The sequence below is a fragment of the Cupriavidus sp. 05L411 genome (assembly GCF_056398045.1).
In genome coordinates, this window is the sequence record NZ_JBFTOQ010000027.1 from 54,461 (window position 1) to 109,618 (window position 55,158).

At 64.4% G+C, this 55,158-nt stretch carries 57 protein-coding genes and 1 tRNA gene (2 of these 58 only partly in view); 44 read left to right on the forward strand and 14 right to left on the reverse strand.

Going from position 1 to position 55,158, the window contains the following annotated elements; genetic code table 11:
* Nucleotides 1–3,309, forward strand: the 3' portion of a protein-coding gene (locus AC1DQR_RS27000) for a glutamate synthase-related protein (protein ID WP_477134071.1). Its footprint begins 1,473 nt before the window's first position; only the last 3,309 of its 4,782 coding nucleotides appear in the window; its start codon lies off the left edge, out of view; its stop codon occupies nucleotides 3,307–3,309.
* Nucleotides 3,310–3,441: 132 nt separating this feature from the next.
* Nucleotides 3,442–4,905: a glutamate synthase subunit beta gene (locus AC1DQR_RS27005; RefSeq protein WP_416049832.1), complete on the forward strand. Its 1,464-nt coding sequence runs from the start codon at nucleotides 3,442–3,444 to the stop codon at nucleotides 4,903–4,905.
* Nucleotides 4,906–4,993: 88 nt separating this feature from the next.
* Here the strand turns inward: AC1DQR_RS27005 and AC1DQR_RS27010 are convergent, their stop codons facing one another.
* Nucleotides 4,994–5,530, reverse strand: a complete 537-nt coding sequence (locus AC1DQR_RS27010; RefSeq protein ID WP_416049831.1) for a GNAT family N-acetyltransferase — start codon at nucleotides 5,528–5,530, stop codon at nucleotides 4,994–4,996.
* Nucleotides 5,531–5,759: 229 nt separating this feature from the next.
* Here AC1DQR_RS27010 and AC1DQR_RS27015 point away from each other — a divergent pair, with 229 nt between their 5' ends.
* The 27 genes from AC1DQR_RS27015 to AC1DQR_RS27145 all read left to right on the forward strand — a co-directional run bounded on the left by AC1DQR_RS27015 (nucleotide 5,760) and on the right by AC1DQR_RS27145 (nucleotide 27,028).
* Entirely contained in the window at nucleotides 5,760–6,863 is a 1,104-nt protein-coding gene (locus tag AC1DQR_RS27015; RefSeq protein WP_416049830.1) for a tripartite tricarboxylate transporter substrate binding protein, read from the forward strand.
* Nucleotides 6,864–7,015: 152 nt separating this feature from the next.
* Complete coding sequence (locus AC1DQR_RS27020) at nucleotides 7,016–7,837, forward strand: ABC transporter ATP-binding protein (protein WP_416049829.1); 822 nt, start codon at nucleotides 7,016–7,018, stop codon at nucleotides 7,835–7,837.
* Nucleotides 7,834–8,610 (forward strand): lipid asymmetry maintenance ABC transporter permease subunit MlaE, encoded by a 777-nt coding sequence (mlaE, locus tag AC1DQR_RS27025; RefSeq protein WP_043350253.1) that lies wholly within the window; start codon nucleotides 7,834–7,836, stop codon nucleotides 8,608–8,610. Before AC1DQR_RS27020 ends, mlaE begins: the two co-directional genes overlap by 4 nt.
* A 49-nt stretch (nucleotides 8,611–8,659) precedes the next feature.
* Nucleotides 8,660–9,187, forward strand: a complete 528-nt coding sequence (mlaD, locus tag AC1DQR_RS27030; RefSeq protein ID WP_043352390.1) for an outer membrane lipid asymmetry maintenance protein MlaD — start codon at nucleotides 8,660–8,662, stop codon at nucleotides 9,185–9,187.
* Nucleotides 9,184–10,014 (forward strand): MlaA family lipoprotein, encoded by an 831-nt coding sequence (locus AC1DQR_RS27035; RefSeq protein ID WP_416049828.1) that lies wholly within the window; start codon nucleotides 9,184–9,186, stop codon nucleotides 10,012–10,014. The genes mlaD and AC1DQR_RS27035 overlap by 4 nt, the downstream gene beginning before the upstream one ends.
* 203 nt (nucleotides 10,015–10,217) lie before the next feature.
* Entirely contained in the window at nucleotides 10,218–10,841 is a 624-nt protein-coding gene (locus tag AC1DQR_RS27040; RefSeq protein WP_150985713.1) for an MlaC/ttg2D family ABC transporter substrate-binding protein, read from the forward strand.
* Between the two features lie 124 nt (nucleotides 10,842–10,965).
* Nucleotides 10,966–11,274, forward strand: a complete 309-nt coding sequence (locus tag AC1DQR_RS27045; protein ID WP_043350242.1) for an STAS domain-containing protein — start codon at nucleotides 10,966–10,968, stop codon at nucleotides 11,272–11,274.
* A 247-nt stretch (nucleotides 11,275–11,521) separates the two neighbouring features.
* Nucleotides 11,522–12,475 (forward strand): ABC transporter ATP-binding protein, encoded by a 954-nt coding sequence (locus AC1DQR_RS27050; RefSeq protein ID WP_416049827.1) that lies wholly within the window; start codon nucleotides 11,522–11,524, stop codon nucleotides 12,473–12,475.
* Nucleotides 12,476–12,531: 56 nt separating this feature from the next.
* A complete protein-coding gene (locus AC1DQR_RS27055) occupies nucleotides 12,532–13,302 on the forward strand; it encodes an ABC transporter permease (RefSeq protein WP_416050396.1) in 771 nt (256 codons plus the stop codon).
* Between the two features lie 81 nt (nucleotides 13,303–13,383).
* The gene (locus AC1DQR_RS27060; RefSeq protein ID WP_043352389.1) at nucleotides 13,384–13,641 is read left to right on the forward strand and encodes a BolA family protein; all 258 of its coding nucleotides are present in this window, start codon (nucleotides 13,384–13,386) and stop codon (nucleotides 13,639–13,641) included.
* A 210-nt stretch (nucleotides 13,642–13,851) separates the two neighbouring features.
* On the forward strand, nucleotides 13,852–15,102 hold the full coding sequence (murA, locus tag AC1DQR_RS27065; RefSeq protein ID WP_416049826.1) for a UDP-N-acetylglucosamine 1-carboxyvinyltransferase: 1,251 nt from the start codon (nucleotides 13,852–13,854) through the stop codon (nucleotides 15,100–15,102).
* A gap of 26 nt (nucleotides 15,103–15,128) precedes the next feature.
* Complete coding sequence (gene hisG, locus AC1DQR_RS27070) at nucleotides 15,129–15,791, forward strand: ATP phosphoribosyltransferase (protein WP_150985708.1); 663 nt, start codon at nucleotides 15,129–15,131, stop codon at nucleotides 15,789–15,791.
* Nucleotides 15,792–15,824: 33 nt separating this feature from the next.
* Complete coding sequence (gene hisD / locus AC1DQR_RS27075) at nucleotides 15,825–17,162, forward strand: histidinol dehydrogenase (protein WP_174424915.1); 1,338 nt, start codon at nucleotides 15,825–15,827, stop codon at nucleotides 17,160–17,162.
* 87 nt (nucleotides 17,163–17,249) lie between these two features.
* Nucleotides 17,250–18,350, forward strand: a complete 1,101-nt coding sequence (hisC, locus tag AC1DQR_RS27080) for a histidinol-phosphate transaminase (protein ID WP_150985706.1) — start codon at nucleotides 17,250–17,252, stop codon at nucleotides 18,348–18,350.
* 4 nt (nucleotides 18,351–18,354) lie between these two features.
* Nucleotides 18,355–18,948: an imidazoleglycerol-phosphate dehydratase HisB gene (gene hisB, locus AC1DQR_RS27085; RefSeq protein ID WP_006159655.1), complete on the forward strand. Its 594-nt coding sequence runs from the start codon at nucleotides 18,355–18,357 to the stop codon at nucleotides 18,946–18,948.
* Nucleotides 18,949–19,070: 122 nt separating this feature from the next.
* Nucleotides 19,071–19,694 carry a YchE family NAAT transporter gene (locus AC1DQR_RS27090; protein WP_416049825.1) on the forward strand — a complete coding sequence of 208 codons (624 nt, stop codon included), beginning with the start codon at nucleotides 19,071–19,073 and terminating at the stop codon, nucleotides 19,692–19,694.
* Nucleotides 19,691–20,344 (forward strand): imidazole glycerol phosphate synthase subunit HisH, encoded by a 654-nt coding sequence (gene hisH, locus AC1DQR_RS27095; protein ID WP_416049824.1) that lies wholly within the window; start codon nucleotides 19,691–19,693, stop codon nucleotides 20,342–20,344. Before AC1DQR_RS27090 ends, hisH begins: the two co-directional genes overlap by 4 nt.
* 89 nt (nucleotides 20,345–20,433) lie before the next feature.
* Nucleotides 20,434–21,180, forward strand: a complete 747-nt coding sequence (gene hisA / locus AC1DQR_RS27100) for a 1-(5-phosphoribosyl)-5-[(5-phosphoribosylamino)methylideneamino]imidazole-4-carboxamide isomerase (protein ID WP_006159658.1) — start codon at nucleotides 20,434–20,436, stop codon at nucleotides 21,178–21,180.
* A gap of 78 nt (nucleotides 21,181–21,258) precedes the next feature.
* A complete protein-coding gene (gene hisF / locus AC1DQR_RS27105; protein WP_174424913.1) occupies nucleotides 21,259–22,029 on the forward strand; it encodes an imidazole glycerol phosphate synthase subunit HisF in 771 nt (256 codons plus the stop codon).
* 15 nt (nucleotides 22,030–22,044) lie between these two features.
* Nucleotides 22,045–22,452 carry a phosphoribosyl-AMP cyclohydrolase gene (gene hisI / locus AC1DQR_RS27110; RefSeq protein ID WP_043350207.1) on the forward strand — a complete coding sequence of 136 codons (408 nt, stop codon included), beginning with the start codon at nucleotides 22,045–22,047 and terminating at the stop codon, nucleotides 22,450–22,452.
* Nucleotides 22,449–22,829, forward strand: coding sequence for a phosphoribosyl-ATP diphosphatase (locus AC1DQR_RS27115; protein ID WP_253931149.1), 381 nt, complete (start codon nucleotides 22,449–22,451; stop codon nucleotides 22,827–22,829). Before hisI ends, AC1DQR_RS27115 begins: the two co-directional genes overlap by 4 nt.
* A 60-nt stretch (nucleotides 22,830–22,889) precedes the next feature.
* Complete coding sequence (locus AC1DQR_RS27120) at nucleotides 22,890–23,264, forward strand: DUF4870 family protein (RefSeq protein WP_174424912.1); 375 nt, start codon at nucleotides 22,890–22,892, stop codon at nucleotides 23,262–23,264.
* A gap of 71 nt (nucleotides 23,265–23,335) precedes the next feature.
* Nucleotides 23,336–23,692: a histidine triad nucleotide-binding protein gene (locus AC1DQR_RS27125; protein WP_174424911.1), complete on the forward strand. Its 357-nt coding sequence runs from the start codon at nucleotides 23,336–23,338 to the stop codon at nucleotides 23,690–23,692.
* A 163-nt stretch (nucleotides 23,693–23,855) separates the two neighbouring features.
* Entirely contained in the window at nucleotides 23,856–24,092 is a 237-nt protein-coding gene (gene tatA / locus AC1DQR_RS27130) for a Sec-independent protein translocase subunit TatA (RefSeq protein ID WP_043350196.1), read from the forward strand.
* 151 nt (nucleotides 24,093–24,243) lie between these two features.
* Nucleotides 24,244–24,753: a Sec-independent protein translocase protein TatB gene (gene tatB, locus AC1DQR_RS27135; RefSeq protein WP_416049823.1), complete on the forward strand. Its 510-nt coding sequence runs from the start codon at nucleotides 24,244–24,246 to the stop codon at nucleotides 24,751–24,753.
* A 130-nt stretch (nucleotides 24,754–24,883) separates the two neighbouring features.
* On the forward strand, nucleotides 24,884–25,690 hold the full coding sequence (gene tatC, locus AC1DQR_RS27140; RefSeq protein ID WP_416049822.1) for a twin-arginine translocase subunit TatC: 807 nt from the start codon (nucleotides 24,884–24,886) through the stop codon (nucleotides 25,688–25,690).
* Nucleotides 25,691–25,936: 246 nt separating this feature from the next.
* Nucleotides 25,937–27,028, forward strand: coding sequence for a porin (locus AC1DQR_RS27145; protein ID WP_416049821.1), 1,092 nt, complete (start codon nucleotides 25,937–25,939; stop codon nucleotides 27,026–27,028).
* A gap of 497 nt (nucleotides 27,029–27,525) precedes the next feature.
* On the opposite strand, the gene AC1DQR_RS27150 is transcribed toward AC1DQR_RS27145, so the two are convergent.
* On the reverse strand, nucleotides 27,526–28,719 hold the full coding sequence (locus AC1DQR_RS27150; protein WP_477134072.1) for a Do family serine endopeptidase: 1,194 nt from the start codon (nucleotides 28,717–28,719) through the stop codon (nucleotides 27,526–27,528).
* A 19-nt stretch (nucleotides 28,720–28,738) separates the two neighbouring features.
* On the opposite strand from AC1DQR_RS27150, the gene AC1DQR_RS27155 reads away from it, so the two are divergent.
* Nucleotides 28,739–29,485 (forward strand): Nif3-like dinuclear metal center hexameric protein, encoded by a 747-nt coding sequence (locus AC1DQR_RS27155; RefSeq protein WP_416049819.1) that lies wholly within the window; start codon nucleotides 28,739–28,741, stop codon nucleotides 29,483–29,485.
* 54 nt (nucleotides 29,486–29,539) lie between these two features.
* Here AC1DQR_RS27155 and mscL read toward each other — a convergent pair whose 3' ends face one another.
* Nucleotides 29,540–29,971, reverse strand: a complete 432-nt coding sequence (gene mscL, locus AC1DQR_RS27160) for a large conductance mechanosensitive channel protein MscL (protein WP_416050395.1) — start codon at nucleotides 29,969–29,971, stop codon at nucleotides 29,540–29,542.
* A 212-nt stretch (nucleotides 29,972–30,183) separates the two neighbouring features.
* Between mscL and petA the strand changes: the two genes are divergently transcribed.
* From petA to AC1DQR_RS27200, 8 genes are all read left to right on the forward strand, one after another.
* Entirely contained in the window at nucleotides 30,184–30,801 is a 618-nt protein-coding gene (gene petA, locus AC1DQR_RS27165; protein ID WP_477134073.1) for a ubiquinol-cytochrome c reductase iron-sulfur subunit, read from the forward strand.
* Between the two features lie 2 nt (nucleotides 30,802–30,803).
* A complete protein-coding gene (locus tag AC1DQR_RS27170) occupies nucleotides 30,804–32,207 on the forward strand; it encodes a cytochrome b (protein WP_150985694.1) in 1,404 nt (467 codons plus the stop codon).
* 37 nt (nucleotides 32,208–32,244) lie between these two features.
* The gene (locus tag AC1DQR_RS27175) at nucleotides 32,245–32,988 is read left to right on the forward strand and encodes a cytochrome c1 (RefSeq protein ID WP_416049818.1); all 744 of its coding nucleotides are present in this window, start codon (nucleotides 32,245–32,247) and stop codon (nucleotides 32,986–32,988) included.
* A gap of 259 nt (nucleotides 32,989–33,247) precedes the next feature.
* Nucleotides 33,248–33,859 carry a glutathione S-transferase N-terminal domain-containing protein gene (locus AC1DQR_RS27180; protein ID WP_006159674.1) on the forward strand — a complete coding sequence of 204 codons (612 nt, stop codon included), beginning with the start codon at nucleotides 33,248–33,250 and terminating at the stop codon, nucleotides 33,857–33,859.
* Nucleotides 33,860–33,922: 63 nt separating this feature from the next.
* A complete protein-coding gene (locus tag AC1DQR_RS27185) occupies nucleotides 33,923–34,420 on the forward strand; it encodes a ClpXP protease specificity-enhancing factor (protein WP_150985693.1) in 498 nt (165 codons plus the stop codon).
* A gap of 61 nt (nucleotides 34,421–34,481) precedes the next feature.
* A tRNA-Thr gene (locus AC1DQR_RS27190) sits at nucleotides 34,482–34,557 on the forward strand.
* A gap of 288 nt (nucleotides 34,558–34,845) precedes the next feature.
* A complete protein-coding gene (locus AC1DQR_RS27195; protein WP_477134081.1) occupies nucleotides 34,846–35,712 on the forward strand; it encodes an endo alpha-1,4 polygalactosaminidase in 867 nt (288 codons plus the stop codon).
* A gap of 306 nt (nucleotides 35,713–36,018) precedes the next feature.
* On the forward strand, nucleotides 36,019–37,299 hold the full coding sequence (locus tag AC1DQR_RS27200; protein ID WP_477134082.1) for a PQQ-dependent sugar dehydrogenase: 1,281 nt from the start codon (nucleotides 36,019–36,021) through the stop codon (nucleotides 37,297–37,299).
* A gap of 35 nt (nucleotides 37,300–37,334) precedes the next feature.
* Here the strand turns inward: AC1DQR_RS27200 and AC1DQR_RS27205 are convergent, their stop codons facing one another.
* The 3 genes from AC1DQR_RS27205 to AC1DQR_RS27215 all read right to left on the reverse strand — a co-directional run bounded on the left by AC1DQR_RS27205 (nucleotide 37,335) and on the right by AC1DQR_RS27215 (nucleotide 40,042).
* The gene (locus AC1DQR_RS27205; protein ID WP_477134074.1) at nucleotides 37,335–37,883 is read right to left on the reverse strand and encodes an ester cyclase; all 549 of its coding nucleotides are present in this window, start codon (nucleotides 37,881–37,883) and stop codon (nucleotides 37,335–37,337) included.
* 44 nt (nucleotides 37,884–37,927) lie between these two features.
* On the reverse strand, nucleotides 37,928–38,932 hold the full coding sequence (locus tag AC1DQR_RS27210) for a polysaccharide deacetylase family protein (protein WP_416049816.1): 1,005 nt from the start codon (nucleotides 38,930–38,932) through the stop codon (nucleotides 37,928–37,930).
* Between the two features lie 150 nt (nucleotides 38,933–39,082).
* The gene (locus tag AC1DQR_RS27215; protein WP_477134075.1) at nucleotides 39,083–40,042 is read right to left on the reverse strand and encodes a LysR family transcriptional regulator; all 960 of its coding nucleotides are present in this window, start codon (nucleotides 40,040–40,042) and stop codon (nucleotides 39,083–39,085) included.
* Nucleotides 40,043–40,140: 98 nt separating this feature from the next.
* Between AC1DQR_RS27215 and AC1DQR_RS27220 the strand changes: the two genes are divergently transcribed.
* Nucleotides 40,141–41,154 (forward strand): tripartite tricarboxylate transporter substrate binding protein, encoded by a 1,014-nt coding sequence (locus tag AC1DQR_RS27220; protein ID WP_416049815.1) that lies wholly within the window; start codon nucleotides 40,141–40,143, stop codon nucleotides 41,152–41,154.
* A gap of 2 nt (nucleotides 41,155–41,156) precedes the next feature.
* Nucleotides 41,157–41,534 (forward strand): hypothetical protein, encoded by a 378-nt coding sequence (locus tag AC1DQR_RS27225; RefSeq protein ID WP_477134076.1) that lies wholly within the window; start codon nucleotides 41,157–41,159, stop codon nucleotides 41,532–41,534.
* A 19-nt stretch (nucleotides 41,535–41,553) separates the two neighbouring features.
* On the opposite strand, the gene AC1DQR_RS27230 is transcribed toward AC1DQR_RS27225, so the two are convergent.
* From AC1DQR_RS27230 to AC1DQR_RS27260, 7 genes are all read right to left on the reverse strand, one after another.
* Nucleotides 41,554–42,048 (reverse strand): M48 metallopeptidase family protein, encoded by a 495-nt coding sequence (locus tag AC1DQR_RS27230; RefSeq protein ID WP_150985760.1) that lies wholly within the window; start codon nucleotides 42,046–42,048, stop codon nucleotides 41,554–41,556.
* A 59-nt stretch (nucleotides 42,049–42,107) separates the two neighbouring features.
* On the reverse strand, nucleotides 42,108–42,332 hold the full coding sequence (locus AC1DQR_RS27235) for a hypothetical protein (protein WP_043350086.1): 225 nt from the start codon (nucleotides 42,330–42,332) through the stop codon (nucleotides 42,108–42,110).
* 119 nt (nucleotides 42,333–42,451) lie between these two features.
* On the reverse strand, nucleotides 42,452–43,339 hold the full coding sequence (locus AC1DQR_RS27240; protein ID WP_477134077.1) for a carbohydrate ABC transporter permease: 888 nt from the start codon (nucleotides 43,337–43,339) through the stop codon (nucleotides 42,452–42,454).
* Nucleotides 43,336–44,235, reverse strand: coding sequence for a carbohydrate ABC transporter permease (locus AC1DQR_RS27245; RefSeq protein ID WP_043350082.1), 900 nt, complete (start codon nucleotides 44,233–44,235; stop codon nucleotides 43,336–43,338). The genes AC1DQR_RS27240 and AC1DQR_RS27245 overlap by 4 nt, the downstream gene beginning before the upstream one ends.
* 77 nt (nucleotides 44,236–44,312) lie before the next feature.
* Entirely contained in the window at nucleotides 44,313–45,635 is a 1,323-nt protein-coding gene (locus AC1DQR_RS27250; protein ID WP_416049812.1) for an ABC transporter substrate-binding protein, read from the reverse strand.
* On the reverse strand, nucleotides 45,632–46,801 hold the full coding sequence (locus AC1DQR_RS27255; RefSeq protein ID WP_416049811.1) for an ABC transporter ATP-binding protein: 1,170 nt from the start codon (nucleotides 46,799–46,801) through the stop codon (nucleotides 45,632–45,634). The genes AC1DQR_RS27250 and AC1DQR_RS27255 overlap by 4 nt, the downstream gene beginning before the upstream one ends.
* Before the next feature lie 98 nt (nucleotides 46,802–46,899).
* Nucleotides 46,900–48,633, reverse strand: a complete 1,734-nt coding sequence (locus AC1DQR_RS27260) for an IlvD/Edd family dehydratase (protein ID WP_416049810.1) — start codon at nucleotides 48,631–48,633, stop codon at nucleotides 46,900–46,902.
* Between the two features lie 324 nt (nucleotides 48,634–48,957).
* Here AC1DQR_RS27260 and AC1DQR_RS27265 point away from each other — a divergent pair, with 324 nt between their 5' ends.
* The 3 genes from AC1DQR_RS27265 (at nucleotide 48,958) to AC1DQR_RS27275 (ending at nucleotide 52,771) form a co-directional block, all read left to right on the forward strand.
* Nucleotides 48,958–49,725 carry a FadR/GntR family transcriptional regulator gene (locus AC1DQR_RS27265; RefSeq protein ID WP_477134078.1) on the forward strand — a complete coding sequence of 256 codons (768 nt, stop codon included), beginning with the start codon at nucleotides 48,958–48,960 and terminating at the stop codon, nucleotides 49,723–49,725.
* Nucleotides 49,726–49,789: 64 nt separating this feature from the next.
* Entirely contained in the window at nucleotides 49,790–51,457 is a 1,668-nt protein-coding gene (ettA, locus tag AC1DQR_RS27270; RefSeq protein ID WP_477134079.1) for an energy-dependent translational throttle protein EttA, read from the forward strand.
* 166 nt (nucleotides 51,458–51,623) lie between these two features.
* A protein-coding gene (locus AC1DQR_RS27275; protein ID WP_416050390.1) for an IS3 family transposase occupies nucleotides 51,624–52,771 on the forward strand; the annotation gives its coding sequence in 2 pieces (ribosomal slippage) (nucleotides 51,624–51,882 and nucleotides 51,882–52,771; 1,149 coding nt in all).
* Between the two features lie 133 nt (nucleotides 52,772–52,904).
* Here the strand turns inward: AC1DQR_RS27275 and AC1DQR_RS27280 are convergent.
* Nucleotides 52,905–54,038, reverse strand: coding sequence for a metallophosphoesterase (locus AC1DQR_RS27280; protein ID WP_416049809.1), 1,134 nt, complete (start codon nucleotides 54,036–54,038; stop codon nucleotides 52,905–52,907).
* A 328-nt stretch (nucleotides 54,039–54,366) separates the two neighbouring features.
* On the opposite strand from AC1DQR_RS27280, the gene AC1DQR_RS27285 reads away from it, so the two are divergent.
* Nucleotides 54,367–55,158, forward strand: partial view of an efflux RND transporter periplasmic adaptor subunit gene (locus tag AC1DQR_RS27285; protein ID WP_416049808.1) — the 5' portion only. It continues 420 nt past the right edge of the window; 792 of the gene's 1,212 nt are visible here — the first part of the coding sequence; the start codon lies at nucleotides 54,367–54,369; its stop codon lies beyond the right edge, outside the window.

A 55,158-nucleotide genomic window follows, 5' to 3' on the forward strand; every position in this document is an offset into this window, starting at 1 on the left:
GCCTTCGGCTACACGCAGGAAGACGTCAAGTTCCTGATGGCGCCGATGGCGCTGGCCGGCGAGGAAGCCACCGGCTCGATGGGCAATGACAGCCCGCTGGCCGTGCTGTCGTCCAAGAACAAGACGCTGTACCACTACTTCAAGCAGCTGTTCGCCCAGGTCACCAACCCGCCGATCGACCCGATCCGCGAGAACATGGTGATGTCGCTGGTGTCCTTCATCGGACCCAAGCCCAACCTGCTCGAGCTGAACAACATCAACCCGCCGATGCGCCTCGAAGTGTCCCAGCCCGTGCTGGACTTCAAGGACATCGCCAAGATCCGCAATATCGAGCACTACACCGGCGGCAAGTTCCGTTCGTATGAACTGAACATCTGCTACCCGCAGGCATGGGGCAAGGAAGGCATCGAAGCCCGCCTGGCCTCGCTGTGCGCGGAAGCCGTGGATGCCGTGCGCTCGGGCTACAACATCCTGATCGTCTCGGACCGCCGCGTCGATGCGGAGCATGTGGCCATCCCCGCGCTGCTGGCAACGTCCGCCATCCACCACCACCTGGTGGACAAGGGCCTGCGTACCTCGGCCGGCCTGGTGGTGGAAACCGGCACGGCGCGCGAGGTGCATCACTTCGCGCTGCTGGCCGGCTACGGCGCCGAAGCCGTGCACCCGTACCTGGCGATGGAAACGCTGGCCGACATGGCACAAGGCCTGTCCGGCGACCTGTCGCCCGAGAAGGCGGTCAAGAACTTCGTCAAGGCGATCGGCAAGGGCCTGCAGAAGGTGATGTCCAAGATGGGCATCTCCACCTACATGTCGTACACCGGTGCGCAGATCTTCGAAGCCATCGGCCTGTCGCGCGAGCTGGTGCAGAAGTACTTCCATGGCACCGCAACGAATGTCGAAGGCATCGGCATCTTCGAGGTGGCCGAGGAAGCGCTGCGCCTGCATCAGGACGCCTTCGGCGACAACCCGGTGCTGGACACCATGCTGGAGACCGGCGGCGAGTACGCCTACCGCGTCCGCGGCGAAGCGCATATGTGGACCCCGGACTCGGTGGCCAAGCTGCAGCACGCCGTGCGCGCCGACGACGGCAAGGGCGCGTACCAGACGTACAAGGAATACGCCAACATCATCAACGACCAGAGCCGCCGTCACATGACGCTGCGCGGCCTGTTCGAGTTCAAGGTCGATCCGACCCGCGCCATTGCGCTGGAAGAAGTAGAACCGGCCAAGGAGATCGTCAAGCGCTTTGCTACCGGCGCCATGTCGCTGGGCTCGATCTCCACCGAAGCCCACGCCACGCTGGCCGTCGCGATGAACCGCATCGGCGGCAAGTCCAACACCGGTGAAGGCGGCGAGGACGCGAACCGCTACCGCAACGAGCTGCGCGGCATCCCCATCAAGCAAGGCGACACGCTGCAGGGCCTGCTGGGCACCGAAGCCGTGGTGCGCGACCAGGAACTGCAGGCTGGCGACTCGCTGCGCTCGAAGATCAAGCAGGTGGCCTCGGGCCGTTTCGGCGTGACCGCCGAATACCTGGCGTCCGCCGACCAGATCCAGATCAAGATGGCACAGGGCGCCAAGCCCGGCGAAGGTGGCCAGCTGCCCGGCCACAAGGTCTCGGACTACATCGGCAAGCTGCGCTACTCGGTGCCGGGAGTGGGCCTGATCTCGCCGCCCCCGCACCATGACATCTACTCGATCGAAGATCTGGCGCAGCTGATCCACGACCTGAAGAACGTCAATCCGGCCTCCGATATCTCGGTCAAGCTCGTGTCCGAAGTGGGCGTGGGCACCGTGGCCGCGGGCGTGGCCAAGGCCAAGGCCGATCACGTGGTGATCGCCGGCCATGACGGCGGCACCGGCGCATCGCCGCTGTCGTCGATCAAGCATGCCGGCACGCCGTGGGAGCTGGGCCTGGCCGAGACGCAGCAGACGCTGATGCTCAATGGCTTGCGCAACCGTATCCGCGTGCAGGCCGACGGCCAGATGAAGACCGGCCGCGACGTCGTCATCGGCGCGCTGCTGGGCGCCGACGAGTTCGGCTTCGCTACCGCACCGCTGGTGGCCGAAGGCTGCATCATGATGCGCAAGTGCCACCTGAACACCTGCCCGGTGGGCGTGGCTACGCAGGATCCGGCGCTGCGCGCGAAATTCCAGGGCAAGCCCGAGCACGTGGTGAACTTCTTCTTCTTCATCGCCGAAGAAGCCCGCGAGATCATGGCGCAACTGGGCATCCGCACGTTCGACGAGCTGATCGGCCGCGCCGACCTGCTCGACACCAAGCCCGGCATCGAGCACTGGAAGGCGCGCGGCCTTGATTTCACCCGCGTGTTCTACCAGGCACCGTTCCCCGCCGAGCTGCCGCGCTTCCATACCGACGTGCAGGACCACGGCCTGTCGCTGGAAGCCGGCAAGGCGCTGGACCACGTGCTGATCGCCAAGGCTCGCCTGGCCATCGACAAGGGGGAGCGCGTGTCGTTCATCCAGCCGGTGAAGAACGTCAACCGTACCGTCGGTGCGATGCTCTCGGGCGTGGTGGCCAAGCAGTATGGCCATGAAGGCCTGCCTGACGACACCATCCACATCCAGTTGCAAGGCACCGCCGGCCAGTCCTTCGGCGCGTTCCTGGCGCACGGCGTCACGCTGGACCTGGTGGGCGACGGCAACGACTACGTGGGTAAGGGCCTGTCCGGCGGCCGCGTGATCGTGCGCGCTCCGCATGAGTTCCGCGGCGACCCGACACGCAACATCATCGTGGGCAACACCGTGCTGTACGGCGCGATTGCCGGTGAAGCCTTCTTCAATGGCGTGRCAGGCGAGCGCTTCGCGGTGCGCAACTCCGGCGCGGCCGCGGTGGTGGAAGGCACGGGCGACCATGGCTGCGAGTACATGACCGGCGGCACCGTGGTGGTGCTGGGCGGCACCGGGCGCAATTTCGCGGCCGGCATGTCGGGCGGCATGGCCTATGTCTATGACGAGGACGGCCTGTTCGACAAGCGCTGCAACACCTCGATGGTGGCACTGGAAACGGTGCTGGCGGCGGCAGACCAGGAGAAGGGCCAGTCGCCCGCTTCCTGGCACAAGATGGGCGGCCAGCGCCAGCTTGACGAAGTCATCCTCAAGGGCTTGATCGAGCAGCATTTCCGCTTCACGGGCTCAGAGCGCGCCAAAGCATTGCTGGCCGACTGGACCACGGCACGCCGCAAGTTCGTCAAGGTCTTCCCGACCGAGTACAAGCGCGCACTGGGCGAGATGTACGCCAAGGAGCAGGAAGCGAAAGACAGCGACCGGGAAGCCATCGCCGCCTGAGCCCCAGGGGCAGGGCAGCGAGCCCGACCAAGCATGAGCGCTGTCGCGGATTCGCGCGGCCTCACAAGATACTGACCTCACAGCGGGGCCGGCGCATGCGCCGGTGCCGCTCAGCATGACCAAGGACGCAACATGGGTAAGGCGACTGGCTTTCTCGAATTTCCGCGCCAGAACGAAGGTTACGAGCCCGTAACCAAGCGCGTGAAGCACTACAAGGAATTCGTATTCGCGCTGTCCGACAGCGAAGCGAAGATCCAGGGCGCGCGCTGCATGGACTGCGGCATCCCGTTCTGCAACAACGGCTGCCCGGTCAACAACATCATCCCCGACTTCAACGACCTGGTGTATCGCCAGGACTGGAAGTCGGCGATCGAGGTGCTGCACCAGACCAACAACTTCCCCGAGTTCACGGGCCGCATTTGTCCGGCACCGTGCGAAGCTGCCTGCACGCTGGGCATCAATGAAGCACCGGTCGGCATCAAGTCGATCGAGCACGCCATCATCGACAAGGCCTGGGACGAGGGCTGGGTTGCCCCGCAGCCGCCCAAGCACAAGACCGGCAAGACCGTKGCCGTGGTTGGYTCCGGCCCYGCCGGCATGGCCGTCGCCCAGCAACTGGCGCGYGCYGGCCATGACGTSACCGTGTTCGAGAAGAACGACCGCATCGGYGGSCTGCTGCGCTAYGGCATYCCCGACTTCAAGCTTGAGAAGTGGCTGATCGACCGCCGCATGGAACAGATGCAGGCCGAAGGCGTGACCTTCCGCGCCGGCGTGATGGTGACCGACGGCGAGCTGCCGGCCGGCATCAAGAACTATGCGCGTGAAACCATCTCGGCCCAGGCCCTGCAAGACCAGTTCGACGCCGTGGTGCTGGCGGGTGGCTCGGAAGTGCCGCGCGACCTGCCGGTCCCGGGGCGCGACCTCGACGGTATCCATTACGCGCTGGAATTCCTGATCCCGCAGAACAAGGAAGTGGCCGGCGACGAGCCCAACGCGCTGCGCGCCGATGGCAAGCACGTGATCGTGATCGGTGGCGGCGATACCGGCTCCGACTGCGTAGGTACGTCGAACCGCCACGGCGCGGAATCGATCATCCAGTTCGAGCTGCTGCCGCAGCCGCCGGAAGAAGAGAACAAGGCGCTGGTGTGGCCGTACTGGCCGATCAAGCTGCGCACCTCGTCCTCGCACGACGAAGGCTGCAATCGCGACTGGTCCGTTGCCACCAAGGAATTCATTGGTGAAAACGGCAAGATCACCGCGCTCAAGGCCTGCCGCGTCGAATGGAAGGACGGCAAGATGCAGGAAGTGCCGGACAGCGAGTTCATCCTTAAGGCGGATCTCGTGCTGCTGGCCATGGGCTTCACCAACCCGGTGGGCTCGCTGCTCTCCGCTTTCGGCGTGGATACCGATGCGCGCAAGAACGCCCGTGCCAGCACCGAAGGCGATCGCGCTTATCACACCAACGTGCCCAAGGTGTTCGCCGCTGGCGACGTGCGCCGCGGCCAGTCGCTGGTGGTGTGGGCGATCCGCGAAGGTCGCCAGGCCGCGCGTTCGGTCGATGCCTTCCTGATGGGGCATTCCGAGCTGCCGCGCTAAAGCGCCGAAGTGCTGATGCCGTGACGCGTTGATCGCGTCGCAAGACCCGCCCCGCGCAAGCCGGGCGGGTTTTTTTACGGCGACGCGCTCAGCCTGGCTGCAGCGTACGGCCCATCAGCACGGCATCGTCGCCGTAAGCCGACAGCTTGGCGGACACGGCAGCGCTGGGAGGCGTCAAATTCTCGTACCCGAGTCTGCGCCACCATGCCGCAGCCGATTGCACTGCGACCAGCCGCGACGAGCGCAATCCGGCATCGAGCGCGGCCGCGCGGGCCGCGGCGTAGAGCGTTGGCGCCAGGCCGCAGCCCTGGCCCGCGGGTGCCACCGCCATATCGTGCACGAACCAGGTCAACGCGCTGGCCGGCTCGCCTGCGCGTTCCCAATGCCGCTCCAGCACCCCGTCGAGTGCTGGCAGGCCGTCCTGGGGCCACATGTGGGTAAACAGATAGGCTGCCAGCTCGCCGTCCCGGCCGGCGGTCACCCAGCAAGTGGCGGGCGACAGCGCCAGGCGGCTGCCGAGGGCTGCGGCGGACTCGAGCAGCATGCCGCGATAGCACTGGGCCTGGATTTCCAGCACGGCGGGCAGGTCGGTGGCCAGCATGGGCCGAGGAGTGTATTCACGCATGACGGGCGATTATAGGCGGCGTCGAAGCACAGGCGCCGTGGACGCCCGGAGATCCGCGCCCAGCCATGCTCACAGGGTTGTCCCGGCTATGGTTAACGTGGTCTGTGCGGTTTTGGGCATTCTTCGTAGAATGACCTGACAATTAAAACAAAGAAAACAAAGACTGCCTCGCTAATCCCTTTTCAGCCGATCAAGACGCCACGGTGATGCCAGTGGCCCGGAGGAATTGATGTCCGAAGTGCGCATTGTTTCGCGGCTTTGGCGAGGTAAGGCGAAGTTGCTTCACCCCGCTGCCATGCCGGCTTGTCCGCAGTTGTTTTCGCACGTCTGGCATCCGCTGTTCCTCGCTGCCCTGCTGCTTGCCGCGAGCGGGCCGGGTCTGGCCCGACCGGCCACCGTGCCGGCTACCCCGGCGGCGGCGTCAGCGCGCCCGATATCGTTTCCCGTCCGACCCATTCGCCTGATTGTGCCTTTTCCGGCCGGTGGCGTGCCGGATGCCGTGGCGCGCCTGCTGGCCGAGCGCCTGGCGGTACGCCTCGGCGTACCTGTCGACGTCGACAACCGGCCCGGTGCGGGCGGCACCACGGCGGGAGATGTGGTGGCCAAGGCCAGTTCCGACGGGCATACCCTGCTGTTCCACCAGGCCACCATGCTGATCCAGCCTGGCCTGGAGCCGGTGCCTTATGACGTAGTGCGCGACTTCACGCCGGTGGCGCGGGTCGCGACCATGCCGCTGTTCCTGGTGATCGATGCGCGTCTGCCGATGCGCACGCCGCAGCAATGGCTCGCCGCGGTCAATGCCAGTCCGGGATCCTACAGCTACGGTTCCGGCCAGGCCGGCAGCCCCTCGCACCTCTATGCCCAATACGCTGTGCATGGTGTGCCGAACGGGGTGCCGCTAGTTACGGCCAAGGGCGAGGCGGCGGTGGTGCAGGAGATGCTGGCTGGGCGCGTCAGCGCTTGCTTCTGCGCGTTTGCTTCCATACAGGCCCAAGTCAAAAGCGGCAATTTGCGCCTGCTCGGTGTGACTGGTGTGGCGCGTTCGCAACTGGCGCCCACGGTGCCCACGCTGCAGGAGTCGGGGGTGGATGGCTACGGCGCGGCGGCCTGGTATGGCGTCATTGCCCCGGCCAATACACCGCATGCCATCGTGGCACGGATCGCCGGCGAGCTGGACGGCGTCATGGGTGAGCGCGAGGTGCGGGATCGCCTGCTGGCTGCCGGCCTGACGCCGTTGCGCGATTCGCCGGAAGCCTTTGCGACGGCGATCCGGTCGGAGTCGATCCAGTGGCAGGTGATCTTGCGGCAAACTGGCGGGCCTACTGAACCTTGAGCTTCGCTTTTTCAGTAGAGATCACCGAAGCCTGCAACGCAAATGTGATGAAACAATGATTTGCATTGAGTGGATGTGGATTGCGCCACACTGCCTCGGGCAGCGCTAGGTAGTAGCCCTTATAATGGCGGACTGCCTAACACGGTGCCAACGTGACCGATTCCGCCTCAAACCTCGTCGAGCTCCAATCTGTCGATTTCGCCTATACGGCGGGCGGCAAGCCAATCCTGTCGGGCCTTAGCATGCGCTTCCCGCGCGGCAAGGTGGTGGCTGTCATGGGCGGCTCCGGCTGCGGCAAGACCACCGTGATGCGCCTGATCGGCGGCCAGGTCAGGCCGCAGAGCGGCCAGGTGCTCTTCAACGGCGCTAATATTCCCGCCCTCGGCCGAAATGACCTGTACGCCGTGCGGCGGCAGATGGGCATGCTGTTCCAGTTTGGCGCGTTGTTCACCGATCTCTCCGTGTTCGACAACGTTGCCTTCCCGTTGCGCGAACATACCGACTTGCCCGAATCGATGATTCGCGACCTGGTGCTGATGAAGCTCAACGCCGTCGGCCTGCGCGGCGCGCGCGAGCTGATGCCGTCGGAGATCTCCGGTGGCATGGCGCGCCGGGTGGCACTGGCCCGCGCAATCGCGCTCGATCCAGCCCTGCTGATGTACGACGAGCCCTTTGCCGGCCTCGATCCGATCTCGCTGGGCCTGACCGCACGCCTGATCCGCAGCCTGAACGATGCGCTGGGGGCCACCACCATCATCGTGTCGCATGACGTCAACGAGACCTTTCTCATCGCCGACTACGTCTATTTCATTGCCAATGGCCGCATTGCTGCCGAAGGCGAGCCCGAGGCCCTGCGTGCCTCGACGGATCCCTTTGTGCACCAGTTCGTCCATGCCGAGCCTGACGGCCCGGTCCCGTTCCACTATCCGGGGCCGTCGCTGGCCGAGGACTTCGTGAGCGGGGTCGGACGATGATGGGATTTTTCACAAGCATCGGCTCCGCGGTGCGGCAGTCGGTCAGCGGCCTGGGTCATGCCACGCGCATGTTTTTCACGGTACTGGCGATGTCTCCGGCGCTGCTGCGCCGCTTCCGGCTGGTGAGCGACCAGATTTTCTTTGTCGGCAACCTGTCGCTGGTGATCATTGCGGTTTCTGGCCTGTTTGTCGGCTTTGTGCTGGGTTTGCAGGGCTATTACACGCTAAATCGCTACGGTTCCGAGCAGGCGCTGGGGCTGCTGGTGGCGCTGTCGCTGGTGCGCGAGCTGGGCCCGGTGGTGACGGCGTTGCTGTTCGCCGGCCGCGCCGGCACGTCACTCACCGCCGAGATCGGCCTGATGAAGGCGGGTGAGCAACTCACCGCCATGGAAATGATGGCGGTCAATCCGCTGCAGCGCGTGATTGCGCCGCGCTTCTGGGCTGGCGTGGTTGCCATGCCGGTGCTGGCGGCGATTTTCAGCGCCGTTGGCATCCTGGGTGGCTATGTGGTCGGGGTGCAGATGATTGGCGTGGACGCGGGCGCGTTCTGGTCGCAGATGCAAAACGGCGTGGATGTTCGCAATGACGTGCTCAATGGCGTCATAAAGAGCTTCATTTTTGGCGTGGCAGTGACGTTTATAGCGTTGTACCAGGGCTATCAGGCCAAGCCGACGCCGGAAGGCGTGTCGCGCGCCACCACGCGCACTGTCGTGATTGCCTCGCTGGCGGTGCTGGCGCTGGATTTCCTGCTGACTGCGCTGATGTTCAGCTGACATGGCCGGTGCGGTCGCCGGAGCCGGAGTACTTGAAGAAGAGACGCAGATGAAAAGAAATACACTCGATTTCTGGGTTGGGTTGTTTGTTGTGGCGGGTTTCGTGGCGCTGCTGTTCCTGGCGCTCAAGGCCGGCAACATGAGCGCCCTGTCGTTCCAGGACACCTACTCGGTGCAGGCGCGCTTCGATAATATCGGCGGCCTGAAGCCGCGCGCCCCGGTGAAGAGCGCCGGCGTGGTGGTGGGCCGTGTGGCGGATATCCGCTTCGACGACAAGACCTACCAGGCGACCGTGACGCTCAACCTGGAAAAGCGCTACCAGTTTCCCAAGGACACCTCGGCCAAGATCCTGACCTCGGGCTTGCTCGGGGAGCAGTACCTGGGCCTTGAGGCGGGCGGCGACACCGCCATGCTGGCGGAAGGCTCGCGCATCACCATGACGCAGTCGGCCGTGGTGCTGGAAAACCTGATCGGGCAGTTCCTGTATAACAAGGCCGCCGATGCGGGGGCCGGCGGCAACAATGCAGGCGGTGCTGCTGCTGGAGCCGCCAGCGGCGCAGCGGGGGTGGTGAAATGACCGGCTGGTGTGCCGCCGCGCGCTGGCGCGTGGGACGAAACTGCTTGCTGGCCGCCTCGGTTGCATGGCTGGCGGCAGGTTGCGCCACTGGCCCGACCGCCAACCCGAAGGATCCTATCGAGCCCTTCAACCGGGAAGTCTTCAAGGTCAACGACGCCGTCGACAGGACCGTGCTGCGCCCGGTTGCCCAGGCGTACGCCGATTACGTTCCGTCGCCGATCCGCACCGCGATCGACAACGCCTTCTCCAACGTCAGCGATGTCTACTCGGCCGTCAACAACCTGCTGCAGGGCAAGCCCACCCGCGCCGCGGAAGACACCATGCGCGTGGCCATCAACAGCGTGCTGGGTATCGGTGGGCTGATCGACATCGCCACGCCGGCGGGCTTGCCGAAGTACAAGGAAGACTTCGGCCAGACCTTGGGCGTATGGGGTGTGCCGGCCGGCCCGTACCTGGTGCTGCCGCTGTTCGGGCCGAGCACGGTGCGCGATACCGCCGGCATGCTGGTTGACCGCCAGATCGATCCGTCGGCGTATATCGATCCCGTGTGGCTGCGCAACTCGCTGTTCGGGGTGCGTGTCGTCAACACCCGGGCTTCGCTGCTTGGTGCCACGGGCCTGATCGAGATGGCGGCACTCGACAAGTACGCCTTCCTGCGCGATGCGTACCTGCAGCGCCGCGAGTACCAGATCTATGACGGTAACCCGCCGGAGAGCGATGATACCGTGCCGGCCAGCCCGCCGCCGGATGCCACGCAGGAAAACCAGGCGCTGCCCACGCCGCCAGTGCAGATGCCGGGCAATATCGGCAATTTCCGCCTGCGCTGAGTGGGATTTGCCGCGGCTCGTGTCGCCGCTGTGAGTGGTGCAACAAAGTATGAAAATGTGGTGTCGGAAGCTCCGGCGCCGCGAACTCCGAGGCCTTGCCCGAACTCCAACTCGGCGCATGACCATTGCCGGCCTTGGTGCCGGGACGCGCTAGGATGCCGTACCTCGGTGTCCCTGCGTTATCGAATTGATAAGGACGAAATATGCTGAAGCGACTGTTGCTGCCTTTTCTTACCGTGGTTGCCTTTTCCGGCGCCGCCCACGCCCAATCGCAGGATGCCAGCACGCCCGACGGGCTGGTCAAGGCCGTGGTCAGCGACGTGATGACTTCGGTCAAGGCGGACAAGGACATGCAGGCCGGGAACATCGGCAAGATCTCGGCGCTGGTGGAGCAGAAGATCCTGCCCAACGCGAATTTCCAGAAGACCACGCAGATTGCCATGGGCCGCAACTGGTCCAAGGCCACGCCCGAGCAGCAAAAGCAGATCACCGACGAGTTCAAGACCCTGCTGATCCGCACCTATTCGGGCGCCATCGCGCAGATTCGCGACCAGAGCGTGCAGTTCCGCCCGTACCGCGGCAGCCCGGACGATACCGACGCCACCATTCGCACCCAGGTCATCAACAAGGGCGAGCCGATCCAGCTCGATTACCGCCTCGAGAAGACCCCGCAAGGCTGGAAGGTCTATGACATCAACGTGCTGGGCGCCTGGCTGACCGAGGCCTACAAGGGCAGTTTCAACACCATCGTGGGCCAGCAGGGCGTGGACGGCGTGATCAAGACGCTGCAGGACCGCAACCGCCAGCTCGCCAACGCCAAGAACTGAGCCTGCGAGCCTGCCCGAGCGGCGGGCTGCGGCCCAGCATGGCTGGCCGAAGTGTTCTACAATGAGCGGTCCCGCACCTGCGGGAGTGCTTTTTTCCAGACCCGCATCCCCGGACCGCTGCCAGATGCTTTCGCTCGACACCTCGCTGACCAACCGCAACGCCGCCGCCGTGCTGCGTGACGGGCTGGCACGCCTGGCCCAGGGCGAAGCCCAGGTGGACTGCAGCAAACTGGCCCAGGTCGACTCCGCCGCCGTCGCTGTGCTGCTGGCCTGGCAGCGCGATGCCGCCAGCCGCGGCCAGTCGCTCGCGTTCGTCGGCGTACCGGCCCAGCTGGCTGAGCTGGCCGCGCTGTACGGCGTCGATTCCCTGCTGCAACTCGGCGCCCAGGCGGGCGCGCGGGGCGCGCAAGTCACCGTTTCCCACCGACATTGAACCGGCATCCGTGGCAAGCCGCTGATCTGCGCTTGCTACCGCGATGCCCGGGCGACGGCTCACGCCACGCCTCGTGCTCAAAGCGGGACTGCTCCCGCATCCCCTATAATTCCGGGTTGTTCGACCGTTCCGGCATATAAGGCTCGGGCAAGACACGGTCGAAGCACCCAGGCGGTCCCCGCCATTTCAAGGAGGCCGGCGCGCGAGCCCACAAGAGCCCGACGCGCCTGCCAAACAGTATCCGGCCATGAAAGCCATCGAACTCAAAGACGTTCGCAAGCGCTACCGCAACCTGCAAGCGCTCAAGGGCGTCAGCTTCACCGTCGAGCGGGGCGAATTCTTCGGCCTGCTCGGCCCCAACGGTGCAGGCAAGACCACGCTGATCTCCATCCTGGCGGGCCTGAACCGTGCCGATTCCGGCAGCGTCAGCGTGCTCGGCCACGACGTGGTGTCCGATTACCGGCTGGCGCGGCGCATGCTGGGCGTGGTGCCGCAGGAACTGGTCTTCGATCCCTTCTTCACGGTGCGCGAGACGTTGCGCCTGCAGTCTGGCTACTTCGGCCTGACCCGCAATGACGACTGGATCGACGAGATCATGGCCAACCTCGATCTCACCAACAAGGCCGACGCCAACATGCGCCAGCTCTCCGGCGGCATGAAGCGCCGCGTGCTGGTGGCCCAGGCGCTGGTGCACCGGCCGCCGGTCATCGTGCTCGACGAGCCCACCGCCGGGGTCGACGTGGAGTTGCGCCAAACGCTGTGGAAGTTCATCTCGCGCCTGAATCGCGAGGGCCACACCATCATCCTGACCACGCACTACCTGGAAGAGGCCGAGGCGCTGTGTGACCGCATCGCCATGCTCAAGTTCGGCGAGGTGGTGGCGCTGGACCGCACCAGCAACCTGCTGAGCCAGTTCGCCGGGCTGCAGCTGGCGCTGACATTTTCCCGTGGTACCTTGCCGGCCGCGCTTGAGCCGCTGCGCATGCCCTCCTCCAACCCGGGCGAACGCGCGGTGCGGCTGCGGCTGTCGGGCTACCCGGCGGTGGAGCCGATCCTGGCCGCCTGCCGCGAGGCCGGCTGCGAGATCGAAGACATGGAAATCAACAAGGCAGACCTGGAGGACGTGTTCGTGCAGATCATGCGGCGCGAAGGCCATATGCCGGGCGCGTTGCCGGATACGGCGGTGGAGGCTGCAGCATGAAGATGCCAACCGAATTCGACGGCACGCAGGACGCCATCAACACCCACCTCGCGCCGATGGCGGTGGGGGGGCTGGTAGGCTTTCGCACGCTGCTCTACAAGGAAGTCCTGCGTTTCTGGAAAGTCAGCTTCCAGACCGTGGCGGCGCCGGTGCTCACCGCGATCCTGTACCTGTTGATCTTCGGCCACGTGCTGGAGAACCGCGTGAAGGTGTACGACCAGATCAGCTATACCGCGTTCCTGGTGCCGGGGCTGGTGATGATGAGCGTGCTGCAGAACGCCTTTGCCAATAGTTCGTCGTCGCTGATCCAGTCCAAAATCACCGGCAACCTGGTGTTCATCATGCTGCCGCCGCTGTCGCACTGGGAAATGTTCGGCGCCTATGTGGTGGCGTCCATCGTGCGCGGCCTGGCCGTGGGCCTGGGCGTGTTGCTGGTGACGGCCTGGTTCGCCAACCTGCATTTCGCCAATATCGCGTGGATCCTGGTGTTTGCCGTGCTGGGCGCGGCGATCCTTGGCACGCTGGGGCTGATCGCCGGGATCTGGGCCGAGAAATTCGACCAGCTTGCGGCCTTCCAGAACTTCCTGATCATGCCGGCCACCTTCTTGTCCGGCGTGTTTTATTCGATCCACTCACTGCCTCCCTTCTGGCAGGCGGTGTCGCACGCCAATCCGTTCTTCTACATGATCGACGGCTTCCGCTATGGCTTCTTTGGCGTCTCCGACGTGGCGCCGGCCTTCAGCCTCGCAGTCGTGGGTACGGCTTTCGTGGTGCTTGCCACGGTCGCGCTGCAGCTGCTCAAGAGCGGCTACAAGCTGCGCCACTGAACGCTACCCACAAGAGCAGAACGCCAAGAGCCCCTGTATCCAGATCCGGAACCGCAAGCGAATCAACGCGAAAAGACCATCATGCTGCCTACACCCCAACAAGTCAGTGACTACATCGCCCAAGGGCTGTCCTGCGAACACCTGGAAGTGGAGGGCGACGGCCAGCACTTCTTTGCCACCATCGTCAGCGCCCAGTTTGACGGCAAGCGCCTGATCCAGCGGCACCAGCAGGTCTATGCCGCGCTGGGCGACCGCATGCGCGCCGAGATCCACGCACTGTCGATGAAGACGCTGACGCCGGCCGAATGGCAGGCGCAGGCGGGCGAGGGAAAGCAGTAAGCTAAGCGCCGGAACAAGGCGGACTCGTACGAATAAGTACGGACCAACAAGCTGGCCGCCTGACAGGCCGGACATGACAATCAGGGGCCGCGTCACTCGCGCGGCGGCCCACGGGTATCAGATGCTGCGGCGGCGCGCCTTGACGCACCACCACGGACCGTAATGAAACATGCCGGACGCCAGCGGGCGGCCGGCCGGAATTGAAAGAACATGGACAAACTCGAGATCCAGGGCAATGGCCCGCTGCGAGGCGAGATCCGCGTATCCGGCGCCAAGAACGCCGCGCTGCCGATCCTGTGCGCGGGACTGCTTAGCGCCGACACCATCTCGCTCGACAACGTTCCCAGGCTGCAGGACGTGGGTACCACGCTCAAGCTGCTGCGCCAGATGGGCATGAAGGCCGAGCAGGACGGCACGCGCGTGACGCTCAACGGCGCCGACGTCAACTCGCCCGAGGCTCCCTACGAGCTGGTCAAGACCATGCGCGCATCGATCCTGGTGCTGGGCCCGCTGGTGGCGCGCTTTGGCGAAGCGCGCGTGTCGTTGCCCGGCGGCTGCGCCATTGGCGCGCGCCCGGTCGACCAGCACATCAAGGGGCTGCAGGCCATGGGCGCCGAGATCAGCATCGAACACGGCTTTATCCATGCCCGCGCCAAGCGCCTGAAGGGCGCGCGCGTGGTGACCGACATGATCACCGTGACCGGCACCGAAAACCTGCTGATGGCCGCCACGCTGGCCGACGGCGAGACCGTGCTCGAGAACGCCGCGCGTGAGCCCGAAGTGACCGACCTGGCCAACCTGCTGGTCAAGATGGGGGCCCGTATCGAGGGTATCGGCACTGACCGCCTGGTGATCCAGGGCGTGGATCGCCTGCATGGCGCCAGCCACGCCGTGATCGCCGACCGCATCGAGGCCGGCACCTTCCTGTGCGCGGCCGCCGCGACGCTGGGCGATGTGGTGCTGCGCGGCGTGTCGCCGCACATCCTGGACACGGTGCTCGACAAGCTGCGCGAAGCCGGCGCCGCCATCGAGGCCGGTGAAGACTGGATCCGCCTGACGATGGCCCAGCGCCCGCAGTCGGTGAGCTTCCGTACCTCCGAATACCCGGCCTTCCCGACCGACATGCAGGCGCAGTTCATGGCGCTGAACAGCGTGGCCGGCGGCGTGGCTCGCATTACCGAAACCATCTTCGAGAACCGCTTCATGCACGTGCAGGAGCTGAGCCGGCTGGGCGCCGACATCGCGGTCGAAGGCAATACCGCGGTGGTCACCGGCGTGCCCCGGCTGTCGGGCGCCAAGGTGATGGCGACCGACCTGCGCGCCTCCGCCAGCCTGGTGATCGCCGGCCTGGTGGCCGAGGGCGAGACCGTGATCGACCGCATCTATCACCTTGACCGTGGCTATGACCGCATGGAAGACAAGCTGTCGGCCGTGGGCGCCAAGATCCGCCGCATCGCCTGAGCGCACGAAAAGATAAAAGGACGCAGATGAGCCCCTCCCCGACCCAGTTGACGCTGGCCCTCTCCAAGGGCCGGATCTTCACCGAAACCATGCCGCTGCTCGAGGCGGCCGGCATCCACGTTACCGAGGATCCGGAAACCTCGCGCAAGCTGATCCTGCCCACCTCCGATCCGGACGTGCGCGTCATCATCGTACGCGCCTCCGATGTGCCGACCTATGTGCAATACGGCGCGGCCGACTTCGGCGTGGCCGGCAAGGACGTGCTGATGGAACACGGCATGGCCGGGCTCTACGCACCGATCGACCTGAATATCGCCAAATGCCGCATGTCGGTTGCGACCTCGGCCGGCTTCGACTACGCCAGCGCGGTGCGCCAGGGCGCGCGGCTGGCCGTGGCCACCAAATATGTGCAGACCGCGCGCGAGCACTTCGCCAAGAAGGGCGTGCACGTGGACCTGATCAAGCTGTATGGCTCGATGGAGCTCGGGCCGCTGGTGGGACTGGCCGACGCCATCGTCGATCTGGTCAGCACCGGAGGGACCTTGCGCGCCAACAACCTGGTCGAAGTGGAAGAGATCGTGCAGATATCGTCGCGCCTGGTGGTCAACCAGGCTGCCCTCAAACTCAAGCGTGAGCGGCTTGCCCCGATTCTCGACGCGTTTGAACGGGCCTCCGCCGCGCTGGCCTGACGCCGCGCGAGAGAGAGCCTGGGGAATGGAGTCATGAACGAAAATTCTATGGAAAACCTCGCAATCCGCCGGCTGGATTCAACCGAGCAGGGCTTTGCCGCCGAGTTGCGCAAGGTACTGGCGTTCGAAGCCGGTGAAGACGACGCCATCGATCGCGCCGTGGCGCAGATCCTTGCCGATGTGAAGGCGCGCGGCGACGCCGCGGTACTGGAGTACACGCAGCGCTTCGATCGTGTGGAAGCCAGCTCCATGGCCGCGCTGGAGATCTCGCCGGCCAAGCTCGAAGCCGCACTCGACGAGCTCGAGCCCAAGCGCCGCGCCGCGCTGGAAACCGCGGCGGCGCGCGTGCGCGCCTACCACGAGAAGCAGAAGATCGAGTGCGGCAGCCACAGCTGGGAATACACCGAGTCCGACGGCACCGTGCTGGGACAGAAGGTGACCCCGCTGGACCGCGTTGGCATCTATGTGCCGGGCGGCAAGGCGGCGTATCCGTCGTCCGTGCTGATGAACGCCATCCCCGCACGCGTGGCCGGCGTCAAGGAAGTCATCATGGTCGTGCCCACGCCGGGCGGCGTGCGCAACGAGCTGGTGCTGGCCGCGGCGCAGATCGCCGGCGTGGACCGCGTGTTTACCATCGGCGGCGCGCAGGCGGTTGGCGCGCTGGCTTACGGCACGGGCTCGCTGCCTCAGGTCGACAAGATCGTCGGCCCGGGCAACGCCTACGTGGCGGCGGCCAAGCGCCGCGTGTTCGGCACCGTTGGCATCGACATGATCGCCGGCCCGTCCGAGATCCTGGTGATCTGCGACGGCACCACCGATCCGGACTGGGTGGCGATGGACCTGTTCTCGCAGGCCGAGCACGACGAGCTCGCGCAGTCCATCCTGCTGTGCCCGGACTCGAACTACCTGGCCCAGGTGGAAGAAAGCATCCACCGCCAGCTTGACTCCATGCCGCGCCGCGACGTCATCCGTGCGTCGCTGTCCGGGCGCGGCGCGCTGATCCGGGTACGCGACATGGACGAGGCCTGCGAGATCGCCAACGCGATCGCGCCGGAGCACCTGGAGATTTCCGCCGAGAACCCGCGCCACTGGGCCGAGAAGATCCGCCACGCCGGTGCCATCTTCCTGGGCCGCTATACCAGCGAGTCGCTGGGCGACTATTGTGCGGGGCCCAACCACGTGCTGCCGACCTCGCGCACCGCGCGTTTCTCGTCGCCGCTGGGCGTGTACGACTTCCAGAAGCGCTCCAGCCTGATCGAAGTGAGCGAGCAGGGCGCCCAGATGCTGGGCCAGATCGCCGCCGAGCTGGCCTATGGCGAGGGCTTGCAGGCCCACGCCCGCAGCGCCGAGTATCGCCTCAGGCGTAACTGAGGCACAGCGGCCGGGTTCCGGTTTATTCGGCGCCCGGCCGGATTGCAGCAATCAGCACCGACAACCACCGACCAAAGAGGTAATCCAATGTCCGTAGTGCAGCCTTCCCTGATCGAACGCATCATCCGTGACGACGTACGCGCCATGGGCGCCTACCATGTGCCGGATTCGCACGGTCTGGTGAAGCTGGACGCGATGGAGAATCCCTACCAGCTGCCCGACGCGCTGCGCGCAAAGCTGGCCGCGCGGCTGGCCGAGGTGGCGCTGAACCGCTATCCGGTGCCGAGCAGCGAAGTGCTGCGCGCGCGCCTGAAGACCGTCATGGACGTGCCCGCCGGCATGGACGTGCTGCTGGGCAACGGCTCGGACGAGATCATCAGCATGTTGTCGCTGGCCGCCGCCAAGCCGGGCGCCAAGGTGCTGGCACCGGTACCGGGCTTCGTCATGTACGCCATGTCCGCCCAGTTTGCCGGGCTGGAATTCGTCGGCGTGCCGCTCAAGGCGGATTTCACGCTCGACCGGGCTGCCATGCTCGCGGCCATGGCCGAGCACCAGCCGGCCATCATTTACCTGGCCTACCCCAACAATCCCACCGGCAACCTGTTCGATGCGGATGACATGGAAGCCATCGTGCGCGCCGCCCAAGGCGAGACCTGCCAGAGCCTGGTGGTGGTCGACGAGGCCTACCAGCCATTCGCCCAGGACACCTGGATGCCGCGCCTGGCCGAGTTCGGCAACCTGCTGGTGATGCGCACCGTGTCCAAGCTGGGGCTGGCCGGCATCCGGCTGGGTTACCTGGCCGGTGCGCCGGCCTGGCTCTCGCAGATCGACAAGGTGCGCCCGCCGTACAACGTCAATGTGCTGACCGAGGCCACCGCGCTGTTCGTGCTGGAGCATGTCGACGTGCTGGACCAGCAGGCTGCGCAACTGCGCGCCGAGCGCGCCACCGTGGCCAGTGCACTGGCCGCCCTGCCGGGTGTGACGGTCTACCCGAGCGCCGCCAATTTCCTGCTGGTGCGCGTCGACGATTCCGCCCGTGTGTTCGACGGGGTGCTCGCGCGCAAGGTTTTGATCAAGAACGTGGGTAAAATGCACCCATTGCTGGCCAACTGTCTGCGCGTCACGGTCAGCACTCCCGAAGAGAACGCGCAATTTCTCGCTGCCTTCCAGGCGGCGTTGCAGGATTAACACCATGCGTGTTGCAGAGGTCACCCGCAATACTTCGGAAACGCAAATTCGCGTTTCGCTGAATCTCGATGGCACCGGCCGCCAGAAACTGGCGTCCGGCGTGCCGTTCCTCGACCACATGCTGGACCAGATCGCCCGCCATGGCATGTTCGACCTCGAGGTCGAAGCCAGCGGCGACACCCATATCGATGACCACCACACGGTGGAAGACGTCGGCATCGCGCTCGGCCAGGCCGTTGCCAAGGCCATTGGCGACAAGAAGGGCATCACCCGCTACGGCCACAGCTATGTGCCGCTGGACGAATGCCTGTCGCGCGTCGTGATCGACTTCTCCGGCCGCCCGGGCCTGGAGTTCCATGTGCCTTTTACCCGCGCGCGGGTGGGCAGCTTCGACGTGGACCTGACCATCGAGTTCTTCCGCGGGTTCGTCAACCATGCCGCGGTGACGCTGCATATCGACAACCTGCGCGGCATCAATGCCCAYCATCAATGCGAAACCGTGTTCAAGGCCTTCGGCCGCGCGCTGCGCATGGCGGTGGAAATGGATCCGCGCGCCGGCAACACGATTCCGTCGACCAAGGGCACCCTCGTCGGCTGAGCCTTAACGGCGTCCACCAGCCTCGCATGGCGGCGCATTCTGCGCCGCCGGCGGCAAATTTCCGATCAATGTGGTGCCGATGCGGCACCAACGCGGCATTAGCGCGACATTAGCCCAACCCGATGGATACGCTTAAGTCGTTCATCTCGCTGCTGGCGCTGATCAACCCGATCGGGGCCATCCCGTTCTTCATCAGCCTGACTACCCAGCAGACCGAGGAAGAAAAGCGGCATACCATCAAGATTGCGTCGATCTCGGTGGCGACGGTAGTGGGTATTTCCGCCTTGCTGGGCCAGCAGATCATTGAGTTCTTCAATATCTCGGTGGCTTCGCTCCAGGTGGGCGGTGGCCTCATCATGATCATGATGGCGATGAACATGCTGAACGCCCAGACCGGCCGTACCAAGGCGACGCCCGAGGAAGAGGACGAGGCGGAAGCCAAGGCCAGCATCGCGGTGGTGCCGCTGGCGCTGCCCTTGCTGACCGGGCCCGGCTCGATCAGCACGGTAATCGTCTATGCCGGCAAGACTCAGCACTGGTACCAGTTGCTGATTCTGGTCGGAATTGGGATCGCGCTTGGCGCAGTGGTATATATAGTATTCCGCGCCGCGGACCCGATCGCGCGCGTGATCGGCCGCACTGGCATCAATATCGGCACGCGCCTGATGGGACTGATCCTATCGGCGCTGGCCGTGGAATTCATTGTGGACGGGCTTAAGACATTGTTGCCTGTTTTGAAAACATGACTACCATAGCAATTGTGGATTACGGCATGGGCAACCTGCGCTCGGTGGCGCAGGCCCTGCGCGCGGCGGCGCCCGAGGCGGACGTGCAGGTGGTGGACCGGCCCGAGGCGATCCGCGCGGCGGACCGCGTGGTGCTGCCCGGCCAGGGGGCGATGCCCGACTGCATGGGTGCGCTGGGCGCGTCCGGCTTGCAGCAGGCGGTGATCGAGGCCGCCGCCAGCAAGCCGATGCTGGGCGTGTGCGTTGGCGAACAGATGCTGTTCGACTTCAGCAAGGAAAGTCGGACGCAGGACGGCAGCACGCCTTGCCTGGGGCTGTTGCCCGGCGAGGTGATCCGCTTCGAGCTGGAAGGCATGACCCAGCCGGACGGCTCACGCTACAAGGTGCCGCAGATGGGCTGGAACCGGGTGCGGCAAGCGCGCTCCCATCCGCTGTGGGCTGGCATCCCCGATGAAAGCTGGTTCTATTTCGTGCATAGTTACTACGTGCATGCGCAGGATCCGGCGCATATCGCCGGCGAAACCGACTACGGTGTCTTATTTACGAGCGCGGTAGCGCGCGATAATATTTTTGCCACGCAGTTCCACCCGGAAAAGAGCGCCGCCATGGGCTTGCAGCTGTACCGGAACTTCGTGCATTGGAATCCCTGAACCTCGATAGCGGCTTTTTCGGGACCGAGTTGGCCGGCCATGGTGGCTAGCTCAATTTTCTCTTTCACTCAATCACGCTCGTCACACTTATGTTGCTCATTCCGGCCATCGACCTGAAGGACGGTCAATGTGTACGCCTTAAACAAGGCGACATGGACCAGGCCACCGTCTTTTCCGAAGATCCCGCCGCCATGGCACGTCACTGGGTGGAGCAGGGCGCACGGCGCCTGCACCTGGTCGACCTCAATGGTGCGTTCGTGGGCAAGCCCCGCAATGAAGCTGCCATCAAGGCCATCATCGCCGAGGTGGGCGATGAGATCCCGATCCAGCTCGGCGGCGGCATCCGCGACCTGAACACCATCGAGCGCTGGCTCGACGGCGGCCTGTCGTACGTGATCATCGGCACGGCCGCGGTCAAGAATCCCGGGTTCCTCAAGGATGCCTGCACGGCGTTCGGCGGCCATATCATCGTTGGCCTGGATGCCCGCGAAGGCAAGGTTGCCACCGACGGCTGGAGCAAGCTGACCGGCCACGAAGTCGCGGACCTCGCGCGCAAGTACGAGGACTATGGCGTGGAAGCTATCATCTACACCGACATCGGGCGCGACGGCATGCTGCAGGGCATCAATATCGATGCCACCGTCAAGCTGGCGCAGTCGGCGACGATTCCGGTGATCGCCAGTGGCGGGCTGTCCAACCTGGCCGATATCGAACGCCTGTGCAGCGTGCAAAAGGATGGTGTCGAAGGCGTCATCTGCGGCCGCGCGATCTATTCGGGCGACCTCAATTTCGCCGAAGCCCAGGCGCTTGCCGACAAGCTCGGCGCCGAGCAGTAAGACAACGCGCCTCGCGCGCGACAATTGCAGCCACCGGCGCCGCGCATGCGCGCAGCGCCGTGGCGGGCAAGGAATCTCATGCTAGCCAAACGTATCATCCCCTGCCTCGACGTGACCAACGGGCGGGTGGTCAAGGGTGTCAACTTCGTCGAATTGCGCGACGCTGGCGACCCGGTCGAGATCGCCCGCCGTTACGACGAGCAGGGTGCCGATGAAATCACTTTTCTTGACATCACCGCGACCAGCGACGGCCGCGACCTGATCCTGCACATCATCGAGGCGGTGGCCTCCCAGGTCTTCATCCCGCTGACGGTAGGTGGCGGCGTGCGGGCCGTGGAAGACGTGCGGCGCCTGCTCAATGCCGGTGCGGACAAGATCAGCGTCAACTCCTCGGCCATCGCCAACCCGCAACTGGTGTCGGACGCCACCGCGCGCTACGGGTCGCAGTGCATCGTGGTCGCGATCGACGCCAAGCGCAGCTCCGCGCCCGGCGAGCCGGCGCGCTGGGAAGTCTTCACCCACGGCGGGCGCAAGGCCACCGGCCTGGACGCCGTGGCATGGGCACGCGAGATGGCCGCGCGTGGCGCCGGCGAGCTGCTGCTCACCAGCATGGACCGCGACGGCACCAAGAGCGGGTTCGACCTTGAACTCACGCGGGCTGTCAGCGACGCGGTGTCCGTGCCGGTCATCGCCTCGGGTGGTGTGGGCGGCCTGAAGGACCTGGCCGACGGCATCAAGCTGGGGCACGCCGACGCGGTGCTGGCCGCCAGCATCTTCCACTACGGCGAGCACACCGTTGGCGAAGCAAAGGCATTCATGGCCCGCGAGGGCATTCCGGTGCGAATCTGAACACGGCGAACCGACATGGCAAAGAAGTGGCTCAACAAGGTTAAGTGGGACGACAACGGCCTGGTGCCGGTGATCGTCCAGGAAGTCGGCTCGAATGACGTGCTGATGTTCGCGTTCATGAACCGCGAAGCGCTGCAGCGCACCGCGGAGATCGGCGAGGCCGTGTTCTGGTCGCGCTCKCGCAAGCGCCTGTGGCATAAGGGCGAGGAATCCGGCCACGTGCAGAAGGTGCACGAGATGCGCCTGGATTGCGACGAAGACGTGGTCCTGCTCAAAGTCACCCAGAACGACGGCATCGCCTGCCACACCGGGCGCCACTCCTGCTTCTTCCAGAAGTTCGAGGGCGACGCCGAGAGCGGTGACTGGCAGACCGTCGAGCCCGTGCTCAAGGACCCGTCCACCATCTACGCGGCCAAGCCATGAGCGAACAACACTTGAGCAGCGCGGATGTGCTGGCCCGCCTTGCCGCCGTGCTGGAGTCGCGCAAGCCAGAGAACGGCGGCGACCCTGACAAGTCTTACGTGGCACGCCTGTTCCATAAGGGTGACGACGCCATCCTGAAAAAGATCGGCGAGGAAGCCACCGAGACCGTGATGGCCGCCAAGGATGCCCGCGCCGCCGGCCTGGGTCCGGAGGCGGTCGGCAAGGTGGTGTACGAGGTGGCCGATCTTTGGTTCCACAGCATGGTGCTGCTCGCCCGCTTCGGCCTGAAGCCGGCCGACGTGGTCAACGAGCTGGCTCGCCGCGAAGGCCTGTCCGGTCTTGAGGAAAAAGCCCAGCGCAAGGCCGACGGCAGTTGAATGACCGCGCCGGCCCCGCCGGCTACCCGCAGCTACGAGCCGCTTTGAGGAGCAACGACGATGGGGGATGTGATCACCGCTGACAACGACCGGCTCGCCAGCCTGCGCAAGCTGACGCACATCCTTTATGCCCTGTACGCCATTTTCTGGCTGACCGGCGGCATCACCGCGCTGATCGCCATCGTGGTCGGGTACGTCAAGCGCGACGACACCCGGGGCACCCTTTACGCCTCCCACTTTGCCTGGCAGATCCGCTCCTTCTGGTGGTCGGTGGCGTGGGCCATTCTGGGCGGCGTGCTGTTTGCCACGGTGTTCCTGATACCGCTGGCCTTTGCGGCGTGGGGCGTGCTCTCCCTGTGGATGTTGTATCGTATCGTCAAGGGCTGGCTCTACCTGAACGACAGCAAGCCGATGTACCCGGATCAGCGTTTCTGATGCTTCTGACGGGATCCCGGCGGGTTCCCGGCGAAATCGCAGCCTGATTTGCTGCGCGCAATGAAATTTTCATGAATTCACCGCACAATTGCCTCTTCTGCAGGATCGTGGCCGGCCAGCTACCGTCGCGCAAGGTGTATGAAGATGACGAAATGCTGGCTTTCCATGATATCCACCCGAAAGCCCCGGTACACTTCCTGCTCATTCCCAAGGTGCATGTCGATTCGCTGGCCGATTGCGGACCCGGCGAAGGCGCGGTGCTTGCTAAAATGATGTTGAAAGTGCCGGAGTTGGCGCGCGCGGCAGGCTGTGGCAATGGTTTCCGGACGGTGATCAATACCGGCCCGGATGGCGGACAGGAGGTGTACCACCTCCATCTGCACGTGCTTGGCGGCCCGCGTAACCAGTGGAAGGTGCCGCTGCCTTAAAACTGGCTTCAAGCCAGCCTGGCAGCCAGCCCATGCAGGACCGCGGGCCGCGTGGCCTTCGGTCAGATGCCGTGCCGGCAACCGTCGCCCGGCATGGCCTTCAGTGACGGAACAACAAGCCGGGGTGGCAAGGCGCCGCCCCAGGCTTCATCAGGAGCAGAAAATGGGTTCGTTTAGCATTTGGCACTGGCTCATCGTGCTGGTGATCGTCATGCTGGTCTTTGGCACCAAGAAGCTGCGCAATATCGGCCAGGACCTCGGTGGCGCCGTGAAGGGCTTCAAGGACGGCATGAAGGATGCCAACGGGAACCCCGCTGACGCGCCGGACGCGCCCGCCAAGGAACTGCGCGACACCACCACCATTGACGTCGAAGCCAAGGAAAAGTCGCGCCAGCAGTAAGCGCGATCCCACCCTTGTCAGCACGCCCGATGTCCTTCCTCCTGGCAGCAATGCCTTGCCGGCCACGTTCGCTTTGCCACGCTTGCCTGCGTGACGACCTGCGCGCTGGCCGGGGCGGCCGTTGTTGCGGCCTTATCTTTTCGAACCTCGCATGATCGATCTCGGCATTTCCAAGCTTGCACTGATCGGCGCGGTGGCGCTGGTGGTGATCGGTCCCGAGCGGCTGCCGAAGGTGGCGCGCACGGTCGGCGCACTGGTCGGCCGCGCGCAGCGCTATATCAATGATGTGAAGGCAGAAGTCAGCCGTGAGGTCGAGCTCGACGAACTGCGCAAGATGCGCACGGAGTTCGAGGATGCCGCGCGCGATGTCGAGCGCACCATCCACAAGGAAGTGCACGAGCACGGCCAGGCCCTGAACGATGCGCTGACCGGCACCGATTCCAGCACGCAGGCAGGGGCAAGCCCGGCCGGCGGCTATGTGCCTTCCTGGGATACGGCGCACAAGCCCCACAACGGCCGCAAGAGCTGGCGCGTCAAGCAAGGCGCGCAGCCCCTGTGGTACAAGCGCCAGCACAATGTACGCGTGTGGGCGCAATCCGGCGCCGCGCGCGTCAAGCGCCACCGTCCCGCCACCGGTCCCGCTCGCTCTTTCTTCGAGTGAGCATGAAGGGGCTTGTCCACACGCCGGTATCCGGCCGGCCACCGCTGTCGTGCGTTCCTACTTGCGCGCCGTGCCGTTGTATCGCCACTGATTCCTCGATGCCAGCCATCTCGGCTGAGCGGTCCACGCCATGAGCGACTCTCGTTCCCAAGACCCCCAAGATCCCCAAGACCCGCAAGACGATGGTCCGCAGGAAACCTTCATCTCTCACCTGGTGGAGTTGCGCTCGCGTATCGTCAAGGCTGCGTCGGGCGTGATCCTGGTGTTCGTCAGCCTGGTCTACTGGGCGCCGAACATTTACAACCTGTTTGCCAGGCCGTTGATGGAGTCGCTGCCCAAGGGCGGCAGGATGATCGTCACCGACGTCACCGGCTCCTTTTTCGTGCCGATGAAGGTGACGCTGCTGGTAGCTTTCCTGATAGCGTTGCCCTGGGTGCTCTACCAGATATGGCAGTTCGTCGCGCCCGGCTTGTACCAGCATGAGAAGCGATTGATCGTGCCGCTGGTGAGCAGCAGCTACATCCTGTTTATCTGCGGCGTGGCGTTTGCCTATTTCCTCGTGTTTCCCACGGTGTTCCATTTCATGGCGCACTACAACGCGCCGCTGGGGGCCGAGATGTCGACCGACATCGACAAATACCTCAGCTTCGCCATGACCATGTTCCTGGCCTTCGGCATTACCTTCGAGGTGCCGGTGGTCGTGATCGTGCTAGTGCGTTTCGGCGTGGTCGAACTGGAGAAGCTCAAGCAGATTCGCCCCTATGTGATCGTCGGTGCCTTCGTGATTGCCGCCGTCGTGACGCCGCCCGATGTGCTGTCCCAGCTGTTGCTGGCGGTGCCTTTGATTGCGCTCTATGAACTGGGGCTGATCATGGCGCGATTCACCACAAAGCCCGTTGCGACGGACGCTGCGGCAAGCGAAGCTCAGCCGGATTGACGGTCGGGCAGAATGGCGAGAACAAGGCTTGGCGCCGTAACTTTTGCACCAAAATGGTGAAAAATGTCGTCTATGCTGTTGCGACATCACAACAAAATGTGTCCGTAACCATGGTTAACGATGAAAAAGCCTTCTAGCGGCCGGGGGCGCTGACCCATAATACGCAACAGACGTGAAGGTAAATGCGTCGCCCAAGCACTTGGGCAAGCCAAGATTTCCCAATCAGTTGACAAGGAAAGTGTCGATATGAAGATGAAACTGTTTGCAGCCGCTGTAGCTGCCCTGGCCGCTGGTGGTGCGTATGCCCAATCGAGCGTGACCCTGTACGGCGTGGTTGACGCTGGTCTGTCGTTCAACAACAAGGCAAATGACGCCGGCGACAAGCTGTACCGCATGACCTCGGGCAACCAATCGGGTTCGCGTTGGGGCCTGCGTGGCGTTGAAGATCTGGGCGGTGGCCTGAAGGGCATTTTCGTCCTGGAAAGCGGCTTCAACACCGACACCGGCGGTCAATCTGACAGCAACCGTCTGTTCAATCGCGGTGCCTACGTTGGCCTGCAGAACCAGTACGGCACCCTGACCCTGGGCCGTCAACAGACCCTGATGTATGACTTCGGTCTGGTCTATGATCCGATGGCGATTTCGACCCGCTACTCGATCACCTCGACCGCTGCTGAATTCGCTTCGCGCGCCGACAACGCGGCCAAGTACGTTGGCACGTTCGGTGGCCTGACCGTCGCTGGTCTGTACAGCTTCACCAACAATGGCCAAGAAGTTGCTGGTCAGTTCCGCAGCGGCCGCGAATACAGCGTGAGCGCAAGCTACGCAGCAGGCCCGTTCTCGGTTGGCGCTTTCTATGACCAGACGAACAGCACTGGCGTTGGCGCTGCAAACGCGGCTCTGATCCGCCGCGCCAGCGTTGCTGGTACCTACGCCTTCGGCCCGGCCAAGGTGTACGCTGGTTACCGTTATGCCAAGGCTGCCAACGGTGCTGCTCTGCCGGGCGCAACCATCAACAACGGTACGACCGCTCTGACCAACACCGGCTCGAACCTGTACTGGGCTGGCCTGGGCTATCAGCTGACCCCGGCATTCTCGCTGAGCGGCGCTGTGTACTATCAAGACTTCCGTCAAACCAGCGCAGATCCGTGGCAATTCGTCGCTACGGCTGACTACGCTCTGTCGAAGCGCACCGACCTGTACACCTCGCTGTCGTACGTGAAGAACAAGAACGGTTCGGGACTGGGCGTTGATGGTTTCAACTCCTCGACGACCACCAACGTGCAACAAGGCGCCAACCAATTCGGCGCAACCGTTGGTATCCGTCACAAGTTCTAATTTAATGCGAGCGTATGCTCGCTTTAGATTGGCTTGAATGCAAAATGCCGGCATCCGTAAGGATGCCGGCATTTTGTTTTGTGCGCTCGATATCGAGGACGGCGCGTAATGCGGGGATCCCGGGCCATGCCCGGTGCTGGGTAAGTCACGGTGTACCGCCTCGATGCCACCTAAGCGGTGCGCAAGCAAGTACCTGTCAATCCCCGCATCCCTCGCACGGCGAGGCCCCGAGCGTTCAGGTTCGCATTGTCACCGGCGCCCTCCCGGCTGGTGGTGGTTACGCCTTCCCCAAGCATTCTCGTGCGCCAGGCGCCTTCGCAGTCGTATTGGCAGGATGCTTCTCGGCGCACTTAGCGCAGCACCAGGTACGTTCACCCACCTCGATACGCGTCGCTTCCGGCCCTAAAACAAAAACCCCGCCACACAAAGGGCGGGGTTGGGCGGAGTGCCTTGCGGCGATGGCAGGGCGGGATCTGAATGCTTGACCCGCTGCCGACTTACTCTTCCTCATCCAGCGGCAACGCACGGCGCGGCGGCGGCGGCCGCTTGCCGATCATCACCGTCAGCTCGGTCGGCTTGCCGCGGCGCACGACCTTCATCTTCGCTTCCGCGCCCGGCTTCAATTGGGCGATGGCGTTGAGCAGCGCCGTGGTATCGCTGATGGCCTGGCCACCCACCGACACCAGCACGTCGCCCGGCTTCACGCCGGCCTTGTCCGCCGGGCCGCCCTGGACCACGGCCGCGATCAGTGCGCCTTCCTTGGCCTCGAGGCCGAACGACTCGGCGATCTCGGGGGTCATGTCCTGCGGCTCCACGCCAATCCAGCCGCGGGTCACGGAGCCGGTCGAGATGATGGATTCCATCACTTGCTTGGCCGTGGACACCGGAATGGCGAAGCCGATGCCTAGCGAGCCGCCGGAGCGCGAATAGATGGCCGTGTTGACGCCCAGCAGGTTGCCCTGTGCGTCGACCAGCGCACCGCCGGAGTTGCCCGGGTTGATCGCCGCGTCGGTCTGGATGAAGTTCTCGAAGGTGTTGATGCCCAGGTGGCTGCGGCCCAGCGCCGAGACAATGCCCATGGTGACGGTCTGGCCGACGCCGAAGGGGTTGCCGATGGCCAGCACCACATCGCCTACCTTGACGTTCTCGATACGCCCGAGCGTGATCGCCGGCAGGTTCTTGAGCGTGATCTTGAGCACGGCCAGGTCGGTTTCCGGGTCCGAACCCACGACCTTGGCGTTGGCCTTGCGGCCATCGGTCAGGGCGACCTCGATTTCGTCGGCGCCGTCCACCACGTGGTGGTTGGTTAGAATGTAGCCTTCCGCGCTGACGATGACGCCCGAGCCAAGGCTGGACACCGGCTCCTGCCGCTCCGGCAGGCGATCGCCAAAGAAGAAGCGGAACCAGGGGTCTTCTGCCTGCGGATTGGGCGTTTGCTTATTGCCGTTCTTGCTGGTGAAGATGTTGACCACCGCCGGCATCGCCTGCTGGGCCGCCTCGCTGTAGGAGCCCGGCGCGGAGGAGCCGGCCACATTGGGGACGACTTCCTTCAGCGCAACGATGGGCGAACCGGATTGCACGGCCACCCGGCCGCGCTGCAGCCATTCGGGTTTGAGCGTGGCCACGACGAACCACACTGCCAGCACAACGGTGACAGCCTGAGCAAAGAACAGCCAAAAGCGGCGCAACATATTGGATTTTGGGCAGGATATGAAAACAAAAGATCTTGAATTGTACTTGAACGACCTGCTTCAAGTACCTCGATACAAAGACTATTGCCCGAACGGATGGCAAGTGCAAGGCCGCCCCGAGGTAGAGCACATCGCCACCGGCGTGACCGCGAGCCTGGCCCTGGTCGAAGCCGCGGTCGAGGCCGGCGCCGATGCCATCCTGGTCCATCACGGCTATTTCTGGAAAAACGAGGATGCCCGCGTGATCGGGCAAAAGCACGCGCGTTTGAAGCGGCTGCTGGGCGCGGACGTGAACCTGCTGGCCTATCACCTGCCGCTCGACGACCATCCCGAGTTCGGCAACAACGCCCAGCTGGGCTTGCAGCTCGGCTTCACCCCCACCGGACGCTTCGGCGACGGCCAGCTTGGCTGGACCGGCACCTTGCCGCAATCCATGCCGCTAGCCGCGCTGGCCGCCCATGTGGGTGGCGTGCTCAACCGCGAGCCGCTTGCCATCGGCGACCCTGAGCAGATGATCCGCACCGTGGGCTGGTGCACCGGCGGCGCCCAGGGCTACTTCGACGCGGCGGTGGCCGCCGGCGTGGATGCCTACCTGAGCGGCGAGGTCTCGGAGCAGACCACCCATCTGGCGCGCGAGAGTGGCGTGGCCTATCTGGCAGCGGGACATCATGCCACCGAGCGCTATGGCATCCAGTCGCTCGGCGAACACCTGGCGCAGCAATTCGGCCTGCGCCATACCTTTATCGATATTCCCAACCCGGTTTGATCCCGGGCTGATGCCGCGAGCCCGGCGTGGTGGCCGGCCGCGCCTGGCATTGCCTCAGGGCTGGCGTGCCTTCAGGCTGTCGCGGATCTCGCGCAGCAGCACCACGTCCTCGGGCGTGGCAGCCGGTGCCGGCGCCGGTTCGGCGGCGCGCATCTTCATGATGGCGCGCACCATCATGAAGATGATGAAAGCCAGAATGACGAAATTGACCAGAATAGTCAGGAAATTCCCATAGGCAAATACGGGAACGCCGGCTTTCTTAAGGGCGTCGAGCGTGTGCGGCACGCCCGCCGGCGGCTCGGATAGCACCACGAAAAGGTTTGAGAAGTCGAGTTTGCCAATAATGCGGCCCACCACCGGCATGATCAGGTCATTCACCACGGAATCGACAATCTTGCCGAACGCGGCGCCGATAATCACACCGACTGCCAGGTCGACCACATTGCCCCGCATTGCGAAGGCCTTGAACTCCGACATCATCCCCATGCTTTTCTCCCAGTGTTGCTTTCGTTGAACGGTCGTCAGGATAAAAGCCTGCCCCATCACCGCCTGTAACGCAAGCGTACAGGCCACATCGCCCTTTTTATGGCCGATTATCGTACGTCGCGCAATCACCGTGCGCCTTTCAATGCCACATGTGCCTAAGGTACAATTTACGGTTGACGCAAAATCTAATTTGACATCCCCTGGGGTTTGGAATGAGTGACCAGCAAAACGTGAAGAACGTGGATAAGGGTCGCCGCAATTGGTTGATTGCGACGTCAGTCGCTGGCGGCATCGGAGGCGTGGCGGTAGCGGTTCCGTTCGTCAGTACGTTTGCGCCGTCAGAGAAGGCAAAGGCCGCCGGAGCTCCGGTAGAAGCCGACATCAGCGCTCTGAAATCAGGCGAGATGATGACCGTTGAATGGCGCGGCAAACCAGTCTGGATCCTGAAGCGCAYCGAGGAAATGCTCGCGTCGCTGAAGAAAACCGATGCCGAAGTCGCCGACCCCAACTCGGACGTTCCCTTCACCATGAAGACGCCCGAGTACTGCAAGAACGAAACGCGTTCCCGCGCAGAACACAAAGATCTGCTGGTCGTGGTGGGCATCTGCTCCCACCTGGGCTGCTCGCCCTCCGGCCCCTTTGGCCCCGGCTCCAATCCTCAGCTCGGCTCCGATCCCGGTTTCCTCTGCCCCTGCCACGGCTCGACGTTCGACCTCGCTGGCCGCGTGTTCAAGAACAAGCCGGCTCCGCAAAACCTCGACGTACCCCCGTACCAGTTCCTGTCCGACACCAAGATCGTGATCGGCAAGGATGAAAAAGGAGACGCTTGACCATGGCGGCCGAAAAACAAGTAAAGACGACCGGCCTGCTTGGCTGGATCGACGCACGCTTCCCCGCAACCCAACTCTGGGAAGATCATCTTTCCAAGTACTACGCACCGAAGAATTTCAACTTCTGGTACTTCTTCGGTTCGCTCGCCCTGCTGGTTCTGGTCATCCAGATCGTCACCGGCATCTTCCTGGTGATGAACTACAAGCCGGACGGCACCCTCAACGCCGCCGGCATTCCCGTGGCTTACGCCAGCGTGGAGTACATCATGCGCGAGGTACCCTGGGGCTGGCTGGTGCGCTACATGCACTCCACCGGCGCCTCGGCCTTCTTCGTGGTGGTGTACCTGCATATGTTCCGTGGCCTGCTGTACGGTTCGTACCGCAAGCCGCGTGAGCTGGTCTGGGTCTTCGGCTGCCTGATCTTCCTGTGCCTGATGGCAGAGGCCTTCATGGGCTACCTGCTGCCCTGGGGGCAGATGTCGTACTGGGGCGCCCAGGTGATCGTGAACCTGTTCTCGGCCATCCCCGTGATCGGCGGCGACCTGTCGCTGTTCATCCGCGGCGACTATGTCGTGAGCGACGCGACCCTGAACCGCTTCTTCTCCTTCCACGTCATCGCCGTGCCGCTGGTGCTGCTGGGCCTGGTGGTCGCGCACATCATCGCGCTGCACGAAGTGGGCTCGAACAACCCGGACGGCGTCGAGATCAAGGCCAAGAAGGACGAGAACGGCGTGCCGCTGGACGGCATCCCCTTCCACCCGTACTACTCGGTGCACGACCTGATGGGCGTGGGCGGCTTCCTGATGATCTTCTCCGCGGTGATCTTCTTCTTCCCGGAGATGGGTGGTTACTTCCTGGAGTCGAACAACTTCGTCCCGGCCGATCCGCTCAAGACCCCGCCGCACATCGCGCCGGTCTGGTACTTCACGCCGTTCTACTCGATGCTGCGTGCCACCACCTCGAACTTCCTGCCGATCCTGTGGGTGTTCTTCGCGGTGCTGCTTGGCCTGGTGTTCCTGCGTAGCAAGGACGCCCGCATCAAGGTTGGCGCGCTTGCCATCGCCGTGATCCTGGCCGTGGGCTTCTACTTCATCGACGCCAAGTTCTGGGGTGTGCTGGTGATGGGCGGCTCGGTCGTGATCCTGTTCTTCCTGCCGTGGCTGGACCACTCGCCGGTGAAGTCGATCCGCTATCGCCCGTCCTTCCACAAGAGCATTCTCGTCGTGTTCGTGGTGGTGTTCGTCGTGCTGGGCTACCTTGGCGTACAGCCTCCGTCGCCGGTGGGTGAAAAGGTGTCGCAGTTGGGAACCCTGCTGTACTTCGCCTTCTTCCTGACCATGCCGCTGTGGAGCCGAGTCGGCCAGTTCAAGCAAGTGCCGGAACGTGTCACGTTCCACCCGCACTGAGCCCGGACGTACCCCGACTAGAGCACAAGGACAAAAGATGAAAAAGCTGCTTTCGATTCTCGCGCTGGCCGGCGCCTGCTTTGCCGCCGCGCCCGCCATGGCCAACGAAGGGGGTTACCCCCTTGAGCCGGCGCCCGTGCAAACGAGCGATCTTTCCTCGCTGCAGCGAGGCGCCAAGCTGTTCGTCAACTACTGCCTGAATTGCCACGGCGCGTCCATGATGCGGTACAACCGCCTCAAGGATATCGGCCTGACCGACGACCAGATCCGCGAGAACCTGCTGTTTTCCGGCGAGAAGGTGGGCGACATGATGACCATCGCCATGCCGCCGAAGGACGCCAAGGCCTTCTTTGGCGCCACGCCGCCGGACCTGTCGGTGATCGCCCGCGCCCGCGGCGACGACTGGCTGTACACCTACCTGCGTACCTTCTACCGTGACGACAACCGCGCCACGGGCTGGAACAACCTGGTGTTCCCGAGCGTCGGCATGCCGCACGTGCTGTGGGAGCTGCAAGGCCAGCGCGCCGCCAAGTTCGTCGAGGTGGAAGAACATGGCGAGAAGGTGCACAAGTTCGCCGGCTTCGAGCAGATCACCGCGGGCAAGATGAGCACGCTCGAGTACGACCAGGCCACGAGCGACCTGGTTGGCTTCCTGGACTGGATGGCGGAACCCGCGCAGAACCAGCGCAAGCGCCTGGGCGTCTGGGTGCTGATGTTCCTCGGTGTGTTCACCATCTTCGCCTGGCGCCTGAACGCTTCGTACTGGAAAGACATCAAGTAAAGCGCGGTAAAACCCCGGAAGACCTGCGGGTCTGATGGGGACGAGGGGCTGGGGCGGGTGTTGTGCAGAGCAACCCCGCCTCAGCCCTTTTGCTTTATAGGCAACAGGCGCAATGCTGTATAAATGTGCGCCAAGGCCGTCTTTAATGCGTATCGAGCGCACTTAAATGTGCGTCAAGAATCTCTAATTTGCTTTCTCTATATCGGTTCTGCCAGAATACCGATCCAGTCAATCGACCCCGCATCAAAGGAATCCAACCATGATGGTGTTGTATTCGGGCACCACCTGCCCGTTCTCCCAACGTTGCCGCCTCGTCCTGTTCGAAAAGGGCATGGATTTCGAGATCCGTGACGTCGACCTGTTCAACAAGCCGGAAGACATTTCGGTGATGAACCCCTACGGCCAGGTGCCCATCCTGGTCGAGCGCGACCTGATCCTGTACGAGTCGAACATCATTAACGAGTACATCGACGAGCGCTTCCCGCACCCGCAGCTGATGCCGGCCGACCCGGTGCAGCGCGCCCGCGCCCGCCTGTTCCTGTTCAACTTCGAAAAGGAACTGTTCACGCACGTCTATGCCCTCGAAAACGAAAAGGGCAAGGCCGCCGAGAAGAACCACGAGCGCGCCCGCTCCGCCATCCGCGACCGTCTGACCCAGCTCGCGCCGATTTTCGTCAAGAACAAGTACATGCTTGGCGAAGAGTTCTCGATGCTCGACGTTGCCATCGCCCCGCTGCTGTGGCGCCTGGACCACTACGGCATCGAACTGTCGAAGAACGCCGCGCCGCTGCTCAAGTACGCCGAACGCATCTTCAGCCGCCCGGCCTACATCGAAGCGCTCACCCCGTCTGAAAAGGTGATGCGCCGCTAAACCGGCTTTGGCCCGAAGCGACAAGCTCGCCTCGGGCCGCCGGACTGCGCCACTGGAAGCACAATGCCTGAAACCTCCACCAAGCCCTACCTGATCCGCGCCATCTACGAGTGGTGCACGGATAACGGCTTCACGCCGTACATCGCCGTCTTCGTCGACGCCAACACCAGCGTGCCGCGCGAGTTCGTCAAGAACAACGAAATCGTGCTCAACGTCAGCTTCGACGCCACCAGCGGCCTGGACATGGGCAACGAGTGGATCGGCTTCAGCGCCCGCTTTGGCGGCATCTCGCGCAAGATCGACGTGCCCATCGAGAACGTGCTCGCCATCTACGCGCGCGAAAACGGCCAAGGCATGGCCTTTCCCGTGGAACGCAGCGTGCCCGAGACCCAGGCAGCAACCGAACGCGAGAACAACCCGCCACCCAAGCTGTCCTCGGTCGAAAGCGAGCCGCTGGTCACCGCGGAAGCCAACGAAGACCACAACGGCGACGACGAACCCACGCCGCCGCCCGTGTCCCGCATTGGCGCAAAGAAACCTTCGCTGAAGGTCGTGAAGTAAGCACAGGAAGGCATCGTCAATTTGCGCCGCATGCAGTAGAATCGCGGTCTGCACCAAACATGCCGGCTTAGCTCATCAGGTAGAGCAGTTGATTTGTAATCATCAGGTGGCGGGTTCGAGTCCTGCAGCCGGCACCAGAATTGAAGAACGGGCTACGCGAGTTGCGTAGCCCGTTTTGTTTTTTGGGCCGGACATCTTTCGCGCTGCCTCGAATACAACGGTTTCCGCGCCCGCCTTGCGCCCGTCATCCAACCCGAATACCTTACCCCTGTCGCGAAACCCTTCAAGGTCTACCCACACCAGCCGACAACCTTACAGAGCCCTGGCTCTCCCAGTTTCATCACCCCAAGCTCATCACCCCAAGCTCATCACCCCAAGCGCAGCAAACCAAAAGGAACACATCCGTGAATCGGAAACTTGCACGTATGGCATGGGTGGCCTCGTTCGCCTGTCTGTCGGCCTGCGGAGGCGATGGCTCGTCGGCGGAGTCGGATGCATCCGTCAAGTCCGTGTCGGCGGTGAATGCGTCGGCCACGACCCTGGCGCCGTCGGCGCAAACGCTGGCCGTCTCGCGCTGGATGCCGACGGCAGCCGATACATGGCAATTGCAGCTGACGGGTACGGTCAACACGAGCTACCCGGCGCAGGTCTTCGATATCGACCTGGTGGATACGCCGCAGGCGACCATCAATGCTCTGAAGGCGCAGGGCAAGCGTGTGGTCTGCTATTTCTCGGCGGGTAGCTCGGAGAACTGGCGGCCGGATTTCAAACAGTTTGCCGCGGCGGATATGGGCAGGGCGTTGTCGGGTTGGGCGGGCGAGCGTTGGCTCGATACGCGCTCGGCCAACGTGCGCCAGATCATGCAGGCGCGCATGGATCTGGCGAAGTCCAAGGGCTGCGATGGCGTGGACCCGGACAACGTGGATGGCTATACCAATAAACCGGGTTTTCCGCTGACGGCGGCCACGCAGCTGGACTACAACCGCTTTCTCGCAGCCGAGGCGCATGCGCGCGGGCTGGCTGTGGGCCTGAAGAATGATGTGGACCAGGTCTCGCAACTGGCGACTGACTTTGATTTCGCGGTGAACGAGCAGTGCTTCCAATACAACGAGTGCGCGAGCTACAAGCCGTTCACGGCGCAGGGCAAGGCAGTGTTCAACGTGGAGTACGCGTCGAAGTACAAGACAGCCTCGACGCGTGCCGCGCTGTGCACTTCGGCCCAGGCAGCGCACCTTCGTACACTGGTGCTCCCGCTGAACCTGGATGACGCGTTCCGCTACGCTTGCGATTGAGCGGCCACGACGAATAGACGGCGCTGGCAACAAGCCGGCGCCGGTCCCTCCCGGGCGGGGTTCCCCGCCTGAAGCCTTTCCTTCCCCTTTCCTTCCCTTTCCTGGCTTGTCCCTGCCGCGTATCGCCTCTGTCCTACAGCGCGATTCCAGCATGCTGACAGCGGCTGCCGGGCGCGCGTCCTATAGTGGACGCAGTGGGGCGCGGCGGCGCCTTTATCACGCGATCAAGCGCGTTACCGCGGAGAGCCGATCATGCCGGTGCAGCGTCCAACTGTCCTTCTAACGGTCCTGTCACTTTGCCTGCTGATGGCGGCCGGCCTCACGGCATGCGGCGACATCGCAACCCTGCCAGTGTCCGCCGGTACGGGCTTCAACCCGGCCTTGCCGGCACCAATCAAGACCTTGCTGCCGACGGTGCGCATTGCGCCTGCCATTGGCTGGGCCGACGGCGCCAAGCCAACGGCAGCGGACGGCCTCGTCGCCGTGGCTTTCGCGGACAAGCTGGACCATCCGCGCTGGCTCTACGTACTGCCCAATGGTGACGTGCTGGTCGCCGAGACCAATGCGCCGCCCAAGCCGGAAGATGGCATGGGTATCAGGGGCTGGGTGATGAAGCGGGTAATGAAGCGCGCGGGTGCCGGCGTGCCCAGCGCCAATCGCATCACGCTGCTGCGCGATACCAATGGCGACGGCGTCGCGGATGCGCGCTCCGTATTTCTCAAGGACTTGCATTCGCCCTTCGGCATGGTGCTGGTGGGCAATGATCTCTACGTGGCGGATACGGATGCCGTGCTGCGTTTCCCATATCAACCGGGGCAGGCCGAGATCACCGCGCCCGGCGTGAAGGTGGTGGACCTGCCGGCAGGCGCCATCAATCACCACTGGACCAAGAACATCATCGCCAGCAAGGACGGCAGCAAGCTCTACGTCACCGTCGGCTCCAACAGCAACGTCGGCGAGAATGGCCTCGACAAGGAAGAAGGGCGGGCCGCCATCTGGGAGGTCGATCCCAAGACCGGCGCGCACCGTGTGTTTGCCAGCGGCCTGCGCAATCCCAACGGCATGGCGTGGGAACCCGACAGTGGCGCGCTATGGACCGCGGTGAACGAGCGCGACGAGATCGGCAGCGATCTCGTGCCGGACTACATCACATCGGTCAAAGACGGCGCCTTCTACGGCTGGCCCTTCAGCTACTACGGCCAGCATGTGGACGCACGCGTGAAGCCGCAGCAGCCGGAGATGGTGGCCAAGGCCATTGCGCCCGATTACGCCGTTGGCCCGCATACCGCGTCGCTCGGCCTGGCATCGGCGCAAGGCAACGCGCTGCCTTCCCGCTTCCGGAACGGCATGTTCGTCGGTCAGCACGGCTCGTGGAACCGCAATCCGCGCAGCGGCTACAAGGTGATCTTCGTGCCGTTCGCCAACGGCAAGCCGGTTGGCGAGCCGCTCGACGTGCTGACCGGTTTCCTGACGCAGGACGGCGACGCGCAAGGCCGGCCGGTGGGCGTTGCCATCGACAAGCGCGGCGCGTTGCTCGTGGCGGACGATGTCGGCAATGTGGTCTGGCGGGTGACGGTGGCGAAGTAGTACCGCCACGCACCGCGCATGTTGCGGCCCAATACCTACTTGCTCACCCCCATCTGCCTGAGCAGGCCCAGGTTGTCCTCCAGATGCCAGTTCTCCACGATCTTGCCGTTTGCCACCCGGTACAGGTCGAAGGCCTGGAAGTCGATCTGCTGGCCCTGGCCCTTGCTGTCGCCGAACTGCCCGGTGAAGTGGCCGCGAAAGCGCAGGTGGACCGCGACCCGGTCGCCGGCGATGACTGCGTCTTCCATTTCCGCGCTGAGATCCGGTACCGCGGCGCGGAATCCCCTGGAGGCCTGCAACGGGCCGCGCAGCCCTTGCTCGCGGCCGGGCGGCAGCGTGCGGTCGGTGAAGTCCGGGGCGAGTGCGAGCGTGGCGTAGCGTTCGTCGCCGGTGTGCCAGAAGGTGGCGTAGCGGCGGGCGGCGAGAAGCGCTGCTGCGGCGGCCGGCTGGTCCGCGCCCTGGGCCAGGTGCTGCGGGTGGACCAGTTCGTCGCCAGCAGCGGCGGCGCTTTGCGATAGCGGCAACAGGGCGATGCCGAGGGCGGCTACGAATGCGCGTACTGGCGTGAGGCTTGTGTTGTTCATGTCGGCTTGTCACTCGTTCTGTATGTTCGTGGTTTTGCCCTGGCTTATGCCGCCGGCACGCCGCTCGCGCCGAGCGCGAAGCGGGCGATGTCGTCCTTGCGCATGAAGGTCACGCCGGCATGGCCCTGGGCGTAGCGGATAAATGCGTCGAGTGCGCGCACGCGTGCCGGGGAACCCGAGATGCGGTCGTGTGTGCTGATGGACATCATGCGGCGGCGGTGGGCGCCTTCCGCGTAGAGCACATCGAACTCCGCCTTCAGCTCGCCGAGCAGGTCTTCGGCCGTGGTCGATGGCGAGTCGAAGCGCACGATGTCGTTGTTGCGCACGGTGTAGGGCACCACGGCGAACGGCTTGCCGCCTACCTGCAGCACGGATGGCTCGTCGCGGCTGAGGTCGTCGATGTGATAGAGGAAACCGAGCGACTGCAGGATCGGCAGCGTGTTGGGCGAGCCGCGCATCCAGAAGGCGTTGAAGCCAAGGGGCCGCGTGCCGGTGGCGCGCTGGATGGTGTCGATGCTCTGCACGTAACTGGCGCGTTCCGCTTCGGCACTCATGCTGTATTGCGGCTCCCAGGTCTGGCCATGGCCTGAGGCTTCGTGCCCGCGCGCGACGATTTCACGCGCCAGTTCGGGATGGCGCTCGACCGCCTGCCCCACCATATGCGAGGTCACCTTGATACCGGTGCGGTCCCAAAGGTCCAGCAGACGCGGAATGCCTTCGCGCACGCCGTAGGTGTACCAGGACTGCAGCGGGTAGTCGGGATACTTGGGGTCGAGCGGAGGGAAGGGGCCGCTGGCGCCGCGCTCAGGCTGGGCGCCGGCTTCGAACTGCATCGAGATGGAGATGACGAGTTGCGCGCCATCTGGCCAGAACCGGGTGCGGCCGGCGCGGGCTTGCGGGTGCGCCTGGCTGGGTGGCGTGGTGGTGGCGCAGGCTGTAGCCGCGGCCAGGGGCAGCGCGGCGGTGAGTACGGCTGCGCTGCCCAGGAAGTCGCGGCGCGGATTCCGCGGCGCGCGCGCTGTCGGTCTGATGGGGTGGTTTGTACTCATGTACGGTTTCCTTGCCTTGCGGCGGTTGTATGAGTACAGACTTTATGATTCAAACAAGGATTGATAAATATCTGTTCGGATCTATCAATTTCAAATGTTATTTGTTAATCGGGGTGCGGCGCGAAACGGTGGGCGATGGCATCAGGCGTGTCAGCCAGGTATGAGATACCCGTTGCCGGCGGCGTCCCGGATCACCTTTCCCAGCGTATCCATGAAGGCTGTGGCGGCGGGGCTATCCGGTCGGCCGCGGCGCCGGTGCAGTGTGGCCGTGCGGCTGAAGCCGGGATGTGCGACCGGCGCGTAGGCCAGCCCGGCGAAGCTGCCGCTGCGCTGCGTGCCGGCGATATGCAGTGCCAGCGGGCTGGCGACGGTGTACAGGCGCCCGCCGAGCACGGCGCGCAGCAAGGCTTCCACGCTGGGGCCTTCCAGCCGGGGTCGCAGCATGATGCCCGCGGCCTGCGTGGCCGCGTCGATCTGCCGGCGCATGGCGAAGCGCTCGGGCAGCAGTGCCAGGGGCAGCGCTCCCAGTTGCGCCAGGGTCACGGTTTCCTGCTCGCGCGGCAGCTTGTGTCCGGGTGCGATCAAGGCAAGCGTTTCCGAGAACAGCGGCACCTGTTCGATGCGTTTTGGCGCATCCTTCGCGAACGCCAGGCCAAGGTCGATCTGTCCGTCGAGCAGGGAACGGTCGACCTCGGCGGCGGCAAACTCGAACACCTGGATATCCAGCCCCGGATGCGCATCGACCAGCGCTTGCACGGCCGGCATCACCAGCGCGGAAAGATAGGTATGGGTGGCGCCGATGCGCAGCGTGCCTTCCACCGCGCCGTGCTGGGAGGCCGCGGATACGATGACCCGTTCGAGTTGATCGAGCACGGGTTCGAGCGCCAGCACCAGTTGCCTGCCCGCATCGGTCAGTTCCAGCTTGCGGCCCACGCGCCCGAACAGCGGCACCCCCAGGCTCTGCGCGAAGATGCGCAGGTGCTGTGACAAGGCCGGTTGCGTCAGGCCCAGCGAACCGGCCGCGGCAGTCACGCTGCCATGGCGGGCGACGGCCATGAAACTGCGAACCAGGCGAAGGTCCATGGCTTCGGGCGTGGCCGTTGATCTCATAATTTGCCGTGATGAATTGAAAATCGATTCATCATTTTACAGAGCATGTCGTAACTGCTGGAATGCACGCACAACATGGAAAACACCAGGAGACCCCCATGTCATGCCATTCCAGCGCCAACTGGCGCCACCGCCGGCTGCCCGCCTTTTTGTCGCCCGTGCTCGCAGCCGCCGCGCTCTGCCTGGCATTCGCGCCAGCCGCCAGCGCTGCCTATCCGGATCGCCCGATCCGCCTGGTGGTGCCGTATGCGCCCGGCGCCACCACCGACTCGCTCGCCCGCCTGATCGGGAAAGATCTGCAGGTCCGCCTGAAGCAATCCGTGGTGGTGGAGAACCGCCCCGGCGCGGGCGGCACCATTGGCAGCGACTATGTCAGCAAGGCGCCGGCCGATGGCTATACATTGTTGCTCGGCGCGGTCGGGCCGGTCTCGGTCGGCAAGGCGCTGTATCCGGCGCTGCCCTACGACCCGGCGAAGGACCTGGCCGGCGTAGGCCTGATCGGCACGGTGCCATTCATCCTGGTGGCCGGTACCCGCGGGCAGCGCTTCGATGCCGTGCCTGCGCTGGTGCGCGCGTCCGTTGCGGCGCCCGACACCATCGCCTACGGCTCGGCGGGCAACGGCACGCCCCAGCACATCATCGGGGCGATGTTCTCGCAGGCGACCGGTGCGCGCCTGCTGCACTCTCCCTACAAGGGGTCGGGCCCGGCCATCAACGATTTGCTGGGCGGGCAGATTGCGCTGATGTTCGACAGCCCCGTGCTGCTGATGCCGCATATCAAGGCCGGCACCGTAGTGCCGCTGGCACAGACCGGCGCGCGGCGCTCCGCCTTGCTGCCGGGCGTGCCCACCATGCGCGAGCAGGGCGTACGCGATTTCGATGCGGCGCCGTGGTACGGAATCATGGCGCCGGGCAAGCTGCCGGGCGATATCCTCAACCGGCTCAATCGCGAGCTGAATGCGGTGCTTGCCGACAAGCAGATGCAGGAACGCCTGCTGGCGCTTGGCGTGGAAGCCAGGCCCCTCGATCCTGCCGGCTTCCGCCAGTTCCTGTCGCAGGCGCAAACGAGCTGGACCCGCGCCGTATCCTCCGCCTCGGTGAAACCGGACTGACCATGCCGCATCTGATTACGGAAACCACACGGCAACTCGCCGACAGGATTGATTTCGCGCAGGTGTTCGCCGGCGTGCACCGCGAACTCGCCGGCCACGGTTACGCGCAACTGGCCGATCTCAAGAGCCGCTTGCTGGTGGCGGAAGTGGCGCTGACCGGTGACGACCCCGAAGCCGGCTTCGTCGTGACGCACCTCGTGATGACCATCGCGCGTCCGGAGCCAGTGCAGGCCGCCATGGCCGCAGTTGTGCTGGCGCATACGGCGGCAGCCGTCGGGCAGGCCGTTTTCGCCGGCAACGTGCAGGTGTGCGTGCTGCATCGCCTGGCGGCACAGGGGACGTATCGGAAGACGGTGGTGGTGAGCCCCGGTGCTGATTGAGGCTTGAGAGGAGAGGGGCTTAGCCCTGCGCAGCCTCCAGTTCGCGCCACGCCAAAAACAGGCGCGTGTCGAACTCCAGCTGGTGGTACGCCGGTTCCATGTATTCGCACAGGCGGTAGAACGCCTTGTTGTGATCGCTCTCCTTCAGGTGTGCAAGCTCGTGCACCACGATCATGCGCAGGAACTCGGGCGGTGCTTCCTTGAACAGCGACGCCACGCGGATTTCCTTCTTGGCCTTGAGCTTGCCGCCTTGCACGCGCGAGATGGCGGTGTGCAGCCCGAGCGCGCGATGGACCACGTCGATCTTGGCGTCGAACGCGACCTTATGGATTGGCGGCGCGGTGCGCAGGAATTCCTGCTTCAGCTCGGCGGTGAAGTCRTACAGCGCGCGGTCGGTCTGCACGGTGTGCCGCGCGGGATATTTCTTCGCCAGGTGTTCGCCCAGGCGATTGGCGGCCACCATCTGGCGCACCTGGTCGAGCACGCCGTCGGGATACGCGGCGAGGAAGCGCAGCGGATCCTTGACGCCGGAGCGCCAGGTCTCGCTGGTGGGGGTGGGGGTGCTACGGGTGCTCAATGGTGATGGTGGTGATGGTGGGCCCAGCTGCCGTCGACCGAGCTGACGAAGGACTCCACGGCGTCCTTGTCGCCCGTGGCGTGGCGCACCATTTCACCGCACTTGCAAAAGCCCTGGTACGGCGTGATGTGCGAGCAGGCGGACACCTTCTGCAGGAATAGCGTGACGGGCTTGGTGCACTTCTTGCACTTGAAGGTGAGGGTGCGGGCGGGTTTGCTCATGGGATCGGGCTTGGAGGCGGAGTGATTCGAATGCGACATTGCCGGGCGCAGGCTCACGGCAGGATAACTGCGCATTTTAGCCTGCCAAGGCCCCACGCGTCCTGGCTGCCGCTATGCGCTTATTCCTTGACCGCGCCCGTCATGCCCGACACGTAGTACTCCACAAAGAACGAGTAGACCAGTGCCACCGGCAGCGAGCCCAGCAAGGCGCCCGCCATCAGCGCGCCCCAGTGGTAGACGTCGCCTTCGATCAGTTCGGTGACGATCCCCACCGGCACCGTCTTCACCTCCGACGAGGAGATGAAGGTCAGCGCGTAGATGAACTCGTTCCACGACAGCGTGAAGGCAAAGATGCCGGCAGAGATCAGCCCCGGCACGGCCAGCGGCAGGATGATCTTGACCAGGATTTCCCAGCGCGTGGCGCCGTCGATCAGCGCGCACTCTTCCAGCTCGTAAGGGATGGAGCGGAAGTACCCCATCAGCAGCCAGGTGCAGAACGGGATCAGGAAGGTGGGGTAGGTGAGGATCAGCGCCCAGCGCGTATCGAACAGGCCGAGCTGGAACACGATCGATGCCAGCGGGATGAACAGGATCGAGGGCGGGATCAGGTAGGCCAGGAAGATGGCCAGGCCTACCTGCTTCGCGCCCTGGAAGCGCAGCCGCTCGATGGCGTACGCGGCCAGCACGCTGGCGGCCAGCGAAGCAAAGGTGGCGATCGTGGAGACGATCACGGTATTGAGCAGCCACTCCGGGTAGGGGGTGTCGAACAGCAGCTTCTTGAAGTGGGCGAACGTGGGCGCCATCACCCAGAACGGGTTGGCGCTGCGCATCAGGAGTTCGCCGTCCGGCTTGAAGGCAGTGATCGCCATCCAGTAGAAGGGAAACAGCAGCACGAAGACGAAGATGCCTAGCGGGATGTAGATGGTCACCCAGCGCCGTGGCATCGATTGCAGGTAATCCATCCCCTGCGCGGTGTCCTGCTGCTCCGCTGCGGCCGTCGCTTTCATTTGTCGCCTCCCTGTTGCCAGCCGCGCCGCTGCAGGCCGAAGTAGGAAAACAGGATGGCGGCCAGCAGGAAGGGCACCATCATCGTGGCGATCGCCGCGCCTTCGCCCAGCGAGCCGCCGGGAATCGCGCGCTGGAACGACAGCGTGGCCATCAGGTGCGTGGCGTTGAGCGGGCCGCCGCGCGTGAGCACATAGATCAGCTGGAAGTCGGTGAACGTGAACAGCACCGAGAAGGTCATCACCACGGCGATGATTGGTGTCAGCAGAGGCAGCGTGACGTAGCGGAACTGCTGCCATGGCGTCACGCCGTCGATGGACGCGGCCTCGTACAACGTGGGCGAGATCGTCTGCAAGCCAGCCAGCAGCGAGATGGCGACAAAGGGAATGCCGCGCCAGACATTGGCCGCGATGGTAGAGAAGCGCGCCAGCCATGGGTCGCCCAGGAAATCGATATAGCGATCGATCAGCCCTAGCTTGACCAGCGTCCAGCTGATGATGGAGAACTGCGCGTCGTAGATCCACCAGAATGCCAGTGCCGACAGCGCGGTCGGCACGATCCACGGCAGCAGCACGATGGCGCGGAAGAAGGACTTGAACGGCAGGTTCTTGTTGAGCAGCAGCGCCAGCCACAGGCCCAGCGCGAATTTCACCACGCTGGCCACCACGGTGTAGAAGATCGTATTGAACAGCGCCAGCTGCGTCAGCGAGTCGCCTGCCAGATAGCTGTAGTTGGACAGCCCGATCCATTCGCCGGTGCCGCCGATCTTGGTGTTGGTGAAGCCGAGCCATACGCCAAGGCCGAGCGGGTACGTCAGGAAAACCAGCAGCAACAGCGCGGTGGGCAGCATGAACAGCAGCCCCAGCGCATGGCGGTTGTTCAACAGGCGGGAAATCATGGTTCACCTCGCATGGCTCACCTCGCAGGGTTCGGCTTGGCGGGCGCGGCGGTGCTGCCGCGCCCTTGTCATTCTTGCTACGCCTTGTAGTACCGCCGCGCCCGCTCCGCCGCGCGCGCCGCCGCTTCCTTAGGTGTCTTGGAGCCGCTGGCCGCCTCGGCTACCATGTCGACCACGATGTAGTCCGCCATGGCCGCGGCCGAGGCCGTGCCCAGCGGCCCGGCGTGGCCGTTGTCGAGCATCAGGGCGGCGGAGTCGCGATACACGGTGTGCTTGGGGTCGGCCGTCCAGATCGGGTTGGCCTCATAGGCCTTGAGCGGCTGGCTGACGTAACCGATGGCGGCTTCCATCCACGGGTTGTACTGCTCGGGCTCCATCATGAACTGCAGGTACGCCTTGGCCGCGTTCGGGAACTTGGAATACCTGAACAGCATCATCTGCGTGATCTGCATCAGCTCGGTGGGCCTGCCGGGCGTGCCGATGGGGAAGTGCGCGTGCTGGATGTCGCGCGCCATTTCCTGCAGCTTTGGCTCCTTCGAATTCTTGGCCGCGTAGTAGACCGAGATGCCGTTGGCGGTCAGGCTGATCTGGCCGTCGAGGAAAGCCTTGTTGTTGGACGGGTCTTGCCACGACAGCGTGCCGGGCACGAAGGTGGCGTAGAGCTGCTTGGCATATTCCAGCGCGGCCCACGTCTCGGGCGAGTTGACCACCACCTTGCCCTTGGTGTCGACCAGCATGCCGCCGTGCGACCACAGCAGCCAGTGTGCCCAGTTGTTGCCGTCGCCCACGGCCTTGCCGAGCGCAAATCCGCACGGCGTGTTCTTGGCCTTGAGGCCCTGGCACAGCTTGAGGAAGCCGGGGAGGTCCTTCGGGATGGCGTCGAAGCCAGCGGCTTTGACGTGGCTTTCGCGATAGACCAGCGCGTTGCCGACCACGCCCAGCGGCAGGCCGATCCACTTGCCGTTGTGCGTGCCGTACTTGCGGCACACGTCGTACCAGCCGCCGTATTTGCCGCCCAGGTAGGTGGCCAGGTCGGTCAGGTCGACCAGCTTGTCAGGGTACTGCTGCGGGTCATCGAACCAGCCCACGATGACGTCCGGCCCGCTGCCGACGCTGGCCGCGACGGCGGCCTTGGGGCGCACGTCTTCCCAGCCTTCGTTGTCGACGCGCACCTCGACGCCGGTCAGCTCGGTGAACTTCTTCGTGTTGGCGTTCCACAGGTCTTCGTCGCCTTGCACGAAACGCTTCCAGCGCAGCACGCGCAGCTTGGCGCCGGCCTCCGGCTTGTATTGCAGTGCAGCCGGCGCGGCGAAGGCATGGCCGCCGATGGCCGTGGTGGCGGCAACGGCCGCCGTGGACACCAGGAAATCGCGTCTCGTGAAGTTGCTCGGTGTGCTCATCGCTTTGTCTCCTCCGTGGTCAGGGGCTCTGCCCCGTGCTGGTCATGCCTGCTTCCCGGATCGTCCGCCGCCGCCGGGCCACGCTGCAATAGCGTCTGGCCCGAGTCGGCATCGAACAGATGCGTGTGCTGGTGGTCGGGCACCAGGTTCAGGATGTCGCCCGCGGCGAAGTCATGGCGCTCGCGGAAGATCGAGATGAACTCCACCTCGCAGAAGCGGGAATAGATCTCGGTGTTGGCGCCGGTGGGCTCGACCACCGACACGCGCGTTTGCAGGCCCTGGCCCGGCATGCCCAGGATCAGGTGCTCGGGCCGAACGCCGTAGATCACGCGCTGGCCGTCGGTGCCGGCGGCGGCATCGAAGCGCGCGGGCGCCGGCAGGCGCGTGCCATCGGGAAACTCGACTGCGGCATCGCTGCCACTGCGGCGCAGCACGCCAGGCACGAAGTTCATCGCCGGGGAGCCGATAAAGCCAGCCACGAAGAGGTTGTCGGGATGATCGTAAAGCGCCAGCGGCTTGCCGCGCTGCTCCACGCGGCCGTCACGCATCACCACGATCTGGTCGGCCATGGTCATGGCTTCGATCTGGTCGTGCGTGACGTAGACGGAGGTGGTGCGCAGGCGCTGGTGCAGCTCCTTGATCTCCGCGCGCATCTGCACGCGCAGCTTGGCGTCCAGGTTGGAGAGCGGCTCGTCGAACAGGAACACCTGCGGATCGCGCACGATGGCGCGGCCCATGGCCACGCGCTGGCGCTGGCCGCCCGAGAGCTGGCGCGGGTAGCGCTCCAGCAAACTGTCCAGGCCGAGGATGGCGGATGCCTTGGCCACTTTCCGCTTGATCTCGTCCTTGTCGCCCTTGGCGAGCTTGAGCGAGAAGGCCATGTTGTCGTAGACCGTCATATGCGGGTAGAGCGCATAGTTCTGGAACACCATGGCGATATCGCGCTCCTTTGGCGGCAGGCGGTTGACCACGCGGTTACCGATGGCGATCTCGCCGGTGGTGATCTCCTCCAGCCCGGCGATCATGCGCAGCAGCGTGGACTTGCCGCAGCCCGACGGCCCCACCAGCACGGTGAACTGGCCGTCGGCAATATCGATGTCCACGCCGCGGATGACCTGTGTGCTGCCGAAGTATTTCTGGATGCCGCGAATCTGGACCGATGCCATGCGTGGTGCCTCCGTGAGCCGCTGATGCCCGTTCGTGCCGGGGGCGGCAGTTTGCCGCGATTGGATTGCCGTGGTGATTCGTGGCGCGACAGCGTGCCTCAGTGGTTGTCCTTGGGCACCGCGGCGCCGCTCTTGCCCACCAGGAAATCCATGTCGGCGCCCAGGTTGGCCTGCTGCACATGCTCGACATACAGGCGCGTCCAGCCGCGCTCCATCGGCAACGCGGGCGCCTGCCATGCGGCGCGGCGGCGCTGCAGCTCCGCTTCATCGACATGCAGGTGTAGCTTGCGCGCGGCCACGTCGAGCTCCACCATGTCGCCGTCCTTCACCAGCGCTAGCGGGCCGCCGGCCGCGGCCTCGGGCGCCACGTGCAGCACCACCGTGCCGTAAGCCGTGCCGCTCATGCGCGCATCCGATACGCGGACCATGTCGGTGATGCCCTTGCGCAGCACTTTGGGCGGCAGCGGCATGTTGCCGGCTTCGGCCATGCCGGGGTAGCCGCGTGGGCCGCAGTTCTTCAGCACCAGCACGCAGGTCTCGTCGACGTCGAGCGATTCATCGTCGAGCCGCTGGTGCATGTGCTCGCTGTTCTCGAATACCACCGCGCGGCCGGTGTGCTTGAGCAGCGCCGGCGTGGCGGCCGACGGCTTGATCACCGCGCCATCGGGGCACAGGTTGCCGCGCAGCACAGCAATGCCGGCGTTGGCCTTGAAGGGCGCGCCGAAGGCGTGGATGACTTCGCGGTTCCAGTTGGGCGCGTCCTTGCAGTTGTCCCACAACGTCTTGCCGTTGACGGTGAGCGCGTCGCGCGCAAGCACCGATTCCAGTTCGCGGATCACTGCGGGCAGGCCGCCCGCGTAATAGAAATCCTCCATCAGGTGGCGCCCGGATGGTTGCAGGTCGAGCAGGCACGGCAACTCGTGGCCCAGCGCATCCCAGTCTTCCAGCTTGAGCTCGACGCCGATACGCCCGGCGATGGCTAGCAGGTGGATCACGGCGTTGGTCGAGCCGCCGATGGCCGCGTTGACGCGGATGGCGTTCTCGAACGCATCGCGGGTCAGGATCTTTGACATCACCAGGTTGTCTTTCACCATCTCCACGATGCGGCGCCCCGACGCGCGCGCCAGCACATTGCGGCGGCCATCCACGGCGGGAATCGCCGCGTTGCCGGGCAGGCTCATGCCCAGCGCTTCCACCATGCTGGCCATGGTCGACGCGGTGCCCATCGTCATGCAGTGGCCGTGCGAGCGGTGCATGCAGCTCTCGGCCTCGAAGAAGTCCTCCTGCGACATCTGGCCGGCCCGCACTTCCTCCGACATCTTCCACACATCGGTGCCGGAGCCCAGTTCGCCGCCGCGGAACTTGCCGCTCAGCATGGGGCCACCGGAGACGCCGATGGTGGGCAGGTCGCACGAGGCCGCGCCCATCATCAGCGCGGGCGTGGTCTTGTCGCAGCCCATCAGCAGCACCACGCCATCGATCGGGTTGCCGCGAATCGACTCTTCCACGTCCATGCTGGCCAGGTTGCGGAACAGCATGGCGGTGGGGCGCAGCATGGTCTCGCCCAGCGACATCACCGGGAATTCAAGCGGAAAGCCGCCGGCTTCCCACACGCCGATCTTGACCTGTTCGGCCAGTGTGCGGAAATGCGAGTTGCAGGGCGTGAGCTCGGAGTAGGTGTTGCAGATGCCGATGACCGGACGGCCATCGAACTGGTCGTGAGGAATGCCGCGGTTCTTGAGCCACGAGCGATAGATGAAGCCATCGCGGTCGAGGCGGCCAAACCAGGCCTGGCTGCGGCGCTTGGGGGGCGTCGGCTTGTCGTCGTTCACTCGGGTCTCCTGCGTTCTTGCGGGGCCGCGTAGCGACGGCTGGCGCGTAGGCGCCACGTGTGCTGATGCCCGCTTTCTTGTGCGCTGCAGATACGGATGCCCACGACCGATTGCACTGCCTTGCCGCATGCATGCCGAGTGAGCGGAGTCTAGTTCACGAGTCTGGACAGGTAAACTGGTATTACCAATTAGTGGTCTTTACCGATGCCGCTGCGCATGCTGCGGCGCGCGATGAAACCGCCTGGACATTCGCTGGCGCGCTGCCTAGACTCCAGCCGGCTGGACAAATGGTCAAACCAATTTCGCCAGACGCTCGGGCTGCACATGCCTATCCATTCGATCGAACCGCAACGCCTGTACCGCCAGATCAGCGCGCAGTTGCGCACGCTGATCCAGGCCGGCGAGTTTCCGGTGGGCTCGCGCCTGCCGGCGGAGCGGGATTTGTCGGTGCAGCTCGGCGTGAGCCGCCCATCGCTGCGCGAGGCGTTGATCGCGCTCGAGGTTGAGGGCTATATCGAAGTGCGGATGGGCTCCGGCATCTATGTGTGCGAGCCGCCGTCATCCGTCGACGCCGGCTTCGACCTGTCCGCCGAGGAAGGGCCGCTCGAGCTGATCCGCGCACGTGCCCTGGTGGAAGGCGAGGTCGCCGCGCTGGCGGCCAGGAGCGGGCGCAAGGCCCAGTTCGATGCGATCGAGGAAGCCATCGCGCAGATGGCCGCCGAAGCCGCCGCCGGCATCAAGCCGCTCGATGCGGACCGCTTGTTCCATGTGCGGGTGGCGCAAGCCACCGGCAACAGCGTGCTGGTGGGCGTTGTGCGCCGGCTCTTCGACTTGCGCCTCGGGCCGCTGTTCGATCAGTTGAACAGCCACTTCGAGACGCCCGAGGTCTGGGCCCAGGCCATCGCCGAGCATCGCGAAGTCCTGGCGGCACTGCGCCGCAAGGATCCGGAGCTGGCGCGCGCGGTCATGCAGCGGCATATGGACATTGCTTACCGCCGCCTGACCTCCAGCCTGACCCGTGCGCGCAAGCGTGCTGCCGGCACGCCGGGCGCCGCGCCACGCGCCAGGAAGGCATCCTCAGGGGCGTCATGAAGGGCCTTGTGCGGACCGGCTTTGCTACACTTGGCCGATTCCCCCCAATTTCACCCGGATCCGCATGGCACAGTACGTTTTCACCATGAACCGCGTGGGCAAGATCGTCCCGCCCAAGCGTCACATTCTCAAGGACATTTCCCTGTCCTTCTTCCCGGGCGCCAAGATCGGCGTGCTGGGCCTGAACGGCTCGGGCAAGTCGACCGTCCTGAAGATCATGGCTGGCCTCGACAAGGAAATCGAGGGCGAAGCCACGCCCATGCCCAACCTGAACATTGGCTACCTGCCGCAGGAGCCGCAGCTCGATCCCGAGCAAACCGTGCGCGAGTCGGTGGAAGCCGCGCTGGGCGGTGTGTTCGAAGCCCGCAAGAAGCTCGACGAGATCTATGCGGCCTATGCCGAGCCGGACGCGGATTTCGACGCGCTGGCAGCGGACCAGGCCAAGTACGAAGCCATCCTGGCGGCCAGCGACGGCAACAACGCCGAGCTGCAGCTGGAGATCGCGGCTGATGCGCTGCGCCTGCCGCCGTGGGAAGCCAAGGTCGGCAACTTGTCCGGCGGCGAGAAGCGCCGCGTGGCGCTGTGCCGCCTGCTGCTGTCGCGCCCCGACATGCTGCTGCTCGACGAACCCACCAACCACCTGGATGCGGAATCGGTGGAATGGCTGGAGCAGTTCCTCACGCGCTTCCCCGGCACCGTGGTGGCGGTGACCCACGATCGCTACTTCCTCGACAACGCCGCCGAGTGGATTCTGGAACTGGACCGTGGCCACGGCATTCCCTGGAAGGGCAACTACAGCTCCTGGCTGGATCAGAAGGAAGCCCGTCTGAAGCAGGAAGAATCGAGCGAGTCGGCCCGCCAGAAGGCGCTGCACAAGGAACTGGAATGGGTGCGGCAGAACCCCAAGGGCCGCCAGGCCAAGTCCAAGGCACGTCTCGCGCGCTTTGACGAACTGAACAGCCAGGAATACCAGAAGCGCAACGAAACCCAGGAAATCTTCATCCCCGCGGGTGAGCGCCTGGGCAACGAGGTGATCGAGTTCAACGGCGTGAGCAAGGCCTACGGCGACCGCCTGCTGATCGACGACCTCAGCTTCAAGGTGCCGCCCGGCGCCATCGTCGGCATCATCGGCCCCAACGGCGCCGGCAAGTCGACCTTCTTCCGCATGCTCACCGGCAAGGAAACCCCGGACAGCGGCGAGATCAAGGTCGGCCCGACCGTGAAGATGGCCTACGTGGACCAGAGCCGCGATGCGCTCGACGGCAGCAAGACCGTGTTCGAAGAGATCTCCGGCGGCGCCGACGTGCTGACGGTTGGCCGCTACGAAACGCCGTCGCGCGCGTACATCGGCCGCTTCAATTTCAAGGGCTCGGACCAGCAGAAGCACGTGGGCACGCTATCGGGGGGCGAGCGCGGGCGCCTGCAYCTGGCCAAGACGCTGATCKCCGGCGGCAAYGTGCTGCTKCTSGAYGAACCGTCGAACGACCTCGACGTGGAAACGCTGCGCGCGCTSGAAGACGCGCTGCTSGAGTTCGCCGGTTGCGTGATGGTGATTTCCCACGATCGCTGGTTCCTGGACCGGATCGCCACCCACATCCTGGCCTTCGAAGGCGAGTCGCATGTGGAATTCTTCCCGGGCAACTATCAGGAGTATGAGGCGGACAAGAAGCGACGTCTGGGTGAGGAGGGGGCTAAGCCTAAGCGGATTCGGTATAAGCCTATTGTTCGTTAAAGGAGAGAGGGGGGGGGGTCTTTGGACTGCAACTGCAACTTCAGCTGCAACGGCTTAAGGTCAAGGGCAACTGCAGTTTCACCTCCCCTTCGGGGCGGCGACTGTAGTGGTCTAATGAACTTGGACACCTCAAAAGGTAGACTTCCCGTCGACTAGAGAGGTGATGATGGCACGCAAGGATTTCTCGGACGAGTTCAAGGCAGAGGCCGTGAACTTGGTGTTGGAGCAGGGCTATACGGTGACCAAGGCTGCCAAGGCACTGGGCATCGGGGAGACGGCGCTTCGACGCTGGCTGGGACATCGACAGGCGAAGGTGCAGCCGGGCCCAAGTGACCTGGTAAGTCTAACGCCGGATCAGCGCCGCATCCGGGATTTGGAGCGGCAGGTGGCCCAACTGGAGCGCGAGCGCGACATCCTAAAAAAGTCCACGGCCTTCTTCGTCAAGGAACTCGATCGCAATACGAAGTGATCGAACAGGCGGAGAAGGTCTGGCCGGTGGCCGTGGTGTGCAGGACGCTGGGAATGCCGCGCAGCAGCTACTACGCGTGGAAGGCCCGGCAAGGGCCGCTGCGTGCGCAGCGCGAGGCCTTGGTGGATCAAGTCAAGTTGATCCACGAGGCAAGCGGAGAAAGTTACGGCAACCGCCGCATGTCGCAAGAGATGCGGCGACGAGGCCACGCCGTGGGACGCCATCAGGCCAGAGGATTGATGCAGGAAGCGCAGGTTGCAGTCCGGAGGGCACGCAAGCACTACTACTCGAAGGGCGGGAAGTCCTCAGCCATTGCGCCGAACCGACTGAATCGGCAGTTTGCGGTGGCGCAGCCAAACCGCGTATGGGCTGGTGATGTGACCTTCATTGGGACGCAGCAAGGCTGGCTGTACTTGGCTGTGGTGATCGACTTGTTCTCGCGACGGGTAGTTGGGTGGGCGTACTCGGCCTCGGCCGACACGCAGCTGGTGGTCAGAGCGTTGAGACTGGCGCTATCGAGCCGACGGCCGGCCGAAGGGCTGATGTTCCACTCGGACCAAGGTAGTCAGTACGCCAGCCTCGCGTTCCAGGCGCTGCTACACGATGAAGGGATTACGCCCAGCATGAGCCGCGCTGGCAACTGCTGGGACAACGCGGTGGTGGAGCGTTTCTTCTGTAGCTTGAAGGGGGAACGCATACGAGACCGGACTTACCGGGACCGCGCGGAGGCCCGAGCGGACATCACAGACTATGTGCTGTTCTTCTACAACCAACAGAGATTGCACTCGGCCACGTTGAACATGCCGCCGGCCGAGTACGAGGATTTAAAGGTGGAAGCTGCCTGAGAAAGTGTCCAGGTTTACTTGACCACCACAGTCGCCGCCCCGCAGGGGTGGTGAAACTGCAGTTGACGTTGACGTTGAAGTTAATCCCTTGATTCTGAAGTTAATCAGTTGCAGTTGCCCCTCCCCAAAAAACTCACTTCCTCACCAACCTCAACTTAGTAATCTCCGACGGCGCCCCAAACCGCTTAGGCGGCCCCCAATACCCGGTCCCTCTGCTCACGTACACCCACATCGCCTCATGCCGGTTCAACCCGGCGGTATAAGGCTGCTGCATCGGCACGAACAGGTTCCAGGGCCAGAACTGGCCGCCATGCGTATGTCCGGAGAGCTGCAGGTCGAAGCCCGCGGTGGATGCAGCCGGCGCCGTGCGCGGCTGGTGCGCTAGCAGCACGCGCGCGGCTACCACCGCCGGGGCGCCGTGCAGCGCGCGCGCCGGGTCGCTGCGGTGGCTCTCGTCGAAACGGTGGGCGGAAAAATCGGTCACGCCTGCCAGCACCAGCGCTTCCTCCTCCTCCCCGATCACCACATGCTCGTTCATCAGCACGCGCAGGCCCAGTCCGCGCAGCTCCGCGATCCACGGCTCGGCGCCAGCGTAGTACTCGTGGTTGCCGGTGACAAAGTAGGTGCCATGGCGGGCCTTCAGGTTGCCTAGCGGGGCTGTGTGCCGGGACAACTCGCGCACGGTGCCGTCGACCAGATCGCCGGTGATGGCGATGGCGTCCGGGGCCAACCCGTTGACGCGGGCGACGATGCGCTCCAGGTAGGCGCGCTTGATGGTGGGGCCAACGTGGATGTCGCTGATCTGCACGATGGTGAAGTCGTGCAGCGAGTCAGGCAGGCCGGCGATGGGGACTTCCACCTCGACCACCTGCGCCAGCCGCCGCGCATTGAAGAATCCCATCAGGGTGACCAGCAGCGCCAGCACCGGCACCGCGGCGGCGGTGCTGGGCAGCATCCATGCCGGGTGCCAGCCGGCCATCGCGCTCACCAGCAGCACGACGTCGCGCGCCAGCGTCAGTATCAGCAAGGAAGAGAAGAAACCCATGGCCAGCATGCCCACCCAGGTCAGCGCATCGGACCACGGCTGGTCCAGGCGCCGCGCCAGCAGGCCTGCGGGAATCAGCGGCCACGATAGCGCCAGCCAGGCTACGGCTAGCGCCTTGATGGCGAAGGACACCGGCATGTCGGGTAACAGGCGCAGCCCGATATAGCCGTGCAGCAGGCCAACCACGAGGGCGGCGACGAAAACGGTGGTGCGAGGGGGCATGCCACCTCCAGGGTGTGGGATTCGGGGCCGGATGCTTCCAGCATTGATATTGTTTTAGCGCATTCCGGCGACGCCGCGATGCTGTGAGAGTGTGGCGGGCACCCTGGAATTGTCGTCTCTGCGCCGCTTTTCCGCTTTGGGCATCGATGCCGTACGTGAGGTCCTCGGCCGCCGGATTCAAGGGGCGCAAGCTGTGCCCGAAAGCACTTAAATCGCTTGCAAGAAAAATTGAATTGTTTGCATCACCTCCCTGGGTTTTACTTGCGTGACCAGTTGCGCACGCTTGCGGCAGCCGCCGCGGGTGCAGATGACTGCGGGAGGGCGGCAAATGAATCCGTCGGGTCGGCTGTGGGGCGGGGCGTTGTCGCTTGCGTCGCTGTGGCTGCTGGCCGCTTGCGGCAAGCAGGAGGCGCCGCCAGCGGCGCAGCAGGCGGTGCCCGTCCAGGTCATCAAGACCGTGGCGCAGGACTTGCCGGTCACTTTCGAGTTTGTCGGGCAGACCCAGAGCGACCAGGCGGTGGATATCCGCGGCCGGGTCTCGGGTTTTCTGGTCAAGCGCAGTTATGTGGAAGGCGCCATGGTCAAAGCCGGCCAGTTGCTGTTCGAGATCGACCACAAGCCCTTCCTGGCCCAGCTCGACGCCGCCAAGGCGCAACTGGCGCAGGAGCGTGCGCGGCTGGAAGTGGCGCGCGCCAACCTGGCGCGGGTCAAGCCACTGGCCGAGCGCAATGCGCTGTCGGCGAAGGACCTTGACGACGCCACCGGCAACTATCATGCGGCGGCGGCGGGCGTGGAGCAGGCGCGCGCGCAGGTGGAGGCGCAGCAACTCAACCTGTCCTATACCTATGTGCGCTCGCCGGTGGACGGCGTGTCGAGCTTCGCCGTGCTGCCCGAAGGCGCTTACGTGAGCGCCACCAACAGCTTGCTGACCACGGTGTCCACGCTCACGCCGATGCGCATCAATTTCAGCATCTCCGAGCCGCAGACGCTCGAGTTCCGCGCCCAGCAGGCCAACAAGCAACTGGTGCCGCCGCCTGACCAGCACTATGAGGTCACCGTGGTGCTGGCCGACGGCAGCGAGTATCCGCGCAAGGGCCGCATCACGTTTGCCGACGCCACC

Coding starts and splice junctions, on each gene's coding strand:
- AC1DQR_RS27010 (WP_416049831.1), bottom strand. CDS start 5,530: ATGCGTGAATACACTCCTCGGCCCATGCTGGCCACCGACCTGCCCGCC.
- AC1DQR_RS27015 (WP_416049830.1), top strand. CDS start 5,760: ATGTCCGAAGTGCGCATTGTTTCGCGGCTTTGGCGAGGTAAGGCGAAG.
- mlaE (WP_043350253.1), top strand. CDS start 7,834: ATGATGGGATTTTTCACAAGCATCGGCTCCGCGGTGCGGCAGTCGGTC.
- mlaD (WP_043352390.1), top strand. CDS start 8,660: ATGAAAAGAAATACACTCGATTTCTGGGTTGGGTTGTTTGTTGTGGCG.
- AC1DQR_RS27035 (WP_416049828.1), top strand. CDS start 9,184: ATGACCGGCTGGTGTGCCGCCGCGCGCTGGCGCGTGGGACGAAACTGC.
- AC1DQR_RS27040 (WP_150985713.1), top strand. CDS start 10,218: ATGCTGAAGCGACTGTTGCTGCCTTTTCTTACCGTGGTTGCCTTTTCC.
- AC1DQR_RS27045 (WP_043350242.1), top strand. CDS start 10,966: ATGCTTTCGCTCGACACCTCGCTGACCAACCGCAACGCCGCCGCCGTG.
- AC1DQR_RS27050 (WP_416049827.1), top strand. CDS start 11,522: ATGAAAGCCATCGAACTCAAAGACGTTCGCAAGCGCTACCGCAACCTG.
- AC1DQR_RS27055 (WP_416050396.1), top strand. CDS start 12,532: ATGGCGGTGGGGGGGCTGGTAGGCTTTCGCACGCTGCTCTACAAGGAA.
- AC1DQR_RS27060 (WP_043352389.1), top strand. CDS start 13,384: ATGCTGCCTACACCCCAACAAGTCAGTGACTACATCGCCCAAGGGCTG.
- murA (WP_416049826.1), top strand. CDS start 13,852: ATGGACAAACTCGAGATCCAGGGCAATGGCCCGCTGCGAGGCGAGATC.
- hisG (WP_150985708.1), top strand. CDS start 15,129: ATGAGCCCCTCCCCGACCCAGTTGACGCTGGCCCTCTCCAAGGGCCGG.
- hisD (WP_174424915.1), top strand. CDS start 15,825: ATGAACGAAAATTCTATGGAAAACCTCGCAATCCGCCGGCTGGATTCA.
- hisC (WP_150985706.1), top strand. CDS start 17,250: ATGTCCGTAGTGCAGCCTTCCCTGATCGAACGCATCATCCGTGACGAC.
- AC1DQR_RS27090 (WP_416049825.1), top strand. CDS start 19,071: ATGGATACGCTTAAGTCGTTCATCTCGCTGCTGGCGCTGATCAACCCG.
- hisH (WP_416049824.1), top strand. CDS start 19,691: ATGACTACCATAGCAATTGTGGATTACGGCATGGGCAACCTGCGCTCG.
- hisA (WP_006159658.1), top strand. CDS start 20,434: ATGTTGCTCATTCCGGCCATCGACCTGAAGGACGGTCAATGTGTACGC.
- hisF (WP_174424913.1), top strand. CDS start 21,259: ATGCTAGCCAAACGTATCATCCCCTGCCTCGACGTGACCAACGGGCGG.
- AC1DQR_RS27115 (WP_253931149.1), top strand. CDS start 22,449: ATGAGCGAACAACACTTGAGCAGCGCGGATGTGCTGGCCCGCCTTGCC.
- AC1DQR_RS27120 (WP_174424912.1), top strand. CDS start 22,890: ATGGGGGATGTGATCACCGCTGACAACGACCGGCTCGCCAGCCTGCGC.
- AC1DQR_RS27125 (WP_174424911.1), top strand. CDS start 23,336: ATGAATTCACCGCACAATTGCCTCTTCTGCAGGATCGTGGCCGGCCAG.
- tatA (WP_043350196.1), top strand. CDS start 23,856: ATGGGTTCGTTTAGCATTTGGCACTGGCTCATCGTGCTGGTGATCGTC.
- tatB (WP_416049823.1), top strand. CDS start 24,244: ATGATCGATCTCGGCATTTCCAAGCTTGCACTGATCGGCGCGGTGGCG.
- tatC (WP_416049822.1), top strand. CDS start 24,884: ATGAGCGACTCTCGTTCCCAAGACCCCCAAGATCCCCAAGACCCGCAA.
- AC1DQR_RS27145 (WP_416049821.1), top strand. CDS start 25,937: ATGAAGATGAAACTGTTTGCAGCCGCTGTAGCTGCCCTGGCCGCTGGT.
- AC1DQR_RS27150 (WP_477134072.1), bottom strand. CDS start 28,719: ATGTTGCGCCGCTTTTGGCTGTTCTTTGCTCAGGCTGTCACCGTTGTG.
- AC1DQR_RS27155 (WP_416049819.1), top strand. CDS start 28,739: ATGAAAACAAAAGATCTTGAATTGTACTTGAACGACCTGCTTCAAGTA.
- mscL (WP_416050395.1), bottom strand. CDS start 29,971: ATGGGGATGATGTCGGAGTTCAAGGCCTTCGCAATGCGGGGCAATGTG.
- AC1DQR_RS27170 (WP_150985694.1), top strand. CDS start 30,804: ATGGCGGCCGAAAAACAAGTAAAGACGACCGGCCTGCTTGGCTGGATC.
- AC1DQR_RS27175 (WP_416049818.1), top strand. CDS start 32,245: ATGAAAAAGCTGCTTTCGATTCTCGCGCTGGCCGGCGCCTGCTTTGCC.
- AC1DQR_RS27180 (WP_006159674.1), top strand. CDS start 33,248: ATGATGGTGTTGTATTCGGGCACCACCTGCCCGTTCTCCCAACGTTGC.
- AC1DQR_RS27185 (WP_150985693.1), top strand. CDS start 33,923: ATGCCTGAAACCTCCACCAAGCCCTACCTGATCCGCGCCATCTACGAG.
- AC1DQR_RS27195 (WP_477134081.1), top strand. CDS start 34,846: ATGGCATGGGTGGCCTCGTTCGCCTGTCTGTCGGCCTGCGGAGGCGAT.
- AC1DQR_RS27200 (WP_477134082.1), top strand. CDS start 36,019: ATGGCGGCCGGCCTCACGGCATGCGGCGACATCGCAACCCTGCCAGTG.
- AC1DQR_RS27205 (WP_477134074.1), bottom strand. CDS start 37,883: ATGAACAACACAAGCCTCACGCCAGTACGCGCATTCGTAGCCGCCCTC.
- AC1DQR_RS27210 (WP_416049816.1), bottom strand. CDS start 38,932: ATGAGTACAAACCACCCCATCAGACCGACAGCGCGCGCGCCGCGGAAT.
- AC1DQR_RS27215 (WP_477134075.1), bottom strand. CDS start 40,042: ATGAGATCAACGGCCACGCCCGAAGCCATGGACCTTCGCCTGGTTCGC.
- AC1DQR_RS27220 (WP_416049815.1), top strand. CDS start 40,141: ATGTCATGCCATTCCAGCGCCAACTGGCGCCACCGCCGGCTGCCCGCC.
- AC1DQR_RS27225 (WP_477134076.1), top strand. CDS start 41,157: ATGCCGCATCTGATTACGGAAACCACACGGCAACTCGCCGACAGGATT.
- AC1DQR_RS27235 (WP_043350086.1), bottom strand. CDS start 42,332: ATGAGCAAACCCGCCCGCACCCTCACCTTCAAGTGCAAGAAGTGCACC.
- AC1DQR_RS27240 (WP_477134077.1), bottom strand. CDS start 43,339: ATGAAAGCGACGGCCGCAGCGGAGCAGCAGGACACCGCGCAGGGGATG.
- AC1DQR_RS27245 (WP_043350082.1), bottom strand. CDS start 44,235: ATGATTTCCCGCCTGTTGAACAACCGCCATGCGCTGGGGCTGCTGTTC.
- AC1DQR_RS27250 (WP_416049812.1), bottom strand. CDS start 45,635: ATGAGCACACCGAGCAACTTCACGAGACGCGATTTCCTGGTGTCCACG.
- AC1DQR_RS27255 (WP_416049811.1), bottom strand. CDS start 46,801: ATGGCATCGGTCCAGATTCGCGGCATCCAGAAATACTTCGGCAGCACA.
- AC1DQR_RS27265 (WP_477134078.1), top strand. CDS start 48,958: ATGCCTATCCATTCGATCGAACCGCAACGCCTGTACCGCCAGATCAGC.
- AC1DQR_RS27280 (WP_416049809.1), bottom strand. CDS start 54,038: ATGCCCCCTCGCACCACCGTTTTCGTCGCCGCCCTCGTGGTTGGCCTG.